This is a genomic window from Hominimerdicola intestinalis (assembly GCF_054655215.1).
The window spans coordinates 1-57,671 of sequence record NZ_BAAHNZ010000011.1 but is presented as its reverse complement, the minus strand read 5'-3'; the positions used below and the strand labels follow the sequence as shown (position 1 = coordinate 57,671).

55 protein-coding genes, 3 pseudogenes and 1 riboswitch (1 of these 59 running past the window's edge) are annotated in these 57,671 nt (G+C 46.1%); of the genes and pseudogenes, 13 read left to right on the top strand and 45 right to left on the bottom strand.

The genetic code is table 11. From position 1 onward, the window contains the following. From ACYQ0H_RS10035 to ACYQ0H_RS10020, 4 genes are all read right to left on the bottom strand, one after another. Positions 1-804, bottom strand: partial view of a sensor histidine kinase gene (locus tag ACYQ0H_RS10035; RefSeq protein ID WP_459812723.1) — the 5' portion only. 222 nt of this gene lie to the left of the window's left edge; only the first 804 of its 1,026 coding nucleotides appear in the window; it begins with the start codon at positions 802-804; its stop codon lies beyond the left edge, outside the window. A 1-nt stretch (position 805) separates the two neighbouring features. Next, positions 806-1,480: a response regulator transcription factor gene (locus ACYQ0H_RS10030; protein ID WP_459812698.1), complete on the bottom strand. Its 675-nt coding sequence runs from the start codon at positions 1,478-1,480 to the stop codon at positions 806-808. Between the two features lie 110 nt (positions 1,481-1,590). Next, complete coding sequence (locus ACYQ0H_RS10025; RefSeq protein ID WP_459812697.1) at positions 1,591-4,104, bottom strand: FtsX-like permease family protein; 2,514 nt, start codon at positions 4,102-4,104, stop codon at positions 1,591-1,593. After that, positions 4,105-4,770, bottom strand: a complete 666-nt coding sequence (locus ACYQ0H_RS10020; protein ID WP_459812696.1) for an ABC transporter ATP-binding protein — start codon at positions 4,768-4,770, stop codon at positions 4,105-4,107. A gap of 239 nt (positions 4,771-5,009) precedes the next feature. On the opposite strand from ACYQ0H_RS10020, the gene ACYQ0H_RS10015 reads away from it, so the two are divergent. The 3 genes and pseudogenes from ACYQ0H_RS10015 to ACYQ0H_RS10005 form a co-directional block, all read left to right on the top strand. Then, on the top strand, positions 5,010-5,771 hold the full coding sequence (locus ACYQ0H_RS10015; RefSeq protein ID WP_459812695.1) for a hypothetical protein: 762 nt from the start codon (positions 5,010-5,012) through the stop codon (positions 5,769-5,771). After that, entirely contained in the window at positions 5,768-6,880 is a 1,113-nt protein-coding gene (locus ACYQ0H_RS10010) for a tetratricopeptide repeat-containing glycosyltransferase family 2 protein (protein WP_459812694.1), read from the top strand. The genes ACYQ0H_RS10015 and ACYQ0H_RS10010 overlap by 4 nt, the downstream gene beginning before the upstream one ends. Positions 6,881-7,076: 196 nt before the next feature. Next, positions 7,077-7,586 (top strand): annotated as a pseudogene (locus ACYQ0H_RS10005) (hypothetical protein); the annotation flags it as partial. Positions 7,587-8,294: 708 nt separating this feature from the next. On the opposite strand, the gene ACYQ0H_RS10000 reads toward ACYQ0H_RS10005, so the two are convergent. From ACYQ0H_RS10000 to ACYQ0H_RS09910, 19 genes are all read right to left on the bottom strand, one after another. Then, positions 8,295-8,975, bottom strand: coding sequence for an ECF transporter S component (locus ACYQ0H_RS10000; RefSeq protein WP_459812693.1), 681 nt, complete (start codon positions 8,973-8,975; stop codon positions 8,295-8,297). A 122-nt stretch (positions 8,976-9,097) separates the two neighbouring features. Beyond that, positions 9,098-9,226: riboswitch (FMN riboswitch) on the bottom strand. A 23-nt stretch (positions 9,227-9,249) separates the two neighbouring features. Next, a complete protein-coding gene (locus ACYQ0H_RS09995; protein WP_459812692.1) occupies positions 9,250-9,660 on the bottom strand; it encodes a CD1247 N-terminal domain-containing protein in 411 nt (136 codons plus the stop codon). A gap of 36 nt (positions 9,661-9,696) precedes the next feature. Further along, positions 9,697-10,254 carry an elongation factor P gene (gene efp, locus ACYQ0H_RS09990; protein ID WP_459812691.1) on the bottom strand — a complete coding sequence of 186 codons (558 nt, stop codon included), beginning with the start codon at positions 10,252-10,254 and terminating at the stop codon, positions 9,697-9,699. A gap of 389 nt (positions 10,255-10,643) precedes the next feature. Beyond that, complete coding sequence (locus ACYQ0H_RS09985; RefSeq protein WP_459812690.1) at positions 10,644-11,750, bottom strand: aminopeptidase P family protein; 1,107 nt, start codon at positions 11,748-11,750, stop codon at positions 10,644-10,646. Positions 11,751-11,755: 5 nt separating this feature from the next. Then, entirely contained in the window at positions 11,756-12,193 is a 438-nt protein-coding gene (aroQ, locus tag ACYQ0H_RS09980; protein ID WP_459812689.1) for a type II 3-dehydroquinate dehydratase, read from the bottom strand. A gap of 163 nt (positions 12,194-12,356) precedes the next feature. Continuing rightward, on the bottom strand, positions 12,357-13,214 hold the full coding sequence (locus ACYQ0H_RS09975; RefSeq protein WP_459812688.1) for a TIM barrel protein: 858 nt from the start codon (positions 13,212-13,214) through the stop codon (positions 12,357-12,359). 56 nt (positions 13,215-13,270) lie between these two features. Continuing rightward, entirely contained in the window at positions 13,271-13,771 is a 501-nt protein-coding gene (locus tag ACYQ0H_RS09970) for a YqeG family HAD IIIA-type phosphatase (protein WP_459812687.1), read from the bottom strand. A gap of 166 nt (positions 13,772-13,937) precedes the next feature. Beyond that, positions 13,938-14,111, bottom strand: coding sequence for a 30S ribosomal protein S21 (rpsU, locus tag ACYQ0H_RS09965; protein WP_002847085.1), 174 nt, complete (start codon positions 14,109-14,111; stop codon positions 13,938-13,940). Positions 14,112-14,348: 237 nt separating this feature from the next. Continuing rightward, positions 14,349-14,837: a hypothetical protein gene (locus ACYQ0H_RS09960; protein WP_459812686.1), complete on the bottom strand. Its 489-nt coding sequence runs from the start codon at positions 14,835-14,837 to the stop codon at positions 14,349-14,351. Between the two features lie 16 nt (positions 14,838-14,853). Next, on the bottom strand, positions 14,854-17,289 hold the full coding sequence (leuS, locus tag ACYQ0H_RS09955) for a leucine--tRNA ligase (protein ID WP_459812685.1): 2,436 nt from the start codon (positions 17,287-17,289) through the stop codon (positions 14,854-14,856). Between the two features lie 35 nt (positions 17,290-17,324). Continuing rightward, positions 17,325-17,459 carry a hypothetical protein gene (locus ACYQ0H_RS09950; RefSeq protein ID WP_459812684.1) on the bottom strand — a complete coding sequence of 45 codons (135 nt, stop codon included), beginning with the start codon at positions 17,457-17,459 and terminating at the stop codon, positions 17,325-17,327. 24 nt (positions 17,460-17,483) lie between these two features. Then, on the bottom strand, positions 17,484-17,849 hold the full coding sequence (rsfS, locus tag ACYQ0H_RS09945) for a ribosome silencing factor (RefSeq protein ID WP_459812683.1): 366 nt from the start codon (positions 17,847-17,849) through the stop codon (positions 17,484-17,486). A gap of 127 nt (positions 17,850-17,976) precedes the next feature. Next, positions 17,977-18,561, bottom strand: a complete 585-nt coding sequence (yqeK, locus tag ACYQ0H_RS09940; RefSeq protein WP_459812682.1) for a bis(5'-nucleosyl)-tetraphosphatase (symmetrical) YqeK — start codon at positions 18,559-18,561, stop codon at positions 17,977-17,979. A 14-nt stretch (positions 18,562-18,575) separates the two neighbouring features. Beyond that, positions 18,576-19,172, bottom strand: a complete 597-nt coding sequence (gene nadD / locus ACYQ0H_RS09935) for a nicotinate (nicotinamide) nucleotide adenylyltransferase (RefSeq protein WP_459812681.1) — start codon at positions 19,170-19,172, stop codon at positions 18,576-18,578. After that, positions 19,169-19,468, bottom strand: a complete 300-nt coding sequence (gene yhbY, locus ACYQ0H_RS09930; RefSeq protein WP_459812680.1) for a ribosome assembly RNA-binding protein YhbY — start codon at positions 19,466-19,468, stop codon at positions 19,169-19,171. The genes nadD and yhbY overlap by 4 nt, the downstream gene beginning before the upstream one ends. Before the next feature lie 521 nt (positions 19,469-19,989). Then, positions 19,990-20,421, bottom strand: a complete 432-nt coding sequence (locus tag ACYQ0H_RS09925; RefSeq protein WP_459812679.1) for a DUF1893 domain-containing protein — start codon at positions 20,419-20,421, stop codon at positions 19,990-19,992. Continuing rightward, complete coding sequence (locus ACYQ0H_RS09920) at positions 20,381-20,941, bottom strand: ECF transporter S component (RefSeq protein WP_459812678.1); 561 nt, start codon at positions 20,939-20,941, stop codon at positions 20,381-20,383. Before ACYQ0H_RS09920 ends, ACYQ0H_RS09925 begins: the two co-directional genes overlap by 41 nt. An 87-nt stretch (positions 20,942-21,028) precedes the next feature. Beyond that, on the bottom strand, positions 21,029-22,168 hold the full coding sequence (locus ACYQ0H_RS09915) for an aldo/keto reductase (RefSeq protein WP_459812677.1): 1,140 nt from the start codon (positions 22,166-22,168) through the stop codon (positions 21,029-21,031). Positions 22,169-22,470: 302 nt separating this feature from the next. Further along, entirely contained in the window at positions 22,471-23,790 is a 1,320-nt protein-coding gene (locus ACYQ0H_RS09910; RefSeq protein ID WP_459812676.1) for an aspartate kinase, read from the bottom strand. A 471-nt stretch (positions 23,791-24,261) separates the two neighbouring features. On the opposite strand from ACYQ0H_RS09910, the gene abc-f reads away from it, so the two are divergent. From abc-f to ACYQ0H_RS09875, 7 genes are all read left to right on the top strand, one after another. Further along, the gene (gene abc-f / locus ACYQ0H_RS09905; protein ID WP_459812675.1) at positions 24,262-25,758 is read left to right on the top strand and encodes a ribosomal protection-like ABC-F family protein; all 1,497 of its coding nucleotides are present in this window, start codon (positions 24,262-24,264) and stop codon (positions 25,756-25,758) included. Between the two features lie 125 nt (positions 25,759-25,883). Further along, positions 25,884-26,327: a MarR family winged helix-turn-helix transcriptional regulator gene (locus ACYQ0H_RS09900; RefSeq protein WP_459812674.1), complete on the top strand. Its 444-nt coding sequence runs from the start codon at positions 25,884-25,886 to the stop codon at positions 26,325-26,327. 85 nt (positions 26,328-26,412) lie between these two features. Further along, positions 26,413-29,016, top strand: coding sequence for an AMP-binding protein (locus tag ACYQ0H_RS09895; protein WP_459812673.1), 2,604 nt, complete (start codon positions 26,413-26,415; stop codon positions 29,014-29,016). A gap of 192 nt (positions 29,017-29,208) precedes the next feature. Next, the gene (locus ACYQ0H_RS09890; RefSeq protein ID WP_459812672.1) at positions 29,209-29,937 is read left to right on the top strand and encodes a polyphosphate polymerase domain-containing protein; all 729 of its coding nucleotides are present in this window, start codon (positions 29,209-29,211) and stop codon (positions 29,935-29,937) included. Beyond that, complete coding sequence (locus ACYQ0H_RS09885) at positions 29,930-30,616, top strand: DUF4956 domain-containing protein (RefSeq protein WP_459812671.1); 687 nt, start codon at positions 29,930-29,932, stop codon at positions 30,614-30,616. Before ACYQ0H_RS09890 ends, ACYQ0H_RS09885 begins: the two co-directional genes overlap by 8 nt. 14 nt (positions 30,617-30,630) lie before the next feature. Further along, complete coding sequence (locus tag ACYQ0H_RS09880) at positions 30,631-32,577, top strand: carbohydrate-binding domain-containing protein (RefSeq protein WP_459812670.1); 1,947 nt, start codon at positions 30,631-30,633, stop codon at positions 32,575-32,577. A 209-nt stretch (positions 32,578-32,786) separates the two neighbouring features. After that, the gene (locus ACYQ0H_RS09875; RefSeq protein WP_459812669.1) at positions 32,787-33,833 is read left to right on the top strand and encodes an MFS transporter; all 1,047 of its coding nucleotides are present in this window, start codon (positions 32,787-32,789) and stop codon (positions 33,831-33,833) included. Here ACYQ0H_RS09875 and ACYQ0H_RS09870 read toward each other — a convergent pair. From ACYQ0H_RS09870 to ACYQ0H_RS09845, 6 genes are all read right to left on the bottom strand, one after another. Continuing rightward, on the bottom strand, positions 33,826-35,499 hold the full coding sequence (locus tag ACYQ0H_RS09870; RefSeq protein WP_058118380.1) for a recombinase family protein: 1,674 nt from the start codon (positions 35,497-35,499) through the stop codon (positions 33,826-33,828). The two genes, ACYQ0H_RS09875 and ACYQ0H_RS09870, sit on opposite strands and share 8 nt — an antisense overlap. Before the next feature lie 77 nt (positions 35,500-35,576). After that, positions 35,577-35,750 carry a transposon-encoded TnpW family protein gene (locus tag ACYQ0H_RS09865; RefSeq protein WP_002604472.1) on the bottom strand — a complete coding sequence of 58 codons (174 nt, stop codon included), beginning with the start codon at positions 35,748-35,750 and terminating at the stop codon, positions 35,577-35,579. Positions 35,751-36,205: 455 nt separating this feature from the next. Next, positions 36,206-36,448 (bottom strand): helix-turn-helix domain-containing protein, encoded by a 243-nt coding sequence (locus ACYQ0H_RS09860; RefSeq protein WP_002604473.1) that lies wholly within the window; start codon positions 36,446-36,448, stop codon positions 36,206-36,208. Continuing rightward, positions 36,432-36,869, bottom strand: a complete 438-nt coding sequence (locus ACYQ0H_RS09855) for a sigma-70 family RNA polymerase sigma factor (protein ID WP_003502131.1) — start codon at positions 36,867-36,869, stop codon at positions 36,432-36,434. The genes ACYQ0H_RS09860 and ACYQ0H_RS09855 overlap by 17 nt, the downstream gene beginning before the upstream one ends. 473 nt (positions 36,870-37,342) lie before the next feature. Beyond that, complete coding sequence (rlmN, locus tag ACYQ0H_RS09850) at positions 37,343-38,326, bottom strand: 23S rRNA (adenine(2503)-C(2))-methyltransferase RlmN (protein WP_002584956.1); 984 nt, start codon at positions 38,324-38,326, stop codon at positions 37,343-37,345. Between the two features lie 16 nt (positions 38,327-38,342). After that, the gene (locus tag ACYQ0H_RS09845) at positions 38,343-38,528 is read right to left on the bottom strand and encodes a cysteine-rich KTR domain-containing protein (RefSeq protein ID WP_003431289.1); all 186 of its coding nucleotides are present in this window, start codon (positions 38,526-38,528) and stop codon (positions 38,343-38,345) included. 398 nt (positions 38,529-38,926) lie between these two features. Between ACYQ0H_RS09845 and ACYQ0H_RS09840 the strand changes: the two genes are divergently transcribed. From ACYQ0H_RS09840 to ACYQ0H_RS09830, 3 genes are all read left to right on the top strand, one after another. Continuing rightward, on the top strand, positions 38,927-39,283 hold the full coding sequence (locus ACYQ0H_RS09840) for a helix-turn-helix transcriptional regulator (protein WP_044942672.1): 357 nt from the start codon (positions 38,927-38,929) through the stop codon (positions 39,281-39,283). A gap of 199 nt (positions 39,284-39,482) precedes the next feature. Then, a complete protein-coding gene (locus ACYQ0H_RS09835) occupies positions 39,483-39,812 on the top strand; it encodes a plasmid mobilization protein (protein ID WP_002584958.1) in 330 nt (109 codons plus the stop codon). Further along, entirely contained in the window at positions 39,773-41,107 is a 1,335-nt protein-coding gene (locus tag ACYQ0H_RS09830; RefSeq protein WP_044942473.1) for a relaxase/mobilization nuclease domain-containing protein, read from the top strand. Before ACYQ0H_RS09835 ends, ACYQ0H_RS09830 begins: the two co-directional genes overlap by 40 nt. A gap of 201 nt (positions 41,108-41,308) precedes the next feature. Here ACYQ0H_RS09830 and ACYQ0H_RS09825 read toward each other — a convergent pair whose 3' ends face one another. From ACYQ0H_RS09825 to ACYQ0H_RS09750, 16 genes and pseudogenes are all read right to left on the bottom strand, one after another. Next, positions 41,309-41,518, bottom strand: coding sequence for a transposon-transfer assisting family protein (locus ACYQ0H_RS09825; RefSeq protein ID WP_002584960.1), 210 nt, complete (start codon positions 41,516-41,518; stop codon positions 41,309-41,311). Positions 41,519-41,522: 4 nt separating this feature from the next. Further along, positions 41,523-44,870 (bottom strand): YodL domain-containing protein, encoded by a 3,348-nt coding sequence (locus tag ACYQ0H_RS09820; RefSeq protein WP_058118381.1) that lies wholly within the window; start codon positions 44,868-44,870, stop codon positions 41,523-41,525. Between the two features lie 125 nt (positions 44,871-44,995). Next, entirely contained in the window at positions 44,996-45,364 is a 369-nt protein-coding gene (locus ACYQ0H_RS09815; RefSeq protein ID WP_002584962.1) for a cysteine-rich VLP domain-containing protein, read from the bottom strand. After that, positions 45,361-47,436 carry a type IA DNA topoisomerase gene (locus tag ACYQ0H_RS09810; protein WP_044942468.1) on the bottom strand — a complete coding sequence of 692 codons (2,076 nt, stop codon included), beginning with the start codon at positions 47,434-47,436 and terminating at the stop codon, positions 45,361-45,363. The genes ACYQ0H_RS09815 and ACYQ0H_RS09810 overlap by 4 nt, the downstream gene beginning before the upstream one ends. Continuing rightward, complete coding sequence (locus tag ACYQ0H_RS09805; RefSeq protein ID WP_044942466.1) at positions 47,433-48,158, bottom strand: DUF4366 domain-containing protein; 726 nt, start codon at positions 48,156-48,158, stop codon at positions 47,433-47,435. The genes ACYQ0H_RS09810 and ACYQ0H_RS09805 overlap by 4 nt, the downstream gene beginning before the upstream one ends. Beyond that, a complete protein-coding gene (locus ACYQ0H_RS09800; RefSeq protein WP_003508256.1) occupies positions 48,148-48,414 on the bottom strand; it encodes a DUF4315 family protein in 267 nt (88 codons plus the stop codon). The genes ACYQ0H_RS09805 and ACYQ0H_RS09800 overlap by 11 nt, the downstream gene beginning before the upstream one ends. A gap of 21 nt (positions 48,415-48,435) precedes the next feature. Then, positions 48,436-50,403, bottom strand: coding sequence for a C40 family peptidase (locus tag ACYQ0H_RS09795; RefSeq protein ID WP_459812668.1), 1,968 nt, complete (start codon positions 50,401-50,403; stop codon positions 48,436-48,438). After that, complete coding sequence (locus ACYQ0H_RS09790) at positions 50,400-51,356, bottom strand: DNA-methyltransferase (protein ID WP_459812667.1); 957 nt, start codon at positions 51,354-51,356, stop codon at positions 50,400-50,402. Before ACYQ0H_RS09790 ends, ACYQ0H_RS09795 begins: the two co-directional genes overlap by 4 nt. After that, on the bottom strand, positions 51,353-53,749 hold the full coding sequence (locus ACYQ0H_RS09785; RefSeq protein WP_272121286.1) for a VirB4-like conjugal transfer ATPase, CD1110 family: 2,397 nt from the start codon (positions 53,747-53,749) through the stop codon (positions 51,353-51,355). Before ACYQ0H_RS09785 ends, ACYQ0H_RS09790 begins: the two co-directional genes overlap by 4 nt. Next, complete coding sequence (locus tag ACYQ0H_RS09780) at positions 53,709-54,101, bottom strand: PrgI family protein (protein WP_006774460.1); 393 nt, start codon at positions 54,099-54,101, stop codon at positions 53,709-53,711. The genes ACYQ0H_RS09785 and ACYQ0H_RS09780 overlap by 41 nt, the downstream gene beginning before the upstream one ends. 1 nt (position 54,102) lies before the next feature. Beyond that, the gene (locus ACYQ0H_RS09775; RefSeq protein ID WP_162612832.1) at positions 54,103-55,011 is read right to left on the bottom strand and encodes a radical SAM protein; all 909 of its coding nucleotides are present in this window, start codon (positions 55,009-55,011) and stop codon (positions 54,103-54,105) included. 4 nt (positions 55,012-55,015) lie between these two features. Next, positions 55,016-55,879, bottom strand: coding sequence for a VirB6/TrbL-like conjugal transfer protein, CD1112 family (locus ACYQ0H_RS09770; protein ID WP_007860210.1), 864 nt, complete (start codon positions 55,877-55,879; stop codon positions 55,016-55,018). Positions 55,880-55,949: 70 nt separating this feature from the next. Next, on the bottom strand, positions 55,950-56,165 hold the full coding sequence (locus ACYQ0H_RS09765; protein ID WP_003508243.1) for a Maff2 family mobile element protein: 216 nt from the start codon (positions 56,163-56,165) through the stop codon (positions 55,950-55,952). A gap of 63 nt (positions 56,166-56,228) precedes the next feature. Continuing rightward, positions 56,229-57,071 (bottom strand): annotated as a pseudogene (locus ACYQ0H_RS09760) (VirD4-like conjugal transfer protein, CD1115 family); the annotation flags it as partial. Positions 57,072-57,158: 87 nt separating this feature from the next. After that, positions 57,159-57,524 carry a hypothetical protein gene (locus tag ACYQ0H_RS09755; protein WP_002596498.1) on the bottom strand — a complete coding sequence of 122 codons (366 nt, stop codon included), beginning with the start codon at positions 57,522-57,524 and terminating at the stop codon, positions 57,159-57,161. A gap of 78 nt (positions 57,525-57,602) precedes the next feature. Further along, a pseudogene (locus ACYQ0H_RS09750) lies at positions 57,603-57,671 on the bottom strand (transposon-encoded TnpW family protein); the annotation flags it as partial.

Sequence of the window (57,671 nt, the reverse complement as noted above, 5' to 3'; positions counted from 1 at the left end):
GAACATACCCAGCTTTCTTACTGAAACATAAATTTTTCCTCTCTCGTCTGAATACTTTACGGCATTGTCCAGAAGATTAAAAACCGCTTCAGCAGTCCAGTTGCGGTCGTGGCTGATAATTATACGGCTTTCCTCGCTAAAAACAATTTCCCTGCCGTTTTTGACAGCTTTTGCATATACGTCCTTAACTGCCTTCAATACCGTTTCGTTAAGGCTCTGCTCCTTCATAGCCAGACGGATAAGACCGATTTCAAGACGGGATATCTTTATCATGCTTTCCGAAAGAAAATTAAGCCTGTCTACCGAAATACGGATAATATCTGTATATTCCCTGCGCTTCTGTTCGTCAAGTCCTTCGTCGGAAAGAAAATCAGTGTACATTTTCAGATTGGCTATAGGCGTTTTCAGCTGATGCGATATATCCGATACCAAGGCTTTTATGCTTTCCTGTTCTGCCTTTGAATCTTCATTTTTCTTTTTCAGTATCCTTACAAGCTTTATTATTTTGCTCTGAAGCTTTGAAACCGCCGTATCCTCATTATCGGGGAAGATCTCTCTTTCCTGAAGTTCTGCAAGACAGTCGGCAAGCCTTGAAAAATCCGCCGCAGTTTCGGTTATAAACCTGTCGTCCAGCCTTAATATATAAAGCATGACCAATATAAGCACAGCTTCTCCTGCCAGCGAGCAGAGCGCAGCGCTCCAGCTTCCGCACAGCAGGTAAACGGCTGCCGAAAAAGCTGCTGAGGAAAGTACCGATACTGCCGCAGCACAGTTGCGTTTCCTTTTATAATACCTTGTTCTCATTTCATTCACCAAACGTATAGCCGATACCAAATACCGTAATTATATATTTCGGATTTCTTGAATCCTCCCTGAGCTTGCTTCTCAGCCGCTTTATATGAACGCTTAGAGTATTTTCATCGATAAAATCGCCGTCAATATCCCAGACCCTTTCAAACAGCGTATTTCTAGTAAGCACCTGACCTTTATTCTTTATAAGGACCTCCAAGAGCTTGTATTCAGTTGCCGAAAGCTTTACTGGCTCTGAATCCACGAAAACATTCATTTTGCCGAAATCGACTGTCAGACCCTTATATGTGAAAATATCCTTGCTCTCCCCCGAGGCGCTTCTTCTCAGTACCGCCTTTATCCGCTGAAGAAGAACCTCTACTGAAAAAGGCTTGGAAATATAATCGTCGCAGCCTGATCTGAAACCCTCTATCATATCCTCGTCGGTATCGTTGGCAGTAAGAAATATGATCGGGATATCCGATTTCTCTCTTATTTTGCAGCACAGCTCAAGTCCGCTTCCGTCAGGGAGATTTATGTCAAGTATTATAAGACTGAAGCCGTTATTCAGAGCCTTTTCAGCCTCGCCGCAGGAAAATACCGAAACAGCCTTTAAGCCGTTCTTTTCAAGAAAATACTTTATACCTCCGTTAATTACCGGATCGTCCTCAGCAATAAGTACCGACTTCATAAATAAACCTCCTCCTGAAATCAATGTATATTTTGCTTTTATTTATTATAGCATAAAATATATTGCCGGTAAAGAAAAACGGGCATACTTTTTTCGTATGCCCGAAAGGATCAGTCTTCTGTCCTCAGCCGCTCTGTTATGCTGCTTTTTGAAATGCTTCTGTAAACAGCCGCCGGAACAGCAACACAGATAAGCATTATTGCCGCCGATATAGCAAGCATAAGCGTCCACGGAAAACTGAATACAGCATAATCCGCCGCACTCTGAGCAAACATTCCCACAAGGTACATTATACCGCTGCCTGCCGTAAAGATAAGAAGAATAGTTATAGCTCCGTAATATACTCCTTCAAGCATAAGCATTTTTCCTACCTGCTTCTTTGTCATTCCTACGCTTTCAAGAACTGCAAGCTCTTTTCTTCTGGTAAAAACCCCCGTCAGCATAACGTTTATAAAGTTAATTATACCTATAAGGATCAGAACCATTGAAATACCGCTGGTAAGCACATTAAGCGACGTCATTGAAGTTTTAAAATCCGAGATCATTTCTGATTTTATCTCTGTTCTGACAACTACCGGATTATTGTCGGTAAGTTCTTTTATCTGTGCCGCGGCGCTTCCCTGAGCGTCCTCTCTGCAATTCGCAATTATAACGTCTATATCCGCTTTGTCAGTCAAACGGTCTATTACGTTCTGGGAAACTATCATACAGCTCGGTGCGGCAAGATCCGCCCAGTAATAGCCTATATTCAGACCGAAATCGGATTTTTGGGAAATTACAGATCCGACTTCAATATCCACCTTATTGCCGGTTTCCGAGTCGGTAAGAGTAATGGTTTTACCTAAAAGGCTATCTCCGTCGCCGTCGTTTCTGACCATTCCGATAAGCGCCGCCTCTCCGCTCTCGAATTTGTCAATATCAATTACATTTACTGCCTTTTTATTGTATTCACTTATCATTCTGGAGCTTACTCCGATAACGGGAACGGAATATTTTACATCTCCGTTTTCATACTGCTTAAGCACAGCTTCGACATTCTTCTCATCGGTCATTTTAATAGCCTTGTCAATGAACGGCTTATAAAGCTCACGGTCAAATTCCAGATCCGCAGAAGTCGAACGGTTAGTTTCAAACATTGTTATACCGTTTATGCCTGAAATTTTCTCCGCCAGTCTTTCAGATGTTTCCAAAGCGTCGGGTTCGTCGCTGTGACAGTAAATAGTAAAATCGTTAGGAAGATAATACTCAACATAATTTTCAAGCTTCATACTTCCAGTAAAAGCATTTACGGCCAGAAAAGCCATAGTTCCCATAAAAAGAGAAGCAAATACGAGAACAGCTCTTTTTCTTTCACGGAACACGTTTCTAAAAGACATTCTGTATATCTTTCCGCCGGCTGCCGAGCTTCTTGCTTTCTTCCTGATGCGGTCGGACACTCCGCTGTATTTCAATGCCTCAACAGGCGATACACGGCTTGCAAGCTTCGCAGGCTTGCGGCAGCTTACGGCTACGGTAACTATTCCGAAAATTATCGTTACCGCATAGATAAGGGGATCAAAGCTTATGTCCGTAGGCATTGTTCCCGTGTTCATTCCTCCGCCGAACATTTTAAGAGCATACGGGACCGCTGCAAAAGAAACCGCCGTTCCTATCGCGATACCTAAAGGAATTCCTATAACGGAAAGCCTGAACGCCTGCATTCTTACGATTTTCTTTATCTGCAGCGGAGATGTTCCTATGGTTTTCAGCATACCGTAGAACCTAATATCCTTTGTTACAGAGATAAACATAACGTTATAGATCAGCAGATAACCGCTTAGTACGATAATTAATCCTATCAATCCTATCATAGCGGCGATTATAAGGGAATTTGAGCCGGATTCCTCCTGCAGATCAAATGCAGCTTCAAACTCCTGTCCGCCGTTTAAGGAAACGTTATGCTCAAGCTCCTCCAGCAGCTTCGACTGACTGCCTGGCTTTGATGACATTGAAAGCCTGCCGTTTTTTTCGACAGTCAGTCCCTGACTGTCCGCATATGCTTTGGAAACCAGAGCCTGATATCCGCTTCCGAAATTCTGATAATCCTTGAACCAGCCTGAAAGTACAAAATCCGCTTTACTTCCGCCGCTGAGCTGCATACGGATATTCATGCCTTTTTCGGGAGCCTGTATACCCAGCGCCTTCATAGCCGACGCGGAGAGCATTATCTCGTTTTCCTTTACAGGATAGCTTCCGTTTATGTCGCTTATTGCCGGAGTGTAATTTTTGTTAAATTCCGTTTCGTCAAAATAATCTACGGTGACCGATAGATCGTCTTCATTTTCCGCACTTATTTCTCCCGCATGGATCTGTACTCCTGCCGCGTTTAGATGATCTGCCTTCTTGACCTGATCTATCTGGACATCAGTGGGATTTTCAAGAAATACCGAAGACTTACTGCCCTGCTGCCTTATAAGCATTGTATTCATATTTTTCCCAAGACTGAAGCCTATACTGAAAACCGCAGTAAACATAAACGTTGTAAGTACGATAGCAAGCACAGCAAAAATATTTCTGGCACGGTTATGTTTCATTGAACGCCTGCTTATTCTTTTAACGGCGGCTTGGTTATTGTTCCTGAGCATTTATTCCACCACCCTGCCGTCTTCTATTCTTATCATTCTGTCAGCCATTAGCGCTATCTCTTCGTTGTGGGTTATCATTGCTATCGTCTGATCAAATTCCCGGCTTGTTACTTTCAGTAGAGAAATTACGTCCATACCCGTTTTGCTGTCAAGATTTCCCGTAGGCTCGTCGGCAAGTATTATCGCAGGCTTTGAAGACAGTGCCCTGGCTATCGCTACTCTCTGCTGCTGACCTCCGGAAAGCTGATTCGGCATAGAGTTAAGCTTTTTATCAAGACCGAGTGTTTTTATTATCGTATCAACATAGCTTTTATCTATTTCTGCGTCGTCCAGCTCGATAGGCAGAACGATATTTTCATATACGTTCAGTACCGGAACAAGATTATAGTTCTGAAAAACAAAGCCTATATTTCTTCTTCTGAATACTGTCAGCTCCTCGTCGTTCATTTCAAAAATCTTTTTTCCCGAATAAAGGACTTCACCCGATGTCGGTCTGTCAAGTCCCCCAAGCATATTAAGCAGAGTTGACTTTCCGCTTCCCGACGTACCGATTATTGAAACAAACTCTCCGTCCTCAATACTGACCGTTACCTCATCCAAAGCTCTGACTGAATTTTCTCCCGACCCGTAGATCTTACACAGATCCCTTGCAGCAATTATACTCATTTTGTTTCCTGTACAAGCGTAGTTGCTTATTGACGCCGTACAGTCATACCTCCTTTAAACTGTTTTAATAACATCTGTTTTATTGTCTGATTTAATTTTAACCCGTACTTCTTACGATTCGGTGACGGATTTTCTTAATAAAATCTTATGCATATCAACTGCCGTAACCGTACAGCGCCTTGCTTCATATAGTATATAAAAACTCTAAAAACAATAAATGTGCAGAAAGGAACAGAATTATGGATCAGAACAATTTTTCCTGCGGGCAATATTCCTGCCCTTTTCCGCGGCAATGCTGCTGTTGCATAGGTGCAACAGGGCCTACTGGCGTTACAGGACCGACAGGCTCAACAGGCGCAACAGGTCCTACAGGACCGGCAGGCGCGACAGGACCGGCAGGTGCGACAGGTGCGACAGGACCGACAGGTGCGACAGGATCGGCAGGCGCAACAGGCGCTACAGGTCCTACAGGACCGACAGGTTCAACAGGCGCTACAGGTCCTACAGGACCGGCAGGCGCAACAGGCGCTACAGGTCCTACAGGACCGACAGGCGCAACAGGCGCTACAGGTGCGACAGGCCCTGAAGGAAGTATTCCTGACGATATTTTCGCTTCATTCAACAACTATATGATGCTTCTTAATAACGCGTCCCTTATCCCTATATATCCGAATGTGACCGATCCTACAGAGACGATTCGGTACAGCGCTCCGGCATCGGTGATCCTTGCTCCGGGCTACTATCTTATCTCTTATGACTTTTCAGCTATTTTAAGGGACGCCTCTTATATCCAGATAACCCCGTCGTATAACGGAGCAGCTCATATTGAAACAGGAATTTACTTCAAAACGGGTACCTCCGGCTCAAGTGCAGCAGGTTCAAGTCATATTATTATTTATGTACCCGAGCAAACTGTCTTTAATCTTACTTTTAACAGCGGTACAACGGCTATTGAAGGAGAGATAAATATTACATTTCTTAAACTAAGGAGGACGCCGTGATATCATTAAGCGTTTGTATGATAGTAAAAAATGAAGAAAAGGTACTGGATCGTATTTTATCTCAGGTAAAAGCTATTGCCGATGAAATAATAATAGTCGATACCGGCTCCTGCGACGGAACAAAGTCTATTGCAAAGCAGTATACAGATCTGGTCTTCGACTTTAAATGGTGTCAGGATTTCTCCGCCGCTAGGAATTTCTCGTGCTCAAAGGCGACAAAGGACTATTTCATGTGGCTGGACGCAGACGACGTAATTACGCCTGATAATTCAAAAAAACTGCTGGAACTGAAAGAAAGCCTTGACCCGTCCTGCGATATAGTAATGATGAAATATGCGGCTGGATTCGACGAGCAGGACAGACCGTCTTTTTCATACTACAGAGAAAGACTTATTAAAAACAACTGCGGTTATAAATGGGAGGGGAAGGTCCATGAAACTATCGCCCCCAGAGGCAGGCTTTTATACTCTGATATTGAGATAGAACACCGCAAGAACGGTTCTGGCGATCCAGACAGAAACCTTAATATATATGAAAGCATACTATCCTCAGGAGAAAGACTTGAACCGCGTCATCAGTTTTATTATGCAAGAGAATTGCTCTATCATAAGCGTTACAGAGAAGCAGCGGATATTTTTGAGTACTTCCTAAAGGAACCTGACGGCTGGATCGAGAATAAAATAGATGCCTGTATGCAGCTCTCTCATTGCTATGAAAAGCTGGGCAAGTCCGACATTAGCCTGCTGCCGCTGTTTTACAGCTTTGCCTTGGATGTCCCAAGAGCCGAAGTCTGCTGCACAATAGGAAATCTTTTTACCGAACGGCAGCTGTATAAGCAGGCAATTTATTGGTACAGACGGGCTCTAGAATGCGAATACAGCGAATACACCGGCGCCTTTGTTCAAAAGGAATGCTACGGCTTTATCCCCTATATTCAGCTGTGCGTATGCTATGACAGGATAGGAGATCATGAAAAAGCCTATGAATATCATAAGCTTTCGGAAAAGCTTAATCCCGACTCGGAAGCTGTCAGACTGAATAAGCAGTATTTTGATACTCTGTTCAAAAACTCCACCGAGCAGAATAATCGGACACCAAATTCTCCTTGACATCATATAATAATACGAGGCTTCCAGACAAAGCCTTAAAAGATATGAAATTTCGACAGGAGCGAATTATATGCCATCAAATTATGATAAAACAGATTATCAGTATTATTCCGGTTCTGAGCATTTGAATTACGCCAAATGCAATGATGAACCACGCGACAGAAACTGCTGCTGCAATAACTGCTGCTGCGGCTTTATAGGACCTGTCGGTCCTACTGGCGCTACTGGTCCGACCGGACCTGTAGGACCTACAGGTCCTACAGGAGCTACAGGTACAGGTGTAACAGGCGCTACTGGCGCTACTGGTGTTACGGGTGTTACAGGACCTACGGGAGCTACAGGATTCGGCGCAACAGGTCCTACAGGAGCTACAGGTGTTACAGGCCCTACGGGTCCGACCGGACCTACAGGAGCGACAGGCGCTACAGGTACAGGTGTAACAGGCGCTACTGGCGCTACTGGTGTTACGGGTGTTACAGGACCTACGGGAGCTACAGGATTCGGCGCAACAGGTCCTACAGGAGCTACGGGTGTTACAGGTCCTACGGGTCCGACCGGACCTACAGGTCCTACAGGAGCGACAGGCGCTACAGGTGCAGGTGTAACGGGCGCTACTGGCGCTACTGGTGCTACCGGTGTTACAGGTCCTACGGGAGCTACAGGATTCGGCGCAACAGGTCCTACAGGAGCTACAGGAGCTACCGGAGGTTCCACATCAGTAAGCTTGGGAGACGTATATACGAACCCTCCCGGATCAGAAGCAAATATTGTGAACAGAGGTACAGAAGACGATCTTATCCTTGATTTTTATATACCGAGGGGAGATACGGGAAAAACTGAATTTCCTGACGCTCTGGCAACTATAAATCAGTCGCCTCAGTATACCAAACCCGGCGGAGCGCTTGTCTTTGCCGAAAATACGCTTCTGACAGGCTACAGAATATATCATGCACCGAATACGCCGAATATCGACGTTTACGAGCCAGGAATTTATCTGGTTATGTTCCAGGGTACCGCAACCGTTAATGTATGCACAGCCCTGCCCGGAACTCTCGGCGTTCAGCTCAGTGAGAACGGATACCTGATACCGGGAACTCATGCCGTAGAGACCTTCTGCAGCACAGGAGAAGCGGAAACTCTTAATATAAATGCGCTTATACGCCTTAACTCACCTGCTGCATTACAAGTAGTGACCGACAGCGATAACTACACCTTTAATGATATCCAGTTCAGCATTTTACGCATAAGCGATTATTGATACTCAGTCTTGTCTGAACTAAAAAGATCCCAAAGCTCATAACGAACTTTGGGATCTACATATTTTATTGCGTTTCTGCCAAAACTGCCGACTGCGGCGGTCAGCTGGAGTATGAATATCAGAAGATCATATGCCTGCGGTACGGCTAACGAAACGTTACCTGCCCCATTCTACACTGCCCTGCATAAAAATTATAAGAGCTGCAGATGATGCGGCAACAACGATCACCGAAACCGCCAATACTAGAGCCGATCTTTTATCAAACCTGAAGGAATCGGCTTTAGGAAGCATTCCTATACCCTTCAGAGCCTCTGAAAGCGGCTTATAAAGCAGACAGGTCAAAGCGGAATTCAAAAATCCCTTGATAAGATTAAAAGGCAGAAGCAGCGGCGGAATAAGTGCATAAACCGCTTCCCTTGAGGTTTTCATATACAATGGCGTAATAAGTATATTCATAAATATCATAACGCCGGTCATTACGGCAATACCGCAGAGCAGTCCAAAGAAAGCTCCGTAAAGACTTTTGCGGTATTTATATACAAGAGAAGCCGTACCTGCAAAGGCGGCGCTTCCGGCAAAATTCATTACCGCTCCGTATATTCCGGTATCCGAAAGAGTAACCATTTCAAGCAGAGCTTCCGCAAAAGCCACGCCTACTGCTGTCAGCGGTCCGAATATAAAACCTGAAACAGTTATAAATACGTCCTTGATCTCCAAAGATAAAAACTGAACCTTGAACCTGAATACAAATAAACAAAGATAGCCTAACGCTGCGAACATCGCGAGTACCGTTAACTTCTTTGTATCCATACGCTTTTTTGCTACTGTATTATTCATAAAATATTCCTCCTAAAATCAATTAGGGAGAAACAGCAGATTTATGTATTATACCGATATTTATACCAATATAAAAAAGGCTTCTGAAGCAAAAGATCCAGAAGCCTGAAAAGCATAAACGCCTGTCGTTTCTTCCATCCGGACTATACCGTCGGTTTCGGAATCTCACCGAATCAGCACTTTCGTGGTCGAGGACTAAGGCTTTTGCCCATTACCTCCGGTGTGGACTTTCACCACCCCTGAAACAATCTGATATTCAATTATAAAAGAACGATTATTCTTCGTCCTCTCCGATCTCGCTGAAATCGAACTCAAGCGTTTCGCCGCAGTTCGGACAGTCGATCGAGCCTTCCTCGATCATGCTTTCGCCCAGACAGATAGTATCGCCGCAGGTAGGGCAAACGCACTCGTATTCTTCCTCGTCCTCAAAATCGCAGTCATCATCGTCGCAGCAGTCGCAGTCATCGCCGTACAAATCGTCCTCAACATTGCCGAGATCCTCGTCGAGAATGTCAACAAGCTCAACGACCTCGTCTACCTCGTCCGAAACGTCCTCAATTGTAAGAGCCATTTCATCGAGAATTTCAGCCATAGCAAGAAGTACCCTGCCCTCGTTTGTAGAATCGTCGATCTTAAGTCCGTCTATAAGACCCTTGAGATATGCCACCTTATTTGAAAGCTCCATAGAACATTCCCTCCGTTATCCTTTATATTTTATCAATTACGCACGCTCCATATATTCGCAGGTACGCGTATCGATCCTTATCTTGTCGCCGACATTGATGAAAAGAGGAACCTTTATCTCTGCTCCGGTTTCAACAGTTGCAGGCTTTGTAGCGTTTGTAGCGGTATTTCCTGCAAACCCCGGGTCAGTTTCAGTAACCTCAAGATCTACGAAATAAGGAGGCTCAACGCCAAAAACCTTGCCCTTATACGAAAGGATCTTACAGATCATATTTTCCTTTACAAACTTGAAATTATCGCCAAGCTCGGAAGCGTTAACGGGAACAAGCTCATAGGACTCAGGATCCATAAAGTAATAAAGATCACCGTCGCTGTAGGAATATTCCATATCCTTTCTCTCAACGAAAGCGGTCGGGAATTTTGCAGTTGGATTGTAGGTTTTTTCAACAACAGAGCCTGAAATAACGTTTTTTACCTTTGCTCTTACGAAAGCGGCTCCCTTACCGGGCTTAACGTGCTGAAACTCAACTATCTGCATTACGTTGCCATCTTCCTCAAAAGTCATACCATTTCTGAAATCTCCGGCAGTTACCATATTTTATATACCTCCAATAATTTTTCTGGAAACACCGTTTTTCCCATATTTACGGGAAAGCGGCACTCAATATATGCCCGGAAAATTATCACAGACATATCCTTATATTTATTCTAACCTATTTTTTAGCTTTTTGCAAGTGTTTTTGAAGATTTTTTTATGAGTTTAATATTTTTTTAACAGACTGACAGAATCACATATAGCTATACGTTCTGTTCATGTCGGTTTTAAGATACGGATGATCTTTTTTATCATTTCTGCCAAAATCTGAGCCTTGGCGTGATCCGCCTTCAAAGCCTCAAGCTCGCTCTGAGTTATTACCACACTCGTCGATAATGTCCCAACCCGGCGCCCATTCCTCGTCCTCGGAAGCACGTTTTTTAAATTCTTCAATGGTCACAAAAATTTTCCTCTAATATTATCAGTTCTTTCGACGCTCTTGTCATATTTTCGCAGCCGTTCTCTTTTATTATTACGAAATCCTCTATTCTCACTCCGAATTTGTCAGGCAGATAAATTCCCGGCTCGATCGTTACTATCATATCCGGCTCAAGGATATTTCCGCAGGTAGGCGAAGCTGTAGGAGCTTCATGTATTTCCATACCTACTCCGTGACCCAAAGAGTGACCGAAATATTCACCGTATCCGGCATTAGATATAATATCACGGGCGGTTTTGTCAAGCTCCGCCCCCGAAATTCCTGCTCTGACAGCGGATAGTCCGGCGAGCTGAGCCTTGAGGACTGTATCGTATACCTTTATCATTTCTTCTGACGGCTGACCGACGCATACGGTTCTTGTCATATCGCTGTGTCGTCCGTCTACGACTGCGCCGTAATCCATCAGCACAAAATCACCGTTTTCAACTGCTTTATCCGACGGTACGCCATGTGGAAGCGATGTATTTTTTCCCGAAAGCGCAATTGTGTCAAAGGACAAAGCCTCCGCGCCGTTCCTCAGCATAAAGTAATCAAGCTCAAGCGCAATCTCACGCTCGGTTCTTCCGGGCTTTATATAATTCAGTATATGCTCGAAGCCTTTCTCCGCTATGCGCTGAGCAGCAATTATCTTTTCAATTTCCTCAGTGCGCTTGCAGGCTCTTATCTCGCCTATGCATTCGCTTAACGCACGGCTGCTGTCTATCTCGCAGTCAAGCCTGTCGCTTATTTCCGCAAGCCGTGAAACTGTCAGTGTATCGGCTTCAACCGAAACCTTTTCTGCGCTATGCTTTTTTAACAGTTCATTTATCTGCTTGTACAAATCCTTCTGCAATATAACCTCGCAGTCCTTTACTGTCTTGCGGGCTTTCTCTATATACCTGAAATCAATGATAAGATAAGCCTTTTCAAAGAAAACCGCCAACGTACCCGCGCTTGATCTCATCCCCGTAAAATAGCGGCGGTTTATATCGTCCGTTATAACGGCGCAGTCGCAGAAGCTTCTTATTTCACACCTGAGCAGTTCCAGCGGAGAGTAATATTTCTGTCTGTTTTCCATAAAGATCAGTCCTTTAAAATTTCATTGAGAGCGTCCACCGCAAGTAAATACGAAGCCTTTCCGAAGCCTGCTATCTGTCCTGCGCAAACGGGAGCGATCACCGAATGATGCCTGAATTCCTCACGCTTGTGAATGTTTGACATATGGACCTCTACCACAGGAATCTTTATCGCAGATATTGCGTCCCGTATCGCATAGCTGTAGTGCGTATATGCACCTGCATTGATGATTACACCGTCAAAATTCTTTCGTGCAAGATGAAGCGTATCAATGATTTCACCCTCATGGTTAGACTGAAACACCTCGCAGTGTATTTCATGCTTCAATGCCCTTTCGATCATCTCATTATTTATTGAATCAAAGGTATCAGAGCCGTAAACTCCCGGCTCACGTTCACCAAGAAGATTTAAATTCGGCCCGTGTATACAAAGTATTTTTTTCATAATAAACACCTCTCTAACTCCTATTTTAAAAGACAGCAAAAATTATCCTTAAAGATCTTTTGCTTTATATACGGACTTAAGATACTTATGAACTTCTGCAAGTCTTTTGAAAGTTCCTGCTTTCATACAGTCAAGCTTACCGCTTTTAAATAATTCCACTAAGCTACTTATAAACCGATGAATAATACTGCTTCATTGTCAGCGCATCAATATCCTGAGTTCCTGCGCTTTCGCAAACGAAGATCGGCGAAAGCTTTTTCTTTGCCGTTATTTCCAAAAGCGGCTCGTAATCCGGCCCGAAGCCCTGATTATCCTCAAAGGTCAAATGCTTTTTCTCCCCGCCGGGATTTGTAAACATTATCTTTGAGAAATGGCTGTGGAAAATTTTCAGTCTGTCAGAGCCTATCATATTTTCAACCTCGTCAAGCATTTTTTCATACTCCGATCTTCCCTTGATATAGCCGAACTCCCTGGCGTTGAGATGTCCGAAATCTATACAGGGAACAAAGGATTCGTCCAGACGGCAAAGCTCCAGAACCTCCGTAAGATTACCCAGCTGATTTACCTTTCCCATTGTTTCGGGACAGAAAACGATATGTTCAAAGCCATGCTCAATTGCGGCTTTTCTTGCACGGATAAGCGTATCCTTAGCAAGCTCCAGAGCTTCCTCCCTGCTCAGCTTAGCGCACGAACCGCTGTGGATCACTATTCTCTGCGCACCCATTCTGCTTGCGGCGTCGCAGGACTGCAATATGTAATTGATACTGTTATCACGCTTTTCCGGCTCAATACTAGAAAGCGAAATAAAATACGGTGCGTGAAGCGAAAGGCTGATATTATGCTCTTCAGCCTTATCTCTGAGTGCAAAAGCTATCTTATCGGATACCTTAACTCCCCTGCCGCACTGATATTCGTAATGGTCAAGTCCCATGGCTTCAAGATAGCCGGGCGCCTGAACCGTTGATTTATACTTAGCCGAATAGCTCTCGCTGTTCCCGGCAGGACCGAATTTTGCAGACATTTAATCATTCCTTTCCATATTACTCGTTCCTTATGCTTTTGATATAAAATATTATGTCATAAGCCGTTTATACCCTGATCTTTCTTTGGCAGAAATGCTTTTTCAATTTTCCTTTTCACCCTGAACCAGAAGCCTTTTTCCGGCTCGATTGGAAACACAAAAATTGAACGTATGCCCTTCAGATTGCTCCCCAGCACGTCGGTAAAAATCTGATCACCGACAGCCGCCACATTTTTCTTTTCAAGACCTAACTTTTCTATTGCTTTAGTATAACCGAAGGTAAGTGGTTTTTTTCCCTCGCTGACAAAATCCAGTTCAAGCTGCCGTGCAAAAGGCGTGACTCTCGGAGCATGGTTATTGGAAACGATCATAAGCCTTATTCCTGCGGCTTTCATTTTGTCCAGCCATTCAAGGCTTGAACGGGGCGGCTCGGGATTGTTGTGCGTTGTAAGCGTATTATCCAGATCCAGTATAAGCCCCTTTATATTTTTCTTTTTCAGAAATTCGGGGGTTATATCCCCCGCCTTATCAAAAACGTATGTCGGTTTAAAAAACATAAAATTCTCCTGTACTCCCTCGCCGCAGCAGCAGCCGAAATAGCGGCAGTGCCTTTTATTATATTAGCTGAGATATTCTCTTTCTCGGATGCGTTTTTTGCCGCCTTTGAATTTATTAAATAAAAACAAAAAGCGGACACAGCAATGCCCGCTTTCAATTACAATATTAGTATTTACGCTTACGAGCAGCTTCGGATTTTTTCTTGCGCTTTACCGAAGGCTTTTCGTAGTGTTCTCTTTTACGAACCTCAGCAATAACGCCGTCCCTTGCACACGATCTCTTGAATCTTTTAAGAGCCGTATCCAAAGTTTCGTTCTTACCAACACGAATTTCTGCCAAAATTATTCCCTCCCTTTGCCACCTGTGACAGAGGCAACATATCAGCACAGCACAACCCTTGGTGAATAGTGAAGGGGTCTGCCAACGCAAACCGTGAAACGTCCTGACGTTCCCACTCAGCCAACCGGCTTCTCTGTCTTTGAGCTCTGCTGCATTTAAGCTAACATAATTACAAATTTTATTATACAATAATCAAGTGTAAAAGTCAATAGTTTTTTGAAATTTTCCAAAACATTTTTAACTCAGATATTCTTTCGGAACGCTTAAACCGTATTCCGAAAGCTTCCGAACATAAAGAGGATCCTTCATTCTTTCTTCTGATTCAGCCTTTAATTTTTCCAAGGCTTTTTCCCTTCTACCGCTCAGAACTGCCGCCGCGTCGATCAGACCCATAAGAGCCATAATACCGCCGCCTATCATGATAGGCCATAAGATGATATGGTATTTTCCGAGAATTCTTGTTTCATAAAGATACATACCTGCTGCAAGCAGAGCAAAAGCTGACCCCAGCAATGATATTTTCAGACGTTTTTTTACTGAAAGTGCATCGGGAATATATCCGTCTACTGCGATTTCCCTGAATCTTCCGTCAAAATACTCCGTGCCGCATTCAGGACAGACCTTGATCGGACTGCCGTAAAGCCAGCGGTTATCCGGAGCAGGCTGCCTTGTTTTGCAATGAGGACAATTTACAAGCTTGCTGCTGTTATAGTCGGCATTCCGCATTATTATTACCTCTTAACTATTTAACAACGATATTAACTAATCTTCCCTTAACATAGATCTCTTTGACAATGCTTTTACCTGAAACCGCTTCTGCGACCTTATCATCCTGCTTAGCCAGAGCAACAGCCTCGTCCTGAGCAATATCGGCAGGAACATTAAGCCTGCATTTAACCTTTCCGTTTACCTGAACCGCAATTTCAATTGTATCGTCAACAGTCTTGCTCTCGTCATATTCAGGCCATTTTTCAAATGCTATCGTATCTTTATGACCCATAATACTCCAGATCTCCTCACCGATATGAGGACAGATACACGAAAGCATCTTTATAAGACCTTCAGCGTATTCTCTCGGACACTTTTCTTCCTTGTATACTGCATTTACAAAAATCATCATCTGTGAAATAGCGGTATTGAACGCAAGCTTTTCAAAATCATCGGTAACCTTTTTAACCGTCTTATGATATAACTTTTCAAGCTCCGGAGAATTTACGTCTGATATGTTTTCAGGCTCTGTAAAGAATGCCCATACACGGTTAAGGAATCTTTTTGCCCCCTCTACGCCCTTGTCGTTCCACGGCTTTGAAACCTCAAGCGGACCCATAAACATTTCATAAAGCCTGAGCGTATCAGCTCCGTAATCACGGACAATATCGCTTGGATTTACGACATACTCAGGAAAGCGCTTGCCCATTTTAATACCGTTGGAGCCTAGGATCATACCCTGATGTACAAGCTTTTTGAAAGGCTCCTTTGTAGGCGCAAGTCCCTTATTATATAAATATCTGTTCCAGATCCTGGAATACATAAGATGACCGACCGCATGCTCAGGGCCTCCGATGTAAAGGTCTACAGGCATCCAGTGCTTGAGAAGCTCCTGATTTGCAAACTCCTTGTCGTTATTCGGGTCAATATACCTGAAATAATACCAGCTTGAACCGGCTGAACCCGGCATTGTTGATGTTTCCCTTTTTCCCTTTACGCCGTTTCTATCATATTTTTTCCATTCGTCCGCATTTTCAAGAGGCGCTTTTCCGTTTTCGCCCTTATAATTCTCAAGCTCCGGAAGAACGAGCGGAAGCTCTTCGTCGTCAAGAACGTGTATTTTACCGTCCTCGCCGTGAACAACAGGAACAGGCTCGCCCCAGTAGCGCTGTCTTGCAAATATCCATTCTCTGAAATGATAGTTTACAGTTCTTTTTGCAACGCCCATTTTCTCAAGCTTTAATGTAATGGCTTCCTTGGCTTCTTCAACAGTAAGGCCGGTAAATTCCTCTGAGTTTATCAGTCTAAATCCCTTTCCGAGATAATCGCCCTTTTCAAGAGCCTTTTCGGAAACATCAATATGACCGTTCTTTTCACCGCCGTCGATAACCTGAATCATATCTATATTGTGTGCAACGGCATATTCAAAGTCACGCTGGTCGTGAGAAGGAACAGCCATTACCGCACCCGTACCATAGCTTGCAAGAACGAAATCGCCGATAAACATTCTTACTTCCTTGTTATTTACAGGGTTGATACAGGTAACGCCTTTAAGCTCGCAGCCCGATTTGGCTTTATTAAGCTCGGTTCTGTCCATATCGTTCTTTTTGAGCGTTTCGTTGATATACTCCTGAACCTCGTCCTTATTTTCAATTCTGGGCATAAGCTGCTTGACTATTTCACCGTCGGGAGCAAGAACCATAAACGTAATACCGTATATAGTTTCAATACAGGTCGTAAAAATCGAAAATTCTCCGCCGCCGACAATATTAAACTTGACCTCGACGCCTGTTGACTTTCCTATCCAGTTTCTCTGCATAAGCTTTGTGGATTCAGGCCAGTCTATTTCATCAAGGCCTTCAAGAAGCTCTTCTGCAAACGCAGGCTGGTTGATCACCCACTGCTTCATATTCTTTCTTACAACGGGATATCCTCCGCGCTCAGATTTACCGTCGACTACCTCGTCGTTTGAAAGCACCGTGCCAAGCTCCTCACACCAGTTTACGGGCATATCTATATACTGAGCATATCCGTCAAGATACAGCTGCTTGAAGATCCACTGAGTCCACTTATAGAATTTTGGGTCGCTCGTAGCCACCATTTTGCTCCAGTCATAATCAAAACCCAGCTCCTTCAGCTGCTTTGAGAAAGTCTTTATATTCTCCTGTGTGAAGCCGTTTGGGTGATTTCCTGTGTTTACGGCATACTGCTCCGCAGGCAGACCGAAGGAATCATAACCCATAGGATGAAGAACATTATATCCCTGCATTCTCTTCATTCTTGAAATTATATCGGTCGCAGTATATCCCTCCGGATGACCGGCATGCAAGCCTACTCCCGACGGATACGGAAACATATCCAAAGCATAAAACTTAGGCTTGGAAAAGTCCCAGACATCAGTTTTAAAGGTTTCATGCTCCTCCCAATATGTTTGCCATTTTTTTTCGATAGCTGAAAAATCATACTTCATTTTTATCATTCCTTCTGAATAAATTCTATTGTAAATTATATAAAAGTCATCATCAAGTCTTTAAGGTAATACTTAACATCTCTTTCCTCAAAAATATCCTCTCCCGACCTATGATACCAAAACTCAGCGTCATAGTTATATTTTATTTTAACGTTTGCGGGATCAAACACATAACACTGTAATTACTCCTAAAATTATTCGTCGAGATATTTTTCAACAGAACAAAGCTCACCGTCGCTCCAAAGCCTTTCAAGATTATAATAGCTTCTGGTCTCCTTATAAAATACGTGAACGACAATGCCGCCGTAATCAAGCACGATCCAGGTTGCGCCCTGATACCCCTCTACCCTTGTCGGCTCGATTCCAAGCTCCTTCATTTTAAATTCTATCTCGTCGGCAAGAGCCTTTGTATGAGTATTGGAGGTTCCGTTTGCAATAATAAAATAATCGGCAACGATAGTAAGATCCTTTATGCCGATAAGCTGAATATCCTCAGCCTTTTTTGAATCCAGAGCCTTGATTATCGTTTCAAGCGCTTTTTCCTGAGTAACCTTTTCCATATTAATGCCCATGCGCATGATCAGCGACGGCTCTGAAATACCTCCGCACGGGACTCCTCCGTTCTTTTATAATTTTTTCAAAGCCGTTTTATACAATAAACTATCTGTTCCGGCAGAACAGCCTGTATTATTTACCCGATCTCAATCCCGCAAAATAATTATAGCATTCCAGCGTTGAAACCGGAATGGTATTGCCCTTTTCAGCCGAATCCTTAACAGAAAAACGCAGAGCCTCCAGCATAGCCTTTTCCAAGCTCTGAGCGGAATACCGCCGCATTTTCTTAACGTCCTTGTAATCCCTGTCGGCGGATATAAGATCGGCAAGGTAAATTATCTGCGAAAGCAGCGGCATATCGGCGCAGGCGACCGTATGATACCTTACTGCGTTTATTATTTCCGTATCCTTTATCTGAAACTCGCTTTGTATAAACTCCGCCCCCGCTATAGCATGATACAATGCGGGGGTTTTTGTTTCGATTGCGCAGACGTCAAGCTCCGACTGCTTTACAAGCTCAAGCTGCTTTTCCTCCGGCATTTCCTTGCATACGTCGTGCAGCAGACCGGCAAGATACGCCTTTTCCCTGTCGCAGCCGTATCTATCCGCAAGCTCCGCCGCAGCGTTTGCTACGTTTACCGAGTGATTGTATCTTTTCTTTGATAGATTTTCCTTTAAATAATTTTTGTACTGTCCAATTATCTTCTTATCAGCCAAATGCAAAACCTCTGTCAATACAAATTTTTATCCAAAATATATTTTACAACATTTTTATTTAAATAGCAAGTATGATCAGTATTTTTTTTGAACGCTTCCCTTATCTGAGTAGACGATACCTCAAACGGCTCGTCCTCAAGTATTATGACCTCCCCGCCGCTTTCCGCAAGCCATGAAGCGTATTTCTTCATTTCCTGTGCAGTATCGCTCCCGCTTCTTGAAATGCATATAAGAGAAGCCAAAGACAGAATTTCCTCATATCTGTACCATTCATGAAACGACAGCAGCATATCGCTTCCCATTATAAAATAAAGCTTTGCGTCAGGATATACGCTGTGAAAGTGCCTGAGGGTCAGAACCGAATAGCTCTTTGAGCTTTGCTTTAGCTCCCAGTCTGAAACCTCTGCGGCTGCGATATGCTTAAACGCAAGCCGACACATATTGACCCTGTCTTCTCCTCCTGCAAGCTGATGCGCCTGCTTATGCGGCGGTATTTTGGCAGGAAGTATAATTACCTTATCAAAATCAACCGCCCTCATCGCTCTTTCAAGCAGTCTGACGTGACCGTTATGCACGGGATTGAACGTTCCTCCGAAAACCCCTATATTCATCGCTTATTTTTCAGCGTGATAACAGGCTCCTTTTCGTTGCGCTTGTAAAGAACAGCCTTCGAGCCTATTACCTGAACGACCTCTGCGCCTGTTTTTTCTGCGATCTCAGCCGCCGCTTCCTTTGCAGTGTACATTGAATTATCCAGTACCTTTATCTTGATAAGCTCGTGGACTCTCATATAATCGTCTATCTGAAGTATCTGTGCCTCGTTTACTCCGCCCTTTCCGATCTGAAAAACAGGCTCCAGCGGATTTGCAAGCGCTTTAAGCTCCGCCCTCTGCTTAGGTGTTATCATAGCTTTTTAATTCCTCTCGTCTTATATTTGCTTTAAAACTATTTTATATTATAACCTATTTACATAGATTTTGCAATACTTACCGGCTGTTTTTGATCCGGTAACCAAGCCTTTCATTAATTTTGTACAATTATTTATTTCCGTTCATTCCGTTTGCTGCCGCCGCAGATAAACGATTCATTGATTATTTGATTATTATGTTCGCACAAAAGCCGAAACTTACGGCTCCGCTTTTAATAAAACAGACTTTAATCCTAATTCCTGCCTACCTGCCTTTATGCACCGATATTAACGATATCCGTCTTTATTAAGGGAATATTTCCGTACCGCCTCTTAACATATTATACATAGATCGGCTATATTATATCAACAGCATTTCGGACTGCCTCAATTCGTTCTCCGCCTGCTTTTACTTTATACTTATGTTCCACGTGGAACATTTTTTGTTTTATACAGCAATAATCGTTTTTCGCATAAAAACAGGGAAAGCCAATAATAACTTTCCCTGGATCTATATATTTTTACCGCTTTCCGCTAAGCTCGCTGATTTTATTTTTTAGTATCTCAAAAGCCTCCTCAGGATCGCCGACCTCCAAAACAGCTTCCTCAAGAGGACACATGCCGTTTTTTGTTCTGTTCTTTATGTATGGAACAAGCTTTTCATATTCGGCATCTATCCCGTTTTCCTCTAATACCTTTAAAGCGTGACTGCTTATTGTCAGAGCATACGCTTCTTTTACTCCGCCGAGAACAAGCATCAGCGCCGAGGATTTTCCGATAACCTTGTCGGCTGCCGAAGCGCCTGTCAGGAAATCAGGCTCGTTTCCGAGTATATCTATAATAGGAGCCACTCCCCGCTTCTGAGAAGTAACAACATACTGCCCCTTGACTGCACAAAACGTATTATCGTTTTCAGACAGCAGTGTTCTGGCTCTTTCTAAATCTTGAGTCAAGATAACCGCTCCTTTCAAGCGAATAAACTAATGACGGAATAAACAGAAGCTGAATTATTATTCCGTAAATACCAGTTACAGCGGCATTAACCGCCATTACAGCCGAAACGCCCCTAATGTTAAGAACCTCTCCGGCAAAAAGCAATGAACCTGCATATATAAGCCTGCCGAAAATCATCGCGCTTATAAGCGTAATATAAATTCCTCCCTTTCTGTGCCTTACTCCGAAGGTATTGTAAAGGATGCCGCTCATAAATCCATAAGACGCAAGCTCGGCTATCATAAACGGAAGCCTGAACGAATCGGGCATTCCCGTTAGAAGCGAACTTATAATTGGGGATAATACGCCGATAAACAGACCGAATACAGGTCCGAGAACAAATCCGCTTATAAGCACCGGAATATGCATAGGAAGAAATATCTGTCCCGATTGAGGAATACCCGTAAGATGAAACGCCTGAGGAAGCAGTATCGCAAAGGCTGTCATAAGTCCGCCGCAGGTAATTTTTCTTGCAGTCATAATTGCCACCATGCCCGCTTCAGGAGCATATTTTCCTTTCCCGTTTATTTTATTATATTTGCATGATAAAATACAAAAATTTAAAAGCTATTTATAGCAAAGCCCGTCCAGCCGGCTTTGCAGCTTCTTCAGATCGCTTCTGATATTGATCTTCTGAGGACAAGCCTGTTCACATTTTCCGCAGGAGATGCAGTTTTTAGCCTTCTGTGAATCCTCAATATCATGCTCCCACTGCCATTTAGTAGAATTTGTATTTTCGTATATACCATATGTATTCCATATCTTGAAATTATACGGTATATTTACCCCGGCAGGACAAGGCATACAGTAGTTACAGCCTGTACAGCCGTTATTGACCCTCGACCTGAGCATATTGGCAATACGCTCCACAGCTTCTTTTTCAGAATCGTCAAGAGGTCTGAAATCTGTAAAGGTATTAAGATTGTCACTGACCTGAGCTTCATCGGACATTCCGCTGAGTATGACCTTTACATTCGGAAGCGACCCTACCCATCTCAATGCCCATGAAGCAGCGGAAGCTTCCGGAGCAAGCTTTCTGAACTCCTCAATAATATCGTCGGGAAGAGAAGCCAGAGAACCTCCCTTAACAGGCTCCATTATAACAAGCGGCACTCCCAGCTTTTCCGTAAGCTTATAGCCCTTTATCCCTGCCTGCTCCTCAGTATCCATGTAATTCAGCTGGATCTGACAGAAATCCCATTTTCTATAGGTGAGGATCTCCTCAAACGCTTCATAGCTGTCGTGAAAGGAAAAGCCGAAATATTTTATCTTTCCCTCGGCTTTAAGCTTTTCGCAGAACTCAACTACTCCGATATCACGCATTTTTCTCCAGGTATTCCTGCTGAGAGAATGCAGCAGATAAAAGTCGACATTGTCTTTGTTAAGACGTTCAAGCTGTGAATAAAACAGCTGCTCAGCCTCCTCAACCGAATTTATCTGCCAGCAGGGAAGCTTTGTCGCAAGATAATACGAATCACGCGGATATTTTTCAAGAACTCTTCCCACAAAAGGCTCGCTGTCCCCGTTATGATACGGATAAGCCGTATCTATGTAATTTACTCCTGCGGAAATTGCCTCATCGATCATTTTTTCCGCCCTATCCTCAATTATTGCTCCGTCAGACGAAGTCGGAAAACGCATACAGCCAAATCCGAGCAGCGACGTTTCGATCCCCAATTTCGGCATTGAACGCTTATCAACTTTCATAAATAACACTTCCTTCCAAATAACATATTTAATATATTATACCGTCAAGTCCTACAAACTTCAAGCGCAAAATAAGCACTTTTTTGTTACTTTTCTTTGTAATGATTAAAAGATTGCAAAAACCCGTAATTACAAAACACCGGACTGTCAGCCTTTTAACAAAAAGTCCCCGTATAATCCGGGGACCTCATTTAATAAATATAAGCCTTCACTGACTTAAACAAAACGGCAACGCAATGCATTGTACTTCTGTTTACACCTTAAATAATTTTACATCAAACCTAAACTGCGGTACTATTGCATTACAGCTGATGGATCACAAAAATCTCATAGATACTCCTTACAGCCGCATCGAAGTCCTTTTCCTCAACGCCTACGATAATATTAAGCTCACTGGAGCCCTGATCTATCATCTTAACGTTAACATGAGCGTGAGCAAGCGCAGAGAAAATTCTGCCGGCAGTACCCCTGTTGGACTTCATTGCCCTGCCTACAACGGCGATAAGAGCAAGATCGGATTCTATTTCTATCGAATCGGGATGAACGTTTCTGTGCAGACCGCTTAGGATCTCCTGCTCCTTAGGCTCAAACTCCGCCTGATGAACGATAACGCTCATAGTATCTATACCGGAAGGCATATGCTCGAAAGAAATCCCATTTTTCTCAAAGACTTCGAGAACTTTTCTTCCGAAGCCCAGCTCGCTGTTCATCATATCCTTTTCGATATTGATAACCGTAAAGCCTTTCTTTCCTGCAATTCCCGTAATTGTAAAAGGAGGCTTCTGGCAGGTGCTTTCAACTATCATAGTTCCGTGATCCAGAGGAGCATTGGTATTCTTTATATTTATAGGGATACCCGCCTTGCGTACCGGGAAAATAGCGTCCTCATGCAAAACAGTAGCTCCCATATACGAAAGCTCTCTGAGTTCCTTATAGGTAATAGTTGTAATAGGCAGCGGGTCGGGAATGATCCTAGGGTCGGCGATCAAAAAGCCTGAAACATCCGTCCAGTTTTCATACAGGTCGGCATTTACAGCTGCGGCTACGATAGAACCGGTAACGTCCGAACCTCCCCTTGAAAAAGTCTTTATTGTATCATTTGGCATAGAGCCGTAGAATCCCGGCACGACCGCCCTTTCAATTCCGGCCAACTTAGCCGAAAGCAGCTCGTTGGTCTTTTCAGAATCGAAAACTCCCGAATCATTGAAGAAAATAACGTCTGCGGCGTCAACAAATTCATATCCGAGATATTCTGCAAGCACGATACCGTTAAGATATTCTCCCCTTGAAGCGGCATAATCTCTTCCCGCTTTTCCAATAAAGCAGGCTTTTATAGTAGTAAACTCCTCCTCAAGAGAAAGCTCAAGTCCCAGATCGCTGATAATTCCGTAATATCTGTCCTTTATAAGCTCAAATTCCTTATCAAAATTTTTTCCCTTTGCCGCAAGGTCATAGCAGCTGTAAAGCATATCGGTAACCTTTGTATCGGCGGAATATCTTTTCCCCGGAGCTGACGGAACGACATAACGGCGTGAATCCTCAGCTTTTATTATATCTCTGACCTTTTTAAACTGTTCGGCGCTTGCAAGCGAGCTTCCGCCGAATTTAACAACCTTTGTCAACGCACTCAATCCCCTTACTTACTGATAAATTAATTTCTATAAACAAGTACCTATTAATTATATATATTTTTTACATTCAAGTCAATGTGCAATTCATCTAAATTTGTGTTAATTTTCTGTGTACGTTTGTGGAATACGTCTGTGTTTCAATGACGTACATATTGCTGCTTCAACTATTTATACTTGACATTTTAAAATACGGGTGATATAATAACTTTGGCAATACGATATGTATTGATCTAACTGCAAAGGAGTGAGAGGATGCGCAGATGATCCTGCTTGAAATTTCAGACGCATATGGACAGACGGTTTATGATACCGTTTGCTTTGCTGTGTCTTGTGCAGGATAATGTGTATTCTCCCGACTATATATCATAATATGCGTCTGTGTTTATGCAGGTGCGTTTTCTGAAGCTATGGCCGCGGGACATGATAATCCTGCGGCCTTATATTTTTTTGGGAGTGATATATATGTCTTTAATTAAAGTATCTGACCTGACCTTCGGATATGACGGAAGTGCAGATAACATTTTTGACCATGCCTGTTTTCAGCTAGATACCGACTGGAAGCTGGGATTTACGGGAAGAAACGGACGGGGAAAAACTACTTTTCTCAAACTGCTTGCAGGCAATTACGAATATCAGGGAAACATTTCGGCTTCTGTGGATTTTGAATATTTCCCGTACGACACAGATATGAACTCATTGACGGAGGAAGTAATACGCAGTATTGCCCCTGAAGCGGAGGACTGGGAGATCTTCAGAGAGCTTTCCCTGCTTGACGTATCATGCGAAACGCTGTATCGGCAGTTTAGAACACTTTCAAACGGAGAACGCACAAAGATCATGCTGGCGGCTATGTTTCTGCATGAAAATGCATTCCTGCTGATAGACGAGCCGACCAATCATCTTGACGCCGAGGGCAGGCGCAAGACAGCCGAATATCTGAACCGCAAAAACGGCTTTATACTTGTTTCTCACGACAGAGATTTCCTTGACGCCTGCGTTGACCATGTGCTTTCAATAAACAAATGCACGATAGAAGTACAGAAAGGAAATTTCTCGTCATGGCTTCACAACAAGGAATTGCAGGACGGATTTGAAAAGGCAGAAAACGAAAAGCTTAAAAAAAAGATCAAACAGCTTGAAACAGCGGCGAAGCGCACCTCGGAATGGTCTGAAAGAGCCGAAAGACGTAAAATAGGCTTCGATCCGGTAAGAACTGAAAAAAGCATCAGCCGCCGAGCCTTTGAGGGGGCAAAAGCCAAGAAGCAGATGTCAAGGTCAAAAGCCATTGCCGAAAGACGACAGAATGCAGTCAAGGAAAGCTCGGGACTGCTTAAAAATCTTGAAAGCGCCGAGGAGCTTAAAATAACGCCGCTTAAATTTCATAAGGAGAAGCTTGTACAGCTGGAAAATGTAAGTATTTTCTATGAAGAAAAGGAAATATGCCGCAGCGTAAGCTTTACAGTCGAACAGGGAGAAGCCGTTTCGCTCTGCGGGATAAACGGCTGCGGAAAATCAAGTATCTTAAAGCTGATTTGCGGAGAAAACATAAGCTATACTGGTAAGATGATCAGAAGCGGAGAACTGAAAATATCCTACGTTCCTCAGAGTACGGAACACCTGTCCGGAGATCTGAACGAATACTGCGAGGCACTGGGCATAGACGGAAGCCTGTTCAGGACGATTCTTAGAAAGCTTGATTTTTCGCGCGGACAGCTTGAAAAGCCGATAGAAGCTTTAAGCGGAGGACAGAAGAAAAAGGCGCTTATTGCGGGAAGCCTTTGTCAGCAGGCACACCTTTATATATGGGACGAGCCGCTGAATTATATTGATGTGCTTTCAAGGATACAGATAGAAAAGCTTCTTCTTAAATACCGTCCGACGCTTTTGTTTGTCGAACATGACTCGGCATTCAACCGCAGGATCGCCGGCAAACAGGCAGAGATCATAAAAATAGGTTAGAGCTTTTTACAGGTTTTGTGTTGAACTGATAAAATGTATTGATTTGTATTGACAAAATAGAAATAGGGTTGTATAATAAACAGTGTTGACAATCAATACTGTTTATTTTTTTAAGGAGAAAATATATGAACGTGGACCAGAAGGAAAAAATGGAGAATGAAATAGCCGGTCTTTTATATGAAGTCTATTCCTCTGAAGCATTTAAAACAATGACTGAGCTTTGTCAGGGGGAAGCAATGGTGCTTATATATCTTAACGATGAAAAAGAAAATAACGTTAATCCGGCCAGAATAAGCCGTGAGCTTGATATTTCAAGACAGCGTGTAACCTCGGTTCTTTCAGCGCTTAGAAAAAAAGGATATATAAGCATGAACATCTGCGAGGACGACCGCAGGCGCATGAATGTAAATATTACTCCGGAGGGTCGTAAGTATATTACATCAAAAACCGAAAGGGTAGAAAAATATTTTGATATACTTATTGAAAAAATGGGAATTGATAATATTATGTGTTTTTATAAACTGCTCAGAGACGCTGCAAGATTTCTTGACGACTCTTTTAACAGCTGACGGCAGAAATTTACCGGTATGAATAAAACTTTTTACTGACGGCGTAGTCCGTGCAGTATGTGCATATAAAAAGGAGCGTTCGGTTATGAATATTTACAGAGAATTTGAGAAGATAAGTTTTACCTACAACGACAAGGCTGCGCTTATAGCTGTCGGCGGCGGAAAAATGACCGGGCTGACCTATGCCCAAACAAGAGAGCTGATAGAAGAGTATGCGCAGAAGCTGAAAGATACAGGTATAAAACCCGGGGACAGGATAGCGATCGCAGGAGAAAGCCGCCCTGAGTGGAACATTGCGTTTATGGCGGCGGAAAAGCTAGAATGTACCGCGGCTCTGATAGACGCTTCGCTGCCTAAAGACGAAATGCTGGCGCTTATTGAAAAAGCTCAGGTCGGCTGTATTATCGCAAGCCCAAAGGTATATGAAGCTATAGGACAGCCTGACGGAATACCCGTGCTTAATATGACCGATAAACTATCCGCTTTTTCGGATAGTTCTATAACTGCGAAAGCCTGTGAAAATACAGATAGGGATATTGCGGTAATTATTTTTTCCTCCGGAACTACAAAAACCGCTTCCGGCATAATGCATTATCATGAAACGCTTATAAAATCAACCGAAATGTGTCTTGATACAAACGGACTTGCAGACGATGAACGCTACCTCGGCATTCTTCCCAACAGCCATATTTACGGACTTTTCGCTCAGGTGCTTGCCCCAATGCTCTACGGCTCTCAGGTCGGTTTTATTGAAGCGCTGAATGCCAAGGGACTTACAGAAGCCTTTCAGAGCTTCAAGCCTACGGTAATTCCCGCCGTTCCTAAGATATATGAGCTTTTGAAAGCGCAGATACTGAAAAAGATAAATGCAGACAGCAAGTCCAGAAAATTGTACAGAATTGCATTTCCTGTATGTCTGCGCCTGCGAAAGGCATTGGGAATAAACGCCGGAAGAAAGGTATTCGGACAGATTCACGAAGCTTTCGGAGGACAGACGCGGATACTTTGCTCGGCAGGCTCTCCCATGTCTGAGGAAACCTGTGAGTTCTACTACGGAACAGGGTTCAATATCCTGAATTCCTACGGAGCGACTGAAACCAATATACCTACTATAGGAAACTACGGCAGAAATATTACTACCAATACCGCCGGACGCCCTTATCCTAAGGTAAAGATGAAGATCGCTCCCAGCGGAGAAATAATGCTGAAATCACCTTACTTTATGGCAGGATACTACGGTGACAGCGAAGCCACTAAGGCCGCCTTTACCGGAGAGGGCTGGTTCAGAACCGGAGATCTGGGAGAATACGACAAGCACGGCAACGTAATTATACTGGGCAGATGCAAGGAAAACATTGTGCTTTCAACAGGAAAAAAAGCGGCTCCGGACGATATTGAAAAGGCATATCGGAACATTAAAGGAGTAAACGAGCTTGTAGTCTGCGGAGTACCTGTCGAGGACGGCAGCTATGATACTGTTCACGCCTTTGTTGCCGCCGACCCGATAGATCATGCGGCAATTTATGAAGAGCTTATGAGGCGCAGCTCTTCCCTTGCCGCCGCAATGAAGCTTTCAGGAATTCACTTTGTAGACAGTATTCCCAAAACCTCCTTGCAGAAGCCTAAGCGTTATCTTCTTAAAAAGCTTGTGCTTGAGGACAGCCTTGAAACGCTTACTGAAAATAAAAAGTCCATAAAAACGGACAGTACTGATATTGCCCAGCTGGTCATAAACGCTGTAGCTAAGGTAGGAAATATCCCTCCTGAGGACGTAAAGATGTCCGACAAATTTCTGAAGGACTATACGATAGACTCGCTTTCCGCCGTTGAGCTTGCACTTGAAATAGAGGAATTCAGCGGAGTAAAGACAGACGACGCAATGGACAAGGAAATGACCGTTGCAAAGCTTATAGGACTTGTTCAGAATCCGAAAATGATTAAAAGAACTCCGGTAAGATCGATAATCTATCCGCTTAACAAATCCGCTTTGGACTACAGGATATACAGGTTTTACAGAAACCTTGTCCATACTATATACAAGGTCAGGGTCAGAAATGAAGCCGTACTTCCAGAGGACAAGGGGTATATAATCTGCGCTAATCACGTTTCAAATTTTGACTATCTATATATCACACAGAATTTTAAGCGTGAAAGATTCAATAAGTTCTGCTGTATGGCAAAAAAAGAGCTCTTTAATAATAAGCTTGTAACTAGGATCATGATAAAAACTGCGGGAATGATACCCGTAGACAGGACCGGAGCAGTAGGAGATACAATGGACGCCATAAAGGAAAAGCTGAAAGATAAATGGGGCGTTCTTATTCATCCCGAGGGTACCCGCAGCAAGGACGGAAAGCTGGGAAAATTCAAAAACGGAGCGGCACTGCTTTCAATTGAAACAAAAACTCCTATCGTACCCGCTTATATTAAGGGAGGACATGAGATATATCCTCCTGATAAAAAGCTGCCGCATCTTTTTAATTGGAAAAAACTAAAAAAATACGATGTTGAGGTTATTTACGGCGATCCCATAGACCCGGAGGGAATGACTCCGGAAACGCTTACGGAAAAGGTTCAGTCGGCTGTTCAGGCTCTTGGTAACAAAGCCAAAGCCGCGGCTTCTAAAACCGGAAAGAAAGTAAGAAAGCTTAAAAAAAGAAAGACCCCAAAGAGTAAACAGGCTCACTGAATATTTATTCAAAGTAACCGCATTGACTGTCTGAATTGTCAATGCGGTCTTTTTATGCGGTAATTTAAAGTAATTTTTATATATATACTAAAGTAAAATTTAAGTAAATCGGATATGCTTAAATACAGCGGAATATAACATTACATATCTGCAGAAAGGAGGATATGCCTGAAGTGGCAGGCATTAAAAAGAATGAGTAATTTTCAGGAGGTATTCAAACGCATAGAAAAGAAATATATATTGGACGAGGGAAAATATGATCTGCTTATGCAAAGGCTCAGAGAATACGCTGTTCCTGACCAATACGGCAAAAGCACAGTATGCAGCATATATTTTGACACACCCGACCGCAGGCTTATACGCAGATCTCTGGAAAAGCCTGTATACAAGGAAAAGATAAGGCTTCGCAGCTATGGAACGCCGGAACTTAACAGTACGGTTTTTCTCGAGCTGAAAAAGAAGTACAAGGGCATAGTTTATAAGCGGCGGACAGATATGCTGCTGAGTTGTGCGAAAGGCTTTATAAGATCAAACGGCGAGGTAGGCAGGGGAAATCAAATTGAGAACGAGCTAAAATGGACTTTCAGCTACTATCCCGATCTTGCTCCCGCAATGTACCTGTCTTACGACCGTATTGCCCTTTACGCAAGAAACGACCCCGGACTGAGAATAACCTTTGACAGCGATATTCTTTACAGGGAAGAAGCGCTGGAGCTTGAAAAGGGCATATGGGGAACTAAACTGCTTAAAACGGGCGAACGTATTATGGAAATTAAAATTCCTGAAGCTATGCCTATATGGCTTTCGGAAATACTTGACGAGCTTGAAATTTATCCATGCTCCTGCTCAAAATACGGAACGGCTTATCTGAAAACACTGAAACAAAAATCTGAAAAAGGAAAGGTGAACTACTGTGCTTGATCTGGTATCGGCATTATCCGCTTCAACATCTGCGGAAGGGACCACAATAGGTGAATTTATTCTGTATACTTTTATATCTCTCGCTCTGGGAGCGGCTATCGCAACAGTATTCAGATACAAAAACAAGGTATCCAAAGGATTTTCAATTACTTTGGCAATGCTTCCCGCAATCGTTCAGGTAGTTATTATGCTGGTAAACGGCAATCTCGGAACGGGAGTTGCAGTTATGGGCGCATTCAGCCTTGTCAGATTCCGTTCTGTTCCCGGGAACGCCCGTGACATATGCAGTATTTTTCTGGCAATGGCGGTAGGTCTTGCAATGGGAACAGGCTATGCACTTATCGCTGTGATCTTTACGGCAATACTCTGTGCGGCAAACCTTGTATTCTCCTGCCTTCCGATCGGAAAAAAGGACGGGGAAAAACAACTGATAATAACGATTCCGGAATCCCTTGACTACAGCGGAGTATTCAGCGACTTGTTTGATAAATACACCTCCGGCTTTGAGCTGATACACGTCAAGACCACCAATATGGGCAGTCTTTTTAAGCTTACCTACAGCATAACGCTTAAAAACGGAGCGTCAGAAAAGGCGTTTATTGACGACCTTAGGTGCCGCAACGGAAATCTTGAGATCTCATTAGGCAGACCAGTAAGTCAGCCCTATGAGCAGCTTTAGATCGGAGGGATAATATGAGTTCAGATATAACAAAGAGAATAGCCATGCTTCTTGCTGCTGTAACGGTCTTATCAGCTGCTAGCGGCTGTTCAAAGAATGATCCTTCTTCCGTAAACAGTTCCGACACAGTTTCCGCCGGATCAGTCATTGATACAAGCTTTAACGCAGAGGATCTTGACATCGGCTATGACGAAAGCGCCTCGAATACAATTGTGTTTAACGAAAACAGTGCGGAAATTAAAGGCTCAGGTGCAGAATTCAAGGACGGAGATCTGATCATTTCAGCTGCCGGTACCTATATACTTTCAGGTACGCTCTCCGACGGGCAGATGATCGTCGACGCTGACAAAGAAAGCGAAATAAAGCTTGTTTTCAGCGGACTAAGCGTTTCTTGCTCCGATAACGCCGCTCTTTTCGTCAATAAAGCAGATAAGGTAACTGTTACGCTTGAAAGCGGGAGCGAAAACTCGCTTACAGACGGAGCGGAATACTCACTCGACGATGAAACATCAAACGTTGACGGAACGGTTTTCTGCCGCTCTGACCTGACGCTGAACGGTACGGGAACGCTGAATATAACCGCTAATTATAAGCATGGAATAGTATGCAAGGACGATCTGGTCATTACAGACGGAGTATATTCAGTAACCTCCGTATCAGGCGGAATATACGGAAAAGACAGTATAAAGATCAACAGCGGAAGCTTTACGATATCCGCGGGTTCAAACGGAATAAAATCTGATAATACCGAAGAAGCCGGCAAGGGCTATATCTATATAAACGGCGGAACATTTGATATAGCTGCCGGAACAGACGGAATAGAATCTCGGAGCATTATTTCAATAGAGGGCGGTACTTTTAATATAACTACCGGAGGAGGAAGCGAAAACGCAAGCATGAGATCCGACGGTCAGCCTAATGAAGGCTGGGGAAAATGGGGCAGCAAAGAGGGCATGACTCCCCCTGACTTTAACGAAGCAACGCCGCCCGAGGGAATGTCTCCGCCGAATCGTCAGAATACACAGAACACAGGAAATAACGAAGAAGCATACCTTGAAACGGCTGCCGCTGAAACAGAAACTACGGATTCTCAAGACAGCTCTTCTGCAAAAGGAATTAAAGCAGAAACCGAGCTGAATATAAAAGGCGGAGAAATAAACATAGATTCCTCAGACGATTCTCTGCACTGCAACGGAAATATAAATATTTACGGAGGAAAAATAAGCGCAAAGTCGGGAGATGACGGAATTCACGCCGACAGCGAGCTTTCAATAACGGACGGAACGATAACTATAGAAAAAAGCTACGAAGGTCTTGAAGGGATAAGTATTTTAATTTCAGGAGGAGACGTATCAGTTACCGCAAGCGACGACGGAATTAACGCCGCAGGCGGCAGCGATACAGGCAGCAGCGGCAGACCCGGCATGGACGGCTTTAATACTTCGTCAGATTCTGAGTACCTTTTAACAATCAGCGGAGGAACCGTAAAGATAAACGCTTCGGGCGACGGACTTGACTCTAACGGCAGCCTTGTTATAGAAGGCGGAGAAATATACGTCAGCGGACCTACGAACGGAGGAAACGGAGCGATCGACTACGGCGATAATAGTTCGGCATGGATAACCGGAGGAACGATAGCTGCCTGCGGCAGCATAGGAATGGAAGAGGGCTTCGGTGAAAACAGCTCTGAACAGTGCTCAGTTCTTCATAACCTCAGTTCAGCGGTATCGGGAGGAACTGAGGTAGTTATATCCGACAGCAGCGGAAATAAAATATTGTCCTATACTCCCGAAAAAGATTGGCAGTCGATAGTCTTCAGTTCCCCCGATATCAAGGAAGGTGAGACCTATACGATAACAGCAGGAGAAATTACCGAGTCGGTGACTGTTGAAGGTCTTGTTACCTCTAACAGCACAGGAATGGGCGGAGGAGGAAGACCGGGCGGAATGAATTTCAGATAATCCAAAGACCGAATAATTCCCTGAGCAGCCAATTATATGATTTGCAAAGTTAAAAAACGGCAGACTTACTGCGCTTTAATTGCTCAGTAAGTCTGCCGTTAAATTTATAATTCGGTCAATAAAAATACAGCAATACAGTATTGAAAAAAATCCTATCCTGTGTTATACTGACCTTGCTTTAAAAAATTCAGACAGGAAGGCGGTAAAATATGTTTTCATTTCTTATAGTAATAATATACATGGCTTTTATAAGTCTGGGACTTCCGGATTCCCTGCTAGGTTCGGCGTGGCCGGTAATGTACGGAGAGCTTGGCGTACCTATCTCATATATGGGTATAGTATCAATGATAATTGCGGCGGGAACTATAATCTCCAGCCTTATGTCGGATTACCTGACAAAAAGATTGGGTACGGGACGTGTAACGGCTGTAAGCGTTTTAATGACGGCGGCTGCATTATTCGGATTTTCTATTTCGGGTTCGTTTGCCGCCCTGTGCGTATGGGCAATTCCCTACGGGTTTGGTGCAGGAGCGGTAGACGCTGCTCTAAATAATTACGTTGCGCTTAACTACGCTTCAAAGCATATGAGCTGGCTGCACTGCTTCTGGGGAGTAGGAGCGTCAATCAGCCCGTATATAATGGGCTACTGCCTTTCTTCGGGAGCGGGGTGGAATAAGGGATATTTTTCGGTTTCCGTGATCCAGATCGCTCTTACTGCGCTGCTGTTTTTCAGTCTTCCGCTTTGGAAAAAGCAGAACATAACAAGCGAAGAAAAAGGCAAAGCTTCTACGGGTATTATAAACGCACTGAAAATAAAAGGCGTACCTTATGTTCTTATAACCTTTTTCTGCTACTGTGCACTGGAATCGACTGCCGGGCTGTGGGCGAGCAGCTATTTATGCGAATACAGAAAAACATCTGCTGAAACTGCGGCTGAATTTGCTTCTCTATTTTATCTGGGTATTACTCTCGGAAGATTTTTAAGCGGCTTTGTATCAGAAAGGCTCGGAGATAAAAAACTTATAAGGATCGGACTTGCGGTCATAGCTTTCGGTATACTTCTGATAATCCTTCCTGTCAGTTCAGTGCTTCCGGCGCTTATCGGTCTGGTCGTTACAGGCTTAGGCTGTGCTCCGATATACCCCTCTATCATTCATTCTACTCCGTTTAATTTCGGAAAGGAAAATTCACAGTCAATAATCGGTATTCAAATGGCAAGCGCATATGTCGGAACTACATTTGCTGAGGTTAGATAGCGATACTTTTTACATCAACCATGTTACGGCGGTCATGGTTGACAACTTGCGTCGGCTCCTGCTCGGTATCAACCTGTCCGACAAAGCTGTAATGGATTTCGATTTTCCGGGTGTTGGTTTCCCGATCCAATTCGTGTATCAAGATACGGTCGATAAACTCATGGACGTTTTCATAGGTCAATTCCTGTATGTCGCTGTATTTCCCGACAATCTGAATAAACCTTGATATATCCCTTTTTCGCTCGGTAACGGTTGCGATCTGCTGTTGTAACTCGTCTATCCTTGCGGCAAGGGATTTCTTTTCGTCCTCATAGCCGGAAGTTAGAAACACAAACCGTTCATCTGTCAGTCTGCCTAATGCGTTGTCCTCATACAGCTTGCGGAAAAGCGTGTCAAGTTCGGTCATACGCGCCTGTGCTTTGGAAAGTTCCTTTTGCTGCTGCGCTAATGCCTTTCTCGCTTCCATGTCGCCGTACTCGGTAGCTTTACAGATAAAGTCCTGTTCGTGTTCCTTAACATACCGCAAAATCCGCCGCATATCTTCCAGCACTAAATCAAGAAGTACGTTTTTGCGGATATAATGAGAGGTACACTCGCTGCCTGTCCTTGCCCTGTTGCGCCATGCGCCGCAAGAATAGGAAAACTTGCGCGGCTCGATATTTACGCCCTGTTGGTAATACATCTTATGTCCGCAACCAGCGCAAAACAGCAAGCCGGAAAAAATATCAATCTCCGCTGCTTTTGTCGGGCGGTGGCGGGTAGCAATCCGCTTTTGCGCAAGTTCAAAGGTTTCCTCGTCAACAAGCGGCTCATGGGTGTTTGGGAAGAAATAGCGTTGTTCTTCTTCGTTCTTCCGGGTCTTTTTCGACTTGTAGGATACCTTGTGAGTTTTCGCGGTTATGGTATGCCCTAAATATTCCTGCCTTGCTAATATGTCATAGAGCGTTTTGTCCGGCCAAGTATAGGGGGCGATCATTGCCCGCTGATACCGCGCCTGTCCTGTGCGCTGATAGCGCAACGCTCCAATCGTCAAGACTTTGTTTTCCGCAAGCCATTTTTGGATTTCGCACATACGCACGCCGCTAACAAACATAGCGAAAACCTGTTTGACAATCGGCGCGGTTTCCGGGTCGGGTATAAGGTGGTGGCGGTTGTTCGGGTCTGGGATATAGCCGTATGGATATTCCCCGTTGACACGCTCGCCTTTTTGCGCCTGTGCCTGTTTAACTGCACGGATTTTCTTGCTTGTATCGCGGGCGTAAAACTCGTTAAACCAGTTCCGCAAGGGGGTAAACTCGTTATCCTCCCGCGCTGTGTCAACTCCGTCGTTAATCGCGATATAGCGCACTCCGTTTTCGGGAAATACAATCTCTATGAGTTCGCCCGTTTTCAGATAGTTTCTGCCAAGACGGGAGAGGTCTTTGGTAATAACCGTCGCCACTCGTCCGGCTTCCACTTCCTGCAACATCGCTTGCAGCCCCTCGCGCTCAAAACTCACGCCGGAAAATCCGTCGTCCACAAAAAACTTTGTGTTCAAAAAATGGTGTTCGTCCGCATAGCGTTGAAGTATCATTTTTTGGTGCTGTATGCTTCCGCTTTCTCCGGCCTGCATATCCTCTTGACTTAAACGGCAGTAAAGGGCGGTGATTTTATTCGACTGTAACATTAGTCCTCCTTTCCGACAGCCGAATAAACAGGTATAATGTGTTGCTATCATTATACCATATCCCGCCGCCTAATGCACTACTCGGACGCTAAAAAGCCCGGATTTCCGGGCTTTTTCTGCAAATCCTTTACAATGAGTTTTTCAATCTTTTTATGGATTGTATCGGTTGCCTTTTCACTCGGCAACGCTTGAACAAGATAGGTGATTTTCCCTATTTTGCGTTCGGTTGTAATTGTCTGTTTTTTATCCATTAGAAAAACCTCCTTTTCCTGTATGGATAAACTATATTCGTCAAAAGGCAAAACGGGCGGTTGTTAGCTGCAACCTCACGGGAGTTTCACCCCGGCCCATGCTTATGGGTGCGCCGCGCAATACTTTGAGGGTGTTCAACGCGGGAGTATCATTGTGCCGCCTTGTATGTCGTCGCCCACAAGCTGCTAAACTTGTTTTACGGCGCGGTAGTTCTCGCTCGACTTTTCCCCAACGGGGAAAAGCGGTCATGGCGTACCCGCCGCCCGGCTCGGTACAGACGGAATGTACCCGTTGCCTGTTATGCTGCGCACCAAAGGCCGCTTTCTTTGTCAAGGAACAATAGGCTTTGTCGGCCTGTAACAGTACACCGTTTCCGATGTGCTGTTACGGAACGACAAATAGCCCATAACGGGAAGCGTGGAAAGGGGACACGCTCCCCGCATGGGCTAAAAGATTATCCTACATGAAAAGCAAGGGTGCGGGTAATAAGGCGCACTTGCAGCCTGTTACGCATTTCCTCGTCCACATAGGAATAGGTATTGCCCGCGTCGTCTTTCAGCGTGCGGGTACAAAGTTTCGCTATGTAACCCTCGTAATGCTTCAAGATCGCGCACATGGCGGTTGTGTCGCCGTTTGCCGCTGCGGAAATGACAGGGAACGGCAACAGATTTTCAGATTTCCTAACGGTATTCATCATCTGCTTTTCCCTCCAAATACTGTTTGATTTTCGCAAGCGCGGATTTCCTGTGCCGGAAAACCGTCGTGCGTACAACATTCAGCAGTTCAGCAATTTCCGCGTCGCTCATGTCCAAGAAGTAGGACAAAAGGATAATGTCGCGTTTCCTTTCGGGCAAAGCGTTAAGGGCTTCGGCAAGCAGTTCATTTTTGACGAGTACATCAAAGCCGGACACTTGAAAACGGAAATAATCGCTTTTGTATTCGTCCGTTGTGAAAAGCTGCGCGAGTTCGCTTTCGCTCAAATCCGAAAAAGGTACTTCGCGTGCTGCGCGTTTCGCAAGAGTGCGGCGGTGGCTTTTCGCTTCGCCAACCAAAGTTTTCTTTGCTAATGCGTCGTACTGATGTTGTATTCTTTCCTTGTCGGAAGAAGATAGCTCCATAGAGTTCACCTCCTTCCCGCGTGGAGTAGAGGACGGGAGTTAAGGGCTTGTCCTCTCTGCCCCTTTCGCTCCGTACCCGTTCGGGAGATGGCTCTTGAGTGCGTTTTTCAGAAAAAAGTTGAAAAAAGCAAAATGCGCCCGTCCGCAAGACGCGGACGAGCGCAAAGGAAATGTAAGAAGTATTTAGATGTATTGACAGTTCATACTCATAGCCGGAATATCCCGCTTGCGGAGCATAGCTTTTTTTGACCGCAAAGCATTAGGCGGGTTACAGTAAATAAAAATGGACACGGCGATACCTCCCCGATACCGCCGTATCCTTAAAAAAGGGCGACTTTAATACACTACCCGCAATCCATTCTATAATAGGGAACAGCGGCTTTTGCGCAATATTAAATAAAAAAGCCGATAACACATAGGTTTTTTGACCTAATGCGTTATCGGCTCTGCGTCTATGCGTCTGGCACTTTTAATCATTTTTTTTTGAATTTATTATATGTGTTAGCTAACTGTCCACAAGCCGCGTTAATCTCTCTGCCATGAGAAACTCTCATAGTAACTTCAAGTCCTGCTTGCTCTAATTGATGTTTGAATGCAACTATTTCCCGTTTCTGTGGTGCTTTAATTCTTGAATTGCTTGTTGGGTTGTATTGTAACACGTTAATCATAACTTTTTTGCCCCGAAACCATTTTGCAAGTTGTCTTACATCTGAGGGCCGGTCATTTATACCCGGTAAAAGCAAATACGCAAAGACAATTTTGCGATTATGCCTTTCAGAATAGGATAAGGCTTGCTTAACAACATCTTCAATAGCATATATGCGCATGTGAGGAATAATACGATTTCTTGCAGATTGTGTTGCTGCGTGTAAAGATATTGTCAACTGAATTTTAAGATGTTCCTCGCGCAATTTTTTTAATTGATCGACCGGACCAACTGTTGATATGGTAATGCCGTCGGTTGGAAAGTTGAGCCCATATCTATCTCGGAGAATATGGATTGCTTTTATCAAGTTGTCATAATTGAATAAAGGCTCTCCCATACCCATAAAAACGATACGGTTTACTTTTCGACGCAACAATATAATCTGTTGTACGATTTCTGACGATGTTAGATTACGAACAAAGCCATTTCGCCCGGACTCACAAAAAATACAACCAACAGGACAACCGACTTGTGTGCTCACGCAAACAGTTCCACCATCTCGCCGCTTGATAAAAACCGTTTCAATGTATTTGTTGTCTTTCAGTTCGTAAACATACTTTTCAGTATCACTGCTTTTGCAAATATTTTTTACCAACATTGATAGATTTTTTTTGCGTGGTAATTGCTTATATAATTCTTCATATAAGGCTTTTGCTTCATTCTCGCCAATAACTTCCGACATTTCTTTGTAAGTAAATCCGTATGGATCATTCCGTACTTCCGCAGGCGTATATTTAGGTAAACGTTTCATTTTTATATCCTTTCTTCTAAATAATAAAAGTTTGTTTTTCTGTATTTTTGATTACAATCTCTAATTTTTCTACATCAATGATATGCGTCAATTTGCATTTAGGGCAGAAAAGAGGAAAATCTTTTAATACAGTATTATGAAATACTTGAACTCTCGTCTTTCCGTTACAAATCGGACATTTTATCCAATATTTTTTAAGCATTATATTTCACTCGTCCTTTTTACACAAAAAAATGCAGGTCAATCCTCAACATGAGCATTGACCTGCATTTATAATGCACAGAGCAGTACAACAAAACTAAGGCATAGCTTGCACTATGTCTATACTATATCTATACGTCGTTAGTTTTTTGTATAGCATCCGCAAAATAAGCATGACAAAAAAGCCCATGTTGAAAATGGGAAAATCCTTTTTTTCAATGCTTATCTAATACGCATGCTATGCAACATAAACGCCGCCTCCTTTTACATAAATTTTATTTTATCAGAAAATCAGTCTACTGTCAATACACAACAGGAAGTATTTAACCTAATGATATGAATTGTGTGGACATATCCAAAAAGAAAGGTGAACTGTAAAATGTAACAGGGTGAATGAAAATGGCAAAAAGACCCGTACCATTGTACGACTTTAAGGCTTTCGGGGCAGCTATAAAAGCCGCGAGAAATGAATACGGCGAGAGCCGCAAAAAGGTAAGCGACGAGTTATATATTTCCCCGCGCTACCTTGCGAATATCGAGAACAAGGGACAACAGCCGAGTTTACAGGTATTCTATGACCTTGTAACCCGGTATCATATTTCGGTAGATCAATTTTTCTTCCCGAACAGCAATGCGGAGAAATCCACCGGGCGGCGGCAGCTTGACGCGCTGCTGGACGGTATGAGCGATAAAGGCATACGGATTGTAACCGCAACGGCAAGGGAGATAACAGAAGTCGAACAAGCAGAGGACTAACCTCACAATATGGGAAGCAGGAGATTGCAGCGCATAGGGGCTGCAATCTTTTTTTGCGCCAAATTAGAAAGAGAGTGCAACAAACGCTGCCTTTGAAACGGGATAAGGAGTAGATAGCAAGCACAGCAAACGAGTACCCGTTTGCGAAAAGTGCTTGTTGGGATAATCCCAAACCCTTATACCGAAAGGCGGTGCGGAAATGGAAAACCGAAAGAGAAATATACAGATGAAGTTTTACGTTACGGAAGAAGAAAAGCGGCTGATCGACGAGAAGATGAAGCAGCTTCCCATAAAGCAGTATGGGGCATACTTCCGTAAAATGGCGATAGACGGGTATATTCTTGTCGTTGACCGAAGCGACACAAAAGCATATATCCGGGAACTGCAAGCGGTGAGCCGGAACATCAACCAGATTGCAAAACGCGCCAATGCGACGGGGACGGTTTACAGGCAGGATATAGAGGACATTAAAAAGGCGGTGGACGAGATATGGCGGTTACAAAGACGCACCCTATTAAATCAACCTTAAAGGCTGCGATAGACTATATCTTAAATCCCGAAAAGACAGACGGGAAGCTGCTTGCGTCCTCTTTCGGCTGCGGGCTGGAAACCGCCGATATTGAGTTTGCATGGACGCGGGAAGCTGCCGGAGATCGCGGCACACATTTAGGGCGGCACTTGATACAATCCTTTGCGGTGGGAGAAACCACACCGGAAGAAGCGCACAAAATCGGCATGGAACTTGCCGGGGCGGTATTAGGCGGCAAGTATGAGTTTGTTTTGACAACTCACGTCGATAAAGACCATCTGCATAATCACTTGATTTTCAACGCGGTTAGCTTCGTTGACTACAAAAAGTACCATTCCAACAAGCAAAGCTATCACTTTATCCGGCGCACCAGCGACAGGATATGTAAAGAGCATGGGCTATCCGTCGTCGTACCGGGACAGGACAAGGGAAAAAGCTATGCAGAATACACCGCCGAAAAGCAAGGGACAAGCTACAAAGCAAAGCTGAAAACGGCGATAGATACTCTCATTCCCCAAGTGAAAGATTTTGACGAACTGCTGCGCCGCTTGCAGGAAATGGGGTATGAAATCAAACAGGGCAAATACATTTCCTTTCGCGCTGCCGGACAGGAACGGTTTACCCGCACAAAGACGCTCGGCGCGGCCTATACGGAAGAAGCGATAAAGGAGCGTATCAAGGGCGTGTATGTTGCCAAAACAAAAACGCTGCGGGAAGATAAGAAAATCCGGCTTGTCGTCGATCTTGAAAACAGTATCAAAGCCCAACAGTCGGCGGGCTATGAACGGTGGGCAAAAATCCATAATCTGAAACAGGCTGCTAAAAGCATGAACTTCCTAACCGAAAACAAGATTGAGTATTATAGCGAACTTGAAAGCAAGATAGCCGATATTATGACCGCCCATGACGCGGCGGCAAGGGCGGTTAAGGACGTAGAGCAGCGTATGTCTGATTTGTCGCTGCTTATCAAGCACACGACCACATACCGACAATTAAAACCGATTTACGAGGAATACAAGAAGTCGCGGGACAAGGAAAAGTATCTGCGGGGGCATGAAAGCGAAATTATCCTGTTTGAAGCTGCGGCAAGGGCATTAAAGGAAATGCAGATAAAGAAGCTGCCCGATCTCGCCGCGCTGCGCAAGGAGTATAGCAGCTTAAACGACAGAAAAAGCAAATTGTATGAGGATTACCGCCAAGCGAAAAAGCAAATGCAAGAATACGGCATTGTCAAAAAGAACGTCGATAGTATTCTTTACCCGTCCCAAAGCAGGGCGCGGGAGCAGGAGCGATAAGGCGCAAAACATGGGGTGGCAAGTGGAACGTTAAGGGCTGAAAACGCCTGTGTTTCTGCGGCTTCCAGCGCGGGGAAACAGCATAGACGATAAAGTATATTCAAACCCGCAAAAACGGCTTTCTAATTGTCCACGCAAGGACAAAAAAAGAACAGGGGCGCGGTGCCGGAAATCGGCAACCGCGCCCCTGTTTTCTATGGGCTATTCCTCGTCGGTCAAGATAAACTCCCTTTCGGAAAACTCGCTGTCCGTCATGGCTTGCAGCTTGTTCACCGCTGCGGCGGCAAGCTGGCGCATATCCTCGTCCATGTAGGGCATGGCGGCAAGGATATTTTCAAGCGTTGTTTCCCGGCTGTCCTCGGCGTAGATCGCAACAATGTTTTCTTCCTCAATGGTAAAGCGGGTATTCATGCTATCAAACCTCCAAATCCTTTTTATGCTCTTTCTGTTTATCTTTCGGCTGCTGCGCCGCCTGTTTCTTGTATTCGTCCAGCTTCTTCAAAATGGACGGTTTTTTCTGCGGCTGTTCCCGTTTCTCGGCTTTTACCGCTTTTGCAAGGTCGGTAACGGAAATCGCTTCCCCCGCCTTTGCCCGCTGCTCAAAATCTGCAACGGTGGGCGTTTGCGGCGTATTGTTGATAAGCCCGTCAAAATTGTTGTCGTTCTGCTCTATGGTGTCCTCGACGTGCTTTAAGGGATTATCCCGCTGCGGCTGCTCGGCGGCTATGGCATAAGCCTGTGTGCCATTCCCCATAATGAGATACTTCCCGTCCTCCGACGCATGGTGAAAACCAAATCCCGCCGCTTCGATCTGTTCACGGCTCATATCGGTAATATGAAAATTGCCCCTCGGCGTTCTGACGGTTTCACCCGTCAAAAGGCTGTCGGGGGTCGCTTCCGGCTGCTGCTTTTCAAGCTGCCCGTCCTTGTAGGAATATCCTTGCGCCGCGATTGCTTCAAGGGTCTTGCCCGTAACGTCGCCATAAATCCGCTTGTCTGCGTCAACCAGCATTTGCAAAGTGTCTTGTACGGTGTCGGACAAGGCTTGCTGCTGTTCGGGCGGCAGCTTGTCAAATACGGGGGTCTGCTGCTCCTGCAAAAACTCCGGCACTTGCTGAAAACCGATACTGTCTACATAGTGGGCGGTGTCCTCGTCGTTCTGATGAAGCACAACAATGTCGGAAACGGAAAGGCTATGCCCCTTGAAATCGGCGGGGTGGTCGATATTAAACCTTTCCCAAATGTCGCCCAGCGTCATATCCTTTGTAAGCGGTGCAGTATAGACGAGTTCATAATTTACCCGGTCAATGGTAAGTCCAGCCGCTTGCAGACGGTCATAAGGCTCAAAGCGCAAGTCCCTTGTTTCGTCCCCGCGCTTTAACTGATAAATGGAAAAGGTATCGCCCTGCTCCTGCTCGGCTTGCCGCTGCTGCTGCAACTCGGTAAAATGCCCCTCAATCTCGGTAATGAGTTCCTTTGCGGTGGTCTGTATTGTTTCAAGGGACGCTTTTAACTCGGTCATTTCCTTGCCGCTGCTCCAACCAGCCACATAGCCGAAAGAGTAATCGGAAGTATCAAGGCCGAAATGCTGGCAAACCGTATAAGCGACGCTTTCCGCTTCTACCTCGCAGGTATGGCGGTCAACGCGGTTTTGCTGCTCCGGCGGGGCGTTTAAGTCTACGTCGTGCAGCTTCGCATGGGCGATTTCGTGAATGGCGGTCTTTACCGCCTGTAATTCACTCACGCCCTCTTTGATTGCAATACGCTTGTCGGTCAAACTGAAATACCCATTTGCGCCGTTTGTGATCTGCTCAAATGCAATCGGGACGGGGGACGCTTTTTCAAGGGCGGCGAAAAAATCCTCGTACTGCTCCACATCGGCAAGCAGCGGTTTAACGGAAAGGTCGGGAAACTCCTTGCCCTCGGTCTGCGAAATATCAAAGACGGTTATAACCTTAAAGGCGGGGACGGTGATTTCCTTTTCTTCCTTTACCACTTTTCCCTCGCGGTCAAGCATGGGCTTTCTCGTTTCGGGGTCGATTTTATCAACCAGCTTTTTCACCTTGTAGGGCGCGGGGGCAAAGATTTTAATGCCTTTCTCGCCTTTCTTTACATGGCGGTCAAACTCTTTCTGCCATTGTGAATAGCCCTTTACCAAATTGCCGCCCTGCATGGCAATTAGGATAGTGTTATTCAAGCTGTAATCGTGAAACTTCGACATGGCAGTAAGAAACTCTTTGTAGCGGTCGCTGTCAAAAATCGCCTGTACGCCCTGTTCCAAACGCGCGGTGATCTCCTTTACCTTTTCGGCGGGCTTTTCGGAAGTAAGGATAATGGGGACGACGGGGCGGGGCTGCTGCGGCTCTGCGGCCTGTGCGTCTGCTTGCTGCGTTTCGGCTGCGTCCATATAGGCTTTGTCCTGTTCGCCGCGCTCCGGCTGCGGGTAACTCATAATGCGGTATTCTTCCGGCACTTCGCGCCCCTCAAACTGCCGTTCCCACTCGTCGCCGCTTTCCACGATATAGCCGTACTCGGTAAACGCGCCTTTTTCCTGCGCGGCAGCGTTCCTGCCAAAAGTAGAAAGGTCAATGCCGCCTTTCCATTCTTCGGGCATTTGTACCATGCCGGATTGATTTAAGTAATAGTCGCCCAAATCGTGGTAGTTATGTACTTCGGGGATATGGACGTAGAAATCCACGTTGTAGGTGAAGTCAATTACCTGTCCAATATTTGCAAGCCCGTTTTTCTGCTGCAAGGCTGCGTTCAGCTTGCCAACCTCGGCGGGGTCAAGCTGTTCGAGCCGCGCCGCAAGAAAATTGAGTTCGTCCACGTCGGCGGCGCATACCATTTCATAAGGCAAGGCAATATGTTTCTCCGGGTCGTCGGAATAGCCGCGAATGGAAAAATCCTGCGGGTTGTCGGCGGTAATGCCGACGTTCCGCATAGCTTCGTGCAACTGCTCCTTTGTGGCGGGCATATCCAGCCAATAGCCGCCGGGGTCGCCCGCGTCAAAGCGGCTGCGGTTGCCTATCATAATAGAAAACTGTTCGCTCATGTGTTCACGCTCCTTTTCCTGCCCGGTATTTTCGGGGATAGCTGCCGCCTGTTGCTGCTGCGGGGGTTCTTCGCCCTCTATGGTGTAGTCCGGCATGAGCATACCGTTTACTTTGAAATAGTCGGCGTACTCCTGCGGGATAGGCGGGGAGATTTCCGTAAACAGACGGTCATACGCTTTGATACGCCCATTCAGATACTTTTCCATAGCTGCCTTGTCGGTGAAAACCTTTCTATCTTGTCCGGCAATCTTCGCTTGGGTTCTGCTTGGGCTGTTGGTGCGCACGCTCCATGTAAGCGTCCATGAATACGGGATAGATTTCTGCGCTTCTTTGTCGTAGCGGGTATTCTCGTAAATGTAGTAATTCATCTGATATACCCGGTTGCTGCGAATATGGCGGTTATGCTCGGTGGTCTGCCACTCGTTAGCGGTGTGCTGGACGTGCGGCGTTCTCACATATTCAAGTGTTTTATCCAGCAAAAGCGTTCTTCCCGCCTGTTCTTCCCATGCGGCGGCGCGTTCTTTAAGGTCGTCAAAAATCGCCTGTTCTGCCGCCGCGCTTTCGCTGCGCATGGAAAGTAGCTGCGCAATCGGCAAGGAAGCATAAGGGGCAATCTCCCTGTCCTTTGCTTCAAAATATATCCGGCGTTCTATCCGCATGGTTTCGGCGGTTTCCAATTTGTCATGGTCGTATGAGGAATACGGCATATTCTTTCATCACGTCCTTTCTCGGTCATATAAGGGTTTGGGACTATCCCAACAAGCAAAATGCCCGCGCTCTCTATGGGAAGCGCGGGCATTTCTCGCAAACGGGTACTCGTTTGCTGTGCTTGCTATGTAGTTGTTTTTATCCGTAAACGCCTGTTTCTCTCGCTTTGGGCTTTCTGTCTGCGGCGTATCTTTGCCGCGCAATCGGGGCAGTATTTCGCCCGGTTGCTGCCCGCCGCAAACGTGCTGCCGCATACCGCGCAACGCTTCAAATCGGTTTCCCCGCTGCGGGTGATCTGTTCGCAAAGCTGCCTGTCGGCGGGTAATACCGCTTCGCGGAAATAGCGGCATAGCAGCGAATAGCTGATACTCTGCACACAAACGCAAGTTTCCCCGTCGTCCAGCAGCAGACAATTCCCGCAATCGTTGTTTGCACAAGCGGCGCGGGTCATTTTCTTTACGGCGCGGTATTGCTTTTCATCAAGCCTTATCATTTTCGGTTCTGCTCGACGCGGAAGTTTACATACTTGCCGCCTGTGTCGGCAAGCAGCACAACTCCGTCAAAGGTCTTTCCCGTCTTGGTCGAGTACATACCTTTGATTTTTACCTTTCCGTCTTTCAAAAGGGCGGCGGCAATCGCCTTTGTGAAAGCCTTTTTGCGCTGCTCAAAAAAGCGGTCATTCTTCCACATCACAAAGCTGCAAGCCCTGTCGGAGCAGTAAAAGTTTTTCTTGCCCTCGTAAACCGCCGCGCCGCAACGGGGGCAAGTGCCGATTGCTTCCCGCTGCGGGGTAAACAGCTTCGCTTTATCCTCGGAAATCGCGGAATAGGTCTTGACAAGCCCCGCTGTCATTTCCTCAATGCTGCGCATGAAATCGTCCGGGCTGTCGCTGCCTTTGGCAATCCCGGTAAGGCGGGTTTCCCATTCTGCCGTAAGCTGCGGGGACGTAAGGACTTCGGGCAGGATAGCGGCAAGGTTATACCCGTCCTTTGTGGGGATTAGCTTTTTGCCCTTGCGCTCGGCAAAGCCCGCGCTAATGAGTTTTTCAATGATACCCGCCCGCGTTGCGGTAGTGCCTAACCCTTTGCGCTCTGCGTCCTCCGGCGTTTCTTCCTTGCCCGCGTTCTCCATAGCGGACAGAAGCGTATCTTCGGTAAATGCCTTTGGGGGCTGCGTGTAACGCTCGGAGATCTCCGCTGCCGGATTGTCAAAGGTCTGCCCCTCGGCAAGCGGCGGCAAAACGGTTTCCGGCTCTGCGTCCTCGTCCTGTTCCTCGGACGCGGCGCGGGACAGCTTTTCAATCTCACGCCACCCCTCGCAAAGCGTCGTCTTTCCCTTTGCGGTAAAGGTATAACCGCCGCAAGAGATAACCGCCGTAACCGCTTCATATTCATAGGGCGCGGCTGCGGCGCAAAGCAGCTTCGCGCATACAAGGGTCATAAGTTTTGTTTCGCTGTCGGTAAGGGAAGAAAAGCCCGTTTTCAAAAACTCGGCTGTCGGCAAAATAGCGTGGTGGTCGGTTACTTTGCTGTTGTCGCAAACCCTTGTAAGGTCTGCTTGCAGCTTCACGTCCCGCATAAAGGGAAGCAGCGAACAAAGCCCGGTAATGAGTTCCTTTGTGCTGCGCTGCATATCGGAAGTGATATATTTGCTGTCGGTGCGGGGATAGGTCAAAAGCCGCTTTTCGTAGAGGGCTTGCGCATAATCAAGGGTCTGTTTCGCCGTAAACCCGTACAGGCGGTTGGCTTCGCGCTGCAACGCGGTAAGGTCAAACAGCTTCGGCGGTGCAACGGTCTTTTTCTCTTTTTTGAGGGAAGTACAAACGGCTTGCGATTTCTCGCAAGCCGCTTTCATCTGCTGCGCCGCCGCTTCTTCGTTCAGCCTTTCGGACAAAGCCGAAACACCGCCCGCGTCCAGACGGACAACATGATATTTTTCTTTCTTAAAGCTGCTGATCGCATAGTCGCGGTTTACCAGCATGGTAAGGGTGGGCGTCTGCACTCTGCCGACATTCAGCGTTTTGTGATAGAGGATAGAGAAAAGGCGGGTCGCGTTAATCCCGACAAGCCAATCTGCCTTTGCTCTGCAAAGCGCGGATTGATAGAGGTTGTCATAGCTGCGCCCGTCTTTGAGGTTTGAAAAGCCCTCGCGGATTGCGCTTTCTTCCATGCTGCTAATCCAAAGGCGGGAAAAGGGCTTTTGGCAATTTACCTGTTCGTAGACAAATCGAAAAATGAGTTCTCCCTCGCGCCCGCTGTCGCACGCATTGACAATCTCGGAAACGTCGCTGCGCTGCATAAGGTCTTTGAGTACGGAAAACTGCTGCTCCTTGCCGCTGGCAACGGTAAACTGCCAATCCTGCGGGACAATGGGGAGATCGTCATACTTCCATTTTCGGTACTGCTCGTTGTAGGTTGCCGCGTCTGCAAGGCTAATCAAATGCCCGATACACCACGACACAAGGTAGCCGCTGCCCTCAAAATATCCGCTGCGCTTTTCATTCGCGCCAATAACGGCGGCAATCGCCGCCCCGACGCTCGGTTTCTCTGCAATTACAAGTTTCATACTTCCTCGTCCTCCTGCTCGGTTTCTAATTCTTCCTCGTCGTCCTCGTCAAAATCGAGATCGTCAAGGTTGCTGCTGCCTTTTGCCGCGTCCTTTTTGGGCTTCATAATCTTAAAGTAATAGAACGCGCCGCCGCTTACTGCGGCAAGAAGCAGCACGACAAGCAGAATAGCACCGCCCATGCCGCCGCCTTTATCTTCCTCCGGCTCCGGCTGCTCGGTTTCTTCCGGCTCCGGCTCGGCTTCCTTGCCCGCGCACTCGCTCATATTGACGCTGCAAACGGGGCAATCGGTGTTGACGCTTCCGGCAACGCATTTTTCAGTACAGCTACAAGCGGGGGCTTCGGTCTGTTCGTCCTCCATAAGCTGCAAAAGGTCTTTTTCATCAACTTGATTGAGGAAATGGACGGTGTTTTCTCCGTCCTCGGCGCGGTCAATGATGATGTAAAAATAGTTTCCGTTTTTCGTAACGACGGTAATAAACTGCTTATCGCCGGACGCTTCGCCCGTTATGTCGTCCACAAGGCTCATGTTGCCCTCCGGCGTTAAAGGCTGCGGCTCATAGCCGCCCGTCGTTTCTTCCGGCTCGGTTTCGGTTACGGGGGTAGGCGGCTCGTCGCTCACGTCACCGCCGCCCGCAAAAGCGGTAACAGAAAAGCCGCCCATGAGTACAAGGGCGGCAAGCAAAGCGGTAACGCTGCGGAACAGTTTTTTATGCTTCATCTTCGGTTTCCTCCTGTTCGTCGGTATAGTCTGCGTCCGGCTGCGGCAAAGCAATTTCGCCGCTGGCGTAAGCGGAGAGGAACGCGGCAAGCTGCGCCCCGTCAAGGTGTACCGCTTTCACCATTTGAACGATCTGCGCATTTTCTTCCTCGATTTTCTGCGCTTCAAGGTCTTTCAGTCTTTTTTGGTATTCAAGGATTTTCGCCCTCGTTTTCTCAATATCCCGTTCGATACGGTCAAGTTTCGTGTTTGCCATAGAAATAAACTCCTTTCAAAGTCAGTTGTAATGTAGCCGCCCATAGGCGTAAAAATGGGATTGCCAATAGCTTGTATCAAGTTTTGCGTATTGTATCGGGTCGCCACAATGCAGCATGACGGGGCTTCCGTCCCCGTCCTCGCCAACGTAGATACCCACATGAGATACGCCCGGTGTGTCGTATGTACCCGTAAAGAAAACCAAATCCCCCGGCTGCGGGTTGGAAACGCGGGTTGAAATGTTGTAAAGCCCCTGTGCCCCAAGTCTGCCCGTATTGTATAGGCCGCTGTTCGTCAGCACATAGCTAACAAAACCGCTGCAATCAAAAGAGGTTTCCGGGCTGCTGCCGCCCCACACATAAGGAAAACCGACATACTTTTCCGCTTCCTCAATGAGCCGCGCAAACTGTTCATCTTCCAGATAGGCGGGCGGGATTTCATAATCCGCTGGCGGGTTTTCATAGTATTTTGAAATATAGCCGGATTGCGGGAAAAGGTCGGGTCTGTTCCCAAGCGACGACATATACATAGCGTACATGGATAGCTGTTCCTCGCCCATAATGTAAACGGGAACATGGGAGAGGTTGAAGTTTTCCAAATCCACATTGAGAATGTAATAGTTATAGGCTACTTCAACGTCGTATTCGTTGCCCTCGCTGTCCGTCCGCGTTTCGGTGCGGTAGCGTACCTCGACTTCCTCCGTAACCGTCAAGATATACTGTTTATCAAAGAGCATTTCAAGGGTGCTTTGCGCTTCATCGAGAGTAAACACGCCCTCATGCCAAGCGGAGAGGATAGAGATTAGCACATACGGGTCATGCTCGATCTCGTCAGCCGTTACCCGGTATTCGTCATAGCCGGGGTATTCGCTTTCGATATTATCCAGCATATCCTGTAACTCGGCTTCCATAGCGACATACGCGCTTTCTGCGCCTGTAATATCCGCGTCCTCGGAGAGATAGGACGACGCAATCAAGCCGCTGCCGCTGTTGCCGCCGAACAGGGAACAAGAGGACAAGCCGCCGAAAAACAGAAGCACAATAAAGGCAATCCCGCCCACAATCAAACAGCCTTTCCAATGTCGGACGACAAAGAACGTCGCCCGTTTGGTTTCCTGCGCCGTTTTCTTTGCCGCCTTTGCGGTGGCTTCGGCGGTCTTTTTCACCTTGCCGCCTGTTTTCAACGCCTTTGCATACTGCTTTTTAATGCGCTGCTTTTGCCAAAAACGGGAAATCGGGTTGGAGTGCGCAAGGGCGGGGTTATCATGCAGCGCCTTTTGATAGAGGAAATCGGCGTTTGCCTTTGCTGCCTTTTTCTCGGCTGCTGCCGCTGCCCGGTAGGGTTTCAGCTTATGGCTGCGTATGCCGCGTTTTACTGCCCGCGTCGTCATGCCGCCCGCTTTCTCGCCCACAAGTTCTATCCTGTGTCCGCTTTCCACACCGACGTTTTCTTTCTCCACCTCATAGATTTTTCCATGTACGGCGGCGTCCAATTCCTGCGCCGGACGGGATAACGGGTTATGACGCAATTTGCCGTTTGGGGGCTTATCCGTCTTTTCAAAAGCAAGGCGCGTCTTTGCTTTGCCTTTGGCTTCGTCAAAAACGCGCTCTTTTGTGATTTTGGTCTGTTTGGGGATAGCTGCCCGCGCTTTGTCTAAACGGTCAGCCGCCGTATCGGATTTTTTGATTGCCTTTTGCAGGTCCGGCGTTGCCCGTTCCGCTTCGGAAAACTGCAAGCGGGAAGAATGGGTTTTAGGCTGCGCCGCGTCAAGGGCTTTTTTCTCCGCGCCTTTTGCTGCGTGTCGCTCAATCTCTGCGCCGATATGCTGCACAACCTTTTCCGCTGCCGCGCCTGCGGGGGCTGAATAGTTTTCCTCCTGCGGCCTTTCGCTGATACTGGACGTTTCGCCCGTCGTGAGGTTTTCCGCAACCGCACCGTCGCGGGTCATTTTCTGCGTTACCTTGTCCGGGGCTTTCCATTCCTTGCTCATGGGCTTTCACCTCCAATCCGCTGTTTCGCAAGGTTACAGTATTCGGGGTTGATCTCAATACCAATATAGCGGCGGTCAAGGCTTTTTGCCGCCGCTGCGGTGGTTCCGCTGCCTAAAAACGGGTCAAGGACAATCCCGCCGACGGGACAGCCCGCCAAAATGCACGTTTCCGCAAGTTTCGGCGGGAAAGCTGCGAAATGCCCGCCGCGATAGGAAGCTGTGTTGATCTGCCAAACGTTGCGGCGGCTGCGGACGGGGCATATCAACTCATCGGCGTATGCGCCCTTTTCGCGGGGGCGGTTGATTTTCTGCGGTTGGTTTTGCCCCGGAACAGTAACGTTATACTTGTTTCCTTTGCTAACTCCGCTTTTCAGCCGACCCGCCGTTGTGAGGGCTATCGGCTCGGCTACCGCTTGCCAATCGTAGTAATATTTCTTCGACTTGGTAAGCAGAAACACATATTCATAGCAGCGCGTCGGTCTGTCCCGCGTGCTTTCCGGCATGGCGTTTCCCTTGTGCCAAATGATAGAACTGCGCAAATACCAACCGTCGCCCCGCAAGGCAAGGGCTACAAGCCACGGAATACCGATTAGGTCTTTCGGCTTGCAGCCGGGGGCGCGGTGGTTTACCGCCACTTGCTGCCCGTTCCTGCCTTTGGGATATTTCGGGTCTTGGTGGTCGGCTTTGCTGCCTGTGCCGCAATAAGTGTCCGCGATATTCAGCCAACAAGTACCCTCCGGCGTAAGCACCCGCTTTACCTCATGGAAAACCGCTGTAATGCGGGAAACATATTCCTCCGGCGTTGCTTCCCGTCCGATCTGCCCGTCTGTGCCGTAATCGCGCAAAGCATAGTAGGGCGGGGACGTTACGCAACAATCCATACAGTTATCCGGCAAGGTTTGAAGCACCTGCAAGCTGTCGCCGCAATAGATTTTATCCGTTTCTATCTTCATGCTGACACCTCGCCGGGCTTGGTCGTCATCACGCGGTAGAGTTCCGTATCTTTTGGGAAACGGTCAATAAAGGGCAAAATCACGTTGCCATAGAAGATAAGTCCCTCGCCCGCTTCGGAATGGGTTACATAGGTCATTTGCTGCTGTGAAATGTTAAGCTGCTTGGCAAGGATTTCCCGGTCGCCCTGGGCTTGGTTGAGCATATACACAAAATCACTGTTTTCAAAGATGTTCTCCACCTCGCGGGACGACAACAAATCTTTCACGTTTTGGGTGATACCTGTCGGAATACCGCCCCACTTCCTAAAACGCTTCCAAATCTCGACGCTGTATGCTGCGGTCTGTTCCTCTTTGAGCAGCAAATGAAACTCGTCGATGTAATACCGCGTCGCCTTGCCCTCGCTGCGGTTTACCGTTACTCTGTTCCATACTTGGTCTTGGACGATAAGCATACCGACTTTTTTAAGCTGCGTACCGAGTTCCTTAATATCAAAGCAGACAAGGCGGTTATGAATGTCAACGTTTGTCCTGTGGTTAAAAATGTTCAAGCTGCCGTTTACATAGAGTTCCAATGCCGCCGCGATACGCTGCGCTTCCTTTTCCGGCTGCTTCTTGATCTCGTCGTAGAGGTCGCCCAAAATCGGCATATTTTCGGGCTTCGGGTCGGCAAGGTAGTTGCGGTACACGCTGATAACAGCGCGGTCAATCAAGGTCTTTTCGACAGCTTCCAGCCCGTTTTTACCTCCCATAATCAACTCACAAAAGGAAAGGATAAAATCGCTCTTTAAGGCTATGGGCGTGTCGCCCTCGCTGTAATTGAGGTTAATATCCATAGGGTTAATGTACTGCGTGCTGTTCTGCGAAACCTTGATAACCTGTCCTTTCAAACGTCCGACAAGGGGGTAATATTCGGCTTCGGGGTCGCAAATGATAATGTCGTCGGACGTGATAAGAAAAGCGTTTGTGATTTCACGTTTTGCAGAAAAACTTTTGCCGCTGCCCGGTGTGCCGAGTATCAAGCCGTTGGGGTTTTTCAGCTTCTTTCGGTCGCACAAAATCATGTTGTTGGAAAGGGCATTTAAGCCGTAATACAATGCTTCGCCGCTTTGGAACAGCTCTTGCACCGTAAAGGGAACGAAAACGGCGGTGCTGCTGGTCGTCAAGCCGCGCTGGATATGGATAAGGTTTTCCCCCAACGGGATAGAGGACATAAGCCCCTGTTCCTGCCGGTAGTCAAGGCGGGTCAAAATGCAGTTGTATTTCTGTGCGATTGCCGCCGCCCCGAACACTTCGTTATCCAATTTCTGCTTGGTATCTGCAAGGTTTAAGACAAGCAGCGTAAGCAGAAACATTCTTTCGTTGCGGCTCTGCAAATCGCGGAGTAGGTTTTTTGCTTCCCCGCCGTAGGTGGCAAGGTCGGACGGAATAATATCCATGTCATAACCGCTGCGGATTGCTTTCTTTTGTTCTTCAATCTTCATGCGGTCAAGGTCGGTGATCTTGCGCTTAATCGTCTTGATTGCTTCGTTGTGGTCGATACTCTGAATGTGCAGATTGACGATAATCCCGTTTTCCGCGTCCATGAAGTCAGCAAGCATACGGTCGGAAAGTTCCGGCGCGACGATCTGCAAAAAGGAAACCGCACCAAACTTGCCGCCCATTTGAAACATTCGCCCGTCGCCAAATCGGAAAGAGGACGGGGCGATAAAGTCTTTGACGGAAAGACCGCTTGCGGGTAGCCATTCCCACGCAAAGTTAAAGCGTTCCCCATCCGGGTGGAAAATCCCATGCAGCACTTCAAGACGCTGTTTCCCGTCCAATACCCGCGCCGCCGCGCCGATCACCTTAAAATGGTTGAGGGTGTCCGTTTCAATGCGGGCAAGACGCGCCCGCGCCGATCTGATGTCCTTTGCTTCAACGGTAAAGGTAAGAAACTTGGTCTTGATAAGCCCGTTGTTTCCGCGTTCAAGCTGCGTCCTAAGCATTTCGGTGTATTCTGCTCTGATACTGTCGAAATCGTCATTCTGCGGCGCAATCGTGATACTGTTCTTGAAATCGTCCTTGTTCGCATGGCGGCTGATTAGGGAAAGCTGCACGTTGATAGAAGCGTCGAACGAGTTATACATATCGCAAAGGGCTTCAAAAATGGCGGTTTTGTCGTCCGGCTGCGCAAGCTGATAATTTATATCCTCAAACTCAATGCACTTGGAATACCGCCCGTTTGCAAGGCGGCAAATCCCGTCCTTATACATTCGCTCAAACGGTATGCTGTCCTGCGCCGTATGGGGCTTCCCGTCGCCCTTTGCCTGTCGGATAAGGGTATCTATCTGTTTTCTTTCCTGTCGGGAAAGTTTACGCTTTTCGTTTTGGGTGTTTTTCTTTTCCTTTGACAATCGCCCGTACCTCCTTATCTAATTGCTCTTGCCGCGCAAGGGCGGCATAAAAATTGTTGGTCTGATAAGGTCGCTCTTTGGGGCGAAGAAACTTCACTTCCACAAATTGCCGAATAATCACTTCCAGCGGTTGCCCGTTTTTCTCGTACATGGCAAGCAAAAACATAGGCAGCATGGCAAGCACCATGCACAATGCCGCTGCGCTCGTTCCAACGCTGCCTTTTACCAAAAAGAACAGCGGCAGTCCGATTGCTACCGCCGCGCTGAAACAAATTAGCTGTCGTTTGGTAAGGTTGAACATTACCTTGCTTTTGATTTTTGTTAAGTCCTTTGGGACGGTTACATACGCCATTTCAAACCTCCTTTCTGCCCGGAATGTAATCTTCAAAGCGGGGAACAGCATAGAAAAGCCGCTTGTTGTTTACCCACCGTTGCAAATGGCGGGTAACAGGCGGGGCGGTTGGACGCTCGTAAATCATCACATACGGGTCAAAGCCCATAGCCCGCAAGGTGTTCACGCGGTATAAATCCTGTTCGTGAGTGCTGCCGTAGTTGGTAAGAACATACACGCGCCGCTGGCGGCTGCTCTTAATAGCTGTCAAATCCAAAAAACGTTGGAAATACCCGGTCAAGTCCTCGTCGGGATTATCCCATGCAAAATGTACCGCTTTTATCCGTACCCGATTTAACAGGCTGACATTATCCCTGTTCACAAGGCGAATATCCAGCCCTTGCGAAAAATCCACCCATGCGCGGCTTCGTATAAGCTGCTCAATGAGATTTTCATGGTCGGGACAGGCAAGCAGATTAGCGTCCATGATTTTTATTTCCGGCTGCCATTTCCAAAACTCGGACAAATCCGCAACCTTAACGCTTTTGCGTCCCTCTTTACCGCTGACAATGCAAAACCCGCAATTTCTCGGACAACCCCGGCTTAAAAAGCCGTAAGCAATCCCGAAAAACTGCGGGTAGATTGAATAATCCGGGTAACTGTGTTCCACTTCCGGCGGCAAGCGGTTTTTCGTGTCGTAGCCCGTACCGCCGAAAATGACCTGTTCCGCGTTGGTAACGGTTATCGTGTCTTTGGAATAGGTGTCCGTAAAGACGCGGCTTTTATATACAAGGTCGTACCGCTCCTTTGTGTTCCACCATTCCACCGTATGCCCCTTTGCTTTATGATACGCGGATAGCTTCATCAAGCAGAGGTTGGGGAAATTATGGCTGTCAACGTCGATTAAGCCGATTTTCAAATCATAACTCACCCCCTTAATGTGCCGAAAAGACGCTCTTTGCAAGGCTCCCTGTTTTGAAAAGGGTAAAGCACAAGAGGACGGTATAGCCCATGCAAGCCCAGATCGCGCCGGATATGTCGTCGGTCGCTGCGATTGTCTGTATCAACACCGCATAAATGCCGACACACACCAAAATCAAAAACGCTTGAAAACCAAGCGCAAGCAAAGATTTTAAGTAATTCTGTCCCATGCTGCCCCATTCGTGATTTACCATTGTTGCCATCGGGATAGGGGCAACGCTCGTTACAAGATATATTTCAATCATGCGCCCATACACCACAAGCATAATGCAGATTGACAGGGCTTTCATGGTAAGCCCTACAAAGAGGGATTGAAACCATAACCCCAAAAGACCGCCCACGCTCATAGCGTCGAGTTTTGCTTCAATGTCGGTAATGACAGTGGTAACGTCTATGCTTGTATCGGATATGATAACCCCCGCGCTCTGATTGACGACGCTCTGCGTAACGTCAAAAACTCCCATGACGATATTCCAAGTATTTGTTACCAGCAGCACCGCAACAAAGGTTTTGAAAATCCATTTGAAAAAAATCCAAGTGTCGAGATCGTGCAGATTGTTTTTTTCAATTACAAGCTGGATTAGTTCATAACACATGACAAAGGTAATGATAACGCCCGCAATCGGTACAATGACGTTTTCCGAAAGGCTGCGTATCATGTTGAATATGCCCGCGTTCCACCCGGCGGGGGTCGTGCCGACTTGCGTTGCAATTTCTCCAACCTCTGTATTTACGCTGTCAAACAAGCCGGAGAGGTTCGATAAAATCCCGTCTGTCAAAATGCCGCGAAACCAATCTTCAATCATCTGCCATATCAAAAGTTAATCCCTCCTTTCCCGCGCCCTCCCGTTTCCGAGAGGGCGCGGCGGGTGGTATTTGTTTTAGGCATTATCCAAAAAGTTTGGAAAGAAGCGGAACAAGGGTGCCGCCGATCAACGCGACGCCACCGCCCGCCATAAGCTGCTTCATGCCCTGGCTCTTTGCGCCCGGATTGTCGTTGCCGTAACCCTCCATGAGGTTGATAGCCCCCCAAATGCCAAGACCTGCGCCAAGCGCGATAACCAAAGTCTGCAATACACCAACTGCGCTGTTAAAGAAATCCATATAAACCTCGCTTTCTGCCGCTTTGCGGCTCAAAAAATGTTGTTGAAAATGAAAATGCCGCCGTTATTCCTCGGCGGCTGCGTCCTCGTCGGACAAATCTATTTCGTATATGTCAAAGGCTTCATCGGGCTTTACTATTGCCGGGCGGGTAGACATATACCGTTCCACATCAAAAGCGTTTTTCTTGTCGAAGTCGGAAAGGTATTTGTAGTTCGGGTGTTTCGTTATATCGTATTTGTCGCTTAAAAAGGGACGTACACCGCGTAGCTGCAAAATACATTTCCCACCGTCCATAACTGCTATTTCGTCCTGTGTCATCAACTCCTTTCCTAATTTTTGATAAGTAAGTCCATGAGAAACCTGCGTGCCGCGATTTTCGGAAGTGTTGAAACTGTCAATTGTTTCCCGTCCCAAGTTATCCGAAATATCCTTTGCATTTTTCCCACGTCCTCCCAAAAACAAGGTGCTGTCGGCATTATCAAGTATGATTTCTGCCGCGTCCTTGTAAATGGCTTTTAGCTGGCTCTGCGATTGCAGAATGATAGAAGCGGACATTTCCCGGCTGCGGATTGTGGCAATCAGTTTATCAAATCGGGGTATCTGTCCGATGTTCGCAAACTCGTCAAGCAAAAAGCGGACGTGAACAGGCAATTTGCCGTTATATTCGTCGTCCGCTTTGTCGCAAAGCAAATTGAAAAGCTGCGATTGCAGCATAGCGATAACAAAATTAAACGTGCTGTCCGTATCGCTCATTATGAGGAAAAGTGCGCTCTTTCTGTCGCCTAACGTGTCAAGTTCTAATTCGTCGTAGGACATGAGATCGCGCAATTCCTTAATATCAAAAGGCGCAAGCCTCGCACCGCAAGAAATGAGGATTGATTTTGCTGTTTTGCCCGAAACGAGTTGTCAAGGACTTTTTAATCAAATTCACAAAAAAGCCACAAAAAAAGTGCCAGAAGCACTTCCATGCTCCTGACACTCAGGTGGGTGAGGTTACTTGCGTCTGCTTAACAGTTCATCGCAAAGATACGCATATTCCGGCAACTGGTCGATATAGGGTTTCCAGCGCCGCTTAATCTCGGCCAGTTCCAGCGGGTCGGCTTCTTCTATCGCGTGGTCGTTGCCTGTCATATACAGAACATCCATCGCAACATCATCCAGGCACTCGTGACAGAGATCGGCGGCAGACTCTATCCTCCTTCCGGTATCAACATAAAGCGGGTTTAGGCCAATCGCCAGCCAGACAAAGCCCACTTTATCAGACCATAGCAGTTCAAAATTAGTGCTTTGTTGAAGATGCTCGGCGAACACCTTTCGTACCCGTTCAATCTCAGTTTTCTCTTTTTCTGTGTACAGCATTTTCATGTCCTCCTTGGCTAAAAGTTTTGGTGTGTACCATCATCAGTTTAACACAAGGCGGCTGGCTTTATCAGCCGGTCACATCTGCTGTATCTCGTTTTTGAGCATACGCTTGATTTTATCGCTCATGGTTTCAGTGCTGGTATC

Excerpts from the sequence above, each read along its gene's own strand:
- ACYQ0H_RS10030 (WP_459812698.1), bottom strand. The coding sequence starts at position 1,480 with ATGAAGTCGGTACTTATTGCTGAGGACGATCCGGTAATTAACGGAGGT.
- ACYQ0H_RS10025 (WP_459812697.1), bottom strand. The coding sequence starts at position 4,104 with ATGCTCAGGAACAATAACCAAGCCGCCGTTAAAAGAATAAGCAGGCGT.
- ACYQ0H_RS10020 (WP_459812696.1), bottom strand. The coding sequence starts at position 4,770 with ATGAGTATAATTGCTGCAAGGGATCTGTGTAAGATCTACGGGTCGGGA.
- ACYQ0H_RS10015 (WP_459812695.1), top strand. The coding sequence starts at position 5,010 with ATGGATCAGAACAATTTTTCCTGCGGGCAATATTCCTGCCCTTTTCCG.
- ACYQ0H_RS10000 (WP_459812693.1), bottom strand. The coding sequence starts at position 8,975 with ATGAATAATACAGTAGCAAAAAAGCGTATGGATACAAAGAAGTTAACG.
- ACYQ0H_RS09995 (WP_459812692.1), bottom strand. The coding sequence starts at position 9,660 with ATGGAGCTTTCAAATAAGGTGGCATATCTCAAGGGTCTTATAGACGGA.
- efp (WP_459812691.1), bottom strand. The coding sequence starts at position 10,254 with ATGGTAACTGCCGGAGATTTCAGAAATGGTATGACTTTTGAGGAAGAT.
- ACYQ0H_RS09985 (WP_459812690.1), bottom strand. The coding sequence starts at position 11,750 with ATGGAAAACAGACAGAAATATTACTCTCCGCTGGAACTGCTCAGGTGT.
- aroQ (WP_459812689.1), bottom strand. The coding sequence starts at position 12,193 with ATGAAAAAAATACTTTGTATACACGGGCCGAATTTAAATCTTCTTGGT.
- ACYQ0H_RS09975 (WP_459812688.1), bottom strand. The coding sequence starts at position 13,214 with ATGTCTGCAAAATTCGGTCCTGCCGGGAACAGCGAGAGCTATTCGGCT.
- ACYQ0H_RS09970 (WP_459812687.1), bottom strand. The coding sequence starts at position 13,771 with ATGTTTTTTAAACCGACATACGTTTTTGATAAGGCGGGGGATATAACC.
- ACYQ0H_RS09960 (WP_459812686.1), bottom strand. The coding sequence starts at position 14,837 with ATGCGGAATGCCGACTATAACAGCAGCAAGCTTGTAAATTGTCCTCAT.
- leuS (WP_459812685.1), bottom strand. The coding sequence starts at position 17,289 with ATGAAGTATGATTTTTCAGCTATCGAAAAAAAATGGCAAACATATTGG.
- rsfS (WP_459812683.1), bottom strand. The coding sequence starts at position 17,849 with ATGGAAAAGGTTACTCAGGAAAAAGCGCTTGAAACGATAATCAAGGCT.
- nadD (WP_459812681.1), bottom strand. The coding sequence starts at position 19,172 with ATGAATATAGGGGTTTTCGGAGGAACGTTCAATCCCGTGCATAACGGT.
- yhbY (WP_459812680.1), bottom strand. The coding sequence starts at position 19,468 with ATGATAACACCTAAGCAGAGGGCGGAGCTTAAAGCGCTTGCAAATCCG.
- ACYQ0H_RS09920 (WP_459812678.1), bottom strand. The coding sequence starts at position 20,941 with ATGACTGCAAGAAAAATTACCTGCGGCGGACTTATGACAGCCTTTGCG.
- ACYQ0H_RS09915 (WP_459812677.1), bottom strand. The coding sequence starts at position 22,168 with ATGAAAGTTGATAAGCGTTCAATGCCGAAATTGGGGATCGAAACGTCG.
- abc-f (WP_459812675.1), top strand. The coding sequence starts at position 24,262 with ATGTCTTTAATTAAAGTATCTGACCTGACCTTCGGATATGACGGAAGT.
- ACYQ0H_RS09900 (WP_459812674.1), top strand. The coding sequence starts at position 25,884 with ATGAACGTGGACCAGAAGGAAAAAATGGAGAATGAAATAGCCGGTCTT.
- ACYQ0H_RS09895 (WP_459812673.1), top strand. The coding sequence starts at position 26,413 with ATGAATATTTACAGAGAATTTGAGAAGATAAGTTTTACCTACAACGAC.
- ACYQ0H_RS09890 (WP_459812672.1), top strand. The coding sequence starts at position 29,209 with ATGAGTAATTTTCAGGAGGTATTCAAACGCATAGAAAAGAAATATATA.
- ACYQ0H_RS09880 (WP_459812670.1), top strand. The coding sequence starts at position 30,631 with ATGAGTTCAGATATAACAAAGAGAATAGCCATGCTTCTTGCTGCTGTA.
- ACYQ0H_RS09875 (WP_459812669.1), top strand. The coding sequence starts at position 32,787 with ATGTTTTCATTTCTTATAGTAATAATATACATGGCTTTTATAAGTCTG.
- ACYQ0H_RS09870 (WP_058118380.1), bottom strand. The coding sequence starts at position 35,499 with ATGTTACAGTCGAATAAAATCACCGCCCTTTACTGCCGTTTAAGTCAA.
- ACYQ0H_RS09865 (WP_002604472.1), bottom strand. The coding sequence starts at position 35,750 with ATGGATAAAAAACAGACAATTACAACCGAACGCAAAATAGGGAAAATC.
- ACYQ0H_RS09860 (WP_002604473.1), bottom strand. The coding sequence starts at position 36,448 with ATGATGAATACCGTTAGGAAATCTGAAAATCTGTTGCCGTTCCCTGTC.
- ACYQ0H_RS09855 (WP_003502131.1), bottom strand. The coding sequence starts at position 36,869 with ATGGAGCTATCTTCTTCCGACAAGGAAAGAATACAACATCAGTACGAC.
- rlmN (WP_002584956.1), bottom strand. The coding sequence starts at position 38,326 with ATGAAACGTTTACCTAAATATACGCCTGCGGAAGTACGGAATGATCCA.
- ACYQ0H_RS09845 (WP_003431289.1), bottom strand. The coding sequence starts at position 38,528 with ATGCTTAAAAAATATTGGATAAAATGTCCGATTTGTAACGGAAAGACG.
- ACYQ0H_RS09840 (WP_044942672.1), top strand. The coding sequence starts at position 38,927 with ATGGCAAAAAGACCCGTACCATTGTACGACTTTAAGGCTTTCGGGGCA.
- ACYQ0H_RS09835 (WP_002584958.1), top strand. The coding sequence starts at position 39,483 with ATGGAAAACCGAAAGAGAAATATACAGATGAAGTTTTACGTTACGGAA.
- ACYQ0H_RS09830 (WP_044942473.1), top strand. The coding sequence starts at position 39,773 with ATGGCGGTTACAAAGACGCACCCTATTAAATCAACCTTAAAGGCTGCG.
- ACYQ0H_RS09825 (WP_002584960.1), bottom strand. The coding sequence starts at position 41,518 with ATGAATACCCGCTTTACCATTGAGGAAGAAAACATTGTTGCGATCTAC.
- ACYQ0H_RS09820 (WP_058118381.1), bottom strand. The coding sequence starts at position 44,870 with ATGCCGTATTCCTCATACGACCATGACAAATTGGAAACCGCCGAAACC.
- ACYQ0H_RS09815 (WP_002584962.1), bottom strand. The coding sequence starts at position 45,364 with ATGATAAGGCTTGATGAAAAGCAATACCGCGCCGTAAAGAAAATGACC.
- ACYQ0H_RS09810 (WP_044942468.1), bottom strand. The coding sequence starts at position 47,436 with ATGAAACTTGTAATTGCAGAGAAACCGAGCGTCGGGGCGGCGATTGCC.
- ACYQ0H_RS09805 (WP_044942466.1), bottom strand. The coding sequence starts at position 48,158 with ATGAAGCATAAAAAACTGTTCCGCAGCGTTACCGCTTTGCTTGCCGCC.
- ACYQ0H_RS09800 (WP_003508256.1), bottom strand. The coding sequence starts at position 48,414 with ATGGCAAACACGAAACTTGACCGTATCGAACGGGATATTGAGAAAACG.
- ACYQ0H_RS09795 (WP_459812668.1), bottom strand. The coding sequence starts at position 50,403 with ATGAGCAAGGAATGGAAAGCCCCGGACAAGGTAACGCAGAAAATGACC.
- ACYQ0H_RS09790 (WP_459812667.1), bottom strand. The coding sequence starts at position 51,356 with ATGAAGATAGAAACGGATAAAATCTATTGCGGCGACAGCTTGCAGGTG.
- ACYQ0H_RS09780 (WP_006774460.1), bottom strand. The coding sequence starts at position 54,101 with ATGGCGTATGTAACCGTCCCAAAGGACTTAACAAAAATCAAAAGCAAG.
- ACYQ0H_RS09765 (WP_003508243.1), bottom strand. The coding sequence starts at position 56,165 with ATGGATTTCTTTAACAGCGCAGTTGGTGTATTGCAGACTTTGGTTATC.
- ACYQ0H_RS09755 (WP_002596498.1), bottom strand. The coding sequence starts at position 57,524 with ATGCTGTACACAGAAAAAGAGAAAACTGAGATTGAACGGGTACGAAAG.